Source organism: Bacillus cereus group sp. BfR-BA-01382, assembly GCF_022663475.1.
Classification (GTDB): Bacteria; Bacillota; Bacilli; order Bacillales; family Bacillaceae_G; genus Bacillus_A; species Bacillus_A thuringiensis_S.
Map to the genome: position 1 here is coordinate 1 of NZ_JAKUFQ010000004.1, position 57671 is coordinate 57671.

Here is a 57671-nt window from a genome sequence, read left to right on the forward strand (position 1 = left end):
CCTGGAACACCGGGTCCAGAAAAACCGGAAAAAGAATTACCAAAGACAGGGCAGAAAATGCCTGTGGAACCATATATGGGAGCACTTCTTGTAATGATGAGTTTTGGATTACTCGTATTAGGTAGAAAACAGCAGAGATAATAAAAGTGAAAAGGTATCCTCAAAGTATTTGAGGATACCTTTTTTAACATAAAAAAAGGCATCTAGCAAAAGAACTAGATGCAAATAAAAACACTTGGGAAGACAAAATTCTTCCCGTTTCCCGTATGTAATTATATCAAAAAAATTATAAAAAACTAGTTATATTTAAAATATAATTTTAAAAAAAGTTATATACATAAATAATTGCAATACTCGCAGTTTTCTCTTTCTGAAAAATACATTTCTTTAATTTTGAATATTAAGACTAATGTTGAAAAATCTTCAGATAATTAGAAAAAATAACCAAGAGGATATATAATATTGCTTAAGAAATAGTTTTAATGGATTACATATATTTCATTTGGTGTATTAATTGAATATCATAATTTTTAATTTTATTAAGCAAGAATCTCGGTTACTTATTGCATTTCTAACATAGGGTGAGAAAGAAAAATACAATAGTGTGGAGGTTTTTATAATGACGTTTGTTCTTAGTAAAATGAGTGGCTTTAGCATAGAAGAAAAGGTACATGAATTTGAATCTAAGGGATTCCTTGAAATCTCAAATGAAATCTTTTTACAAGAGGAAGAGAATCATCGTTTATTAACACAAGCACAGTTAGATTATTATAATTTGGAAGATGATGCGTACGGTGAATGCCGTGCTAGATCTTATTCAAGGTATATAAAGTATGTTGATTCACCAGATTATATTTTAGATAATAGTAATGATTACTTCCAATCTAAAGAATATAACTATGATGATGGCGGTAAAGTTAGACAGTTCCATAGCATAAATGATAGTTTTTTATATAATCCTTTAATTCAAAATATCGTGCGTTTCGATACTGAATTTGCATTTAAAACAAATATAATAGATACAAGTAAAGATTTAATTATAGGTTTACATCAAGTAAGATATAAAGCTACTAAAGAAAGACCATCTTTTAGTTCACCTATTTGGTTACATAAAGATGATGAACCAGTAGTGTTTTTACACCTTATGAATTTAAGTAATACAGCTATTGGCGGAGATAATTTAATAGCTAATTCTCCAAGGGAAATTAATCAGTTTATAAGTTTGAAGGAGCCTTTAGAAACTTTAGTATTTGGACAAAAGGTTTTCCATGCCGTAACTCCACTTGGAACAGAATGTAGTACTGAAGCTTTTCGTGATATTTTATTAGTAACATTTTCTTATAAGGAGACAAAATGAGAGAGAATAAAATAATTATGATTTCTGGAGCCAATAGTGGTATAGGTCATGCTTGTATAAAATACTTTTTAGAAAAATCCTTTCATGTAATAGCTCTTGATATTAATAATAATAACTTAATAGATTATATGAAAACAGATATGCCTTTGAAAGTAGTGCAAATTGATTTAAGTAATAGTGAAGCGATTCATAATCTTTTTACTCAATTAGATTTAGAAAAGCTTTCTCCTGATATATTAATAAATGCTGCTGGTATTCGAGAGATAACACCTGTTTTAAATTTATCCGATGATATGTTTAAAAAAGTAATTGATGTAAATTTAGTAGCCCCATTTATACTTTCTAGGGAAGTAGCGAAGCGATGGTGTGAATCGAAAATAAAAGGTTGTATTGTGAATATAGCATCGGTTTCTGGATTAATGGCTGAACCAGAGCGAGCTGCTTATGTGGCATCAAAGCATGCCTTAATCGGATTGACTAAACAGATGGCTATGGAATTTGGGAAGCAAAATATAAGAGTAAATAGCATTTCTCCTGGTGTTATTAGAACTGAACTTACAGAAGAATACTTTAGTAATAAAGCCTTGATGTCTATGATAAAAAGTAATCAATCTTTAGATACTTGGGGGTTGCCGCAGGATATTGTTTCATGTATTGAGTACTTGATTTCTGATCAGGCCCGCTTTATTACTGGTTCTAATTTTGTAATTGATGGTGGTTGGACTGCTGGGAAAAACTTGTAGTTGAGTGTTTTTGAGGAAAAGCACCTGTCCTTTTTTAGGCTGGTGTTTTTCTCACTATAAACAGATTTTTTTATTGGAGGGGGATTAATTTGCTTCAAAAAAGTTTTAAGCAAGAGAAAACGGTACCGGCCTTAAAGATGATAGCGTCAATGGTTATCTTTGGATCAGTTGGATTTTTTTCTGTTCAAACAAACTTGCCTTCGTTTGAATTAGTGTTTGTAAGGTGTATTTTTGCGACAATATTTTTAAGTGTATGCTGGTTGCTTACAGGGCAATATAAACAAGATAAATGGGAACGAAAAGAAGTTATTCAAGTTTTAATATGTGGCTTTTTCTTAGTATTTAATTGGGTTTTCTTATTTAAAGCCTTTGAAAATATGTCAGTTACAATTGCTATCTCAGTTTATCATCTTGCACCAGTAATTGTACTGTTAATTGGAAGTATCGTCTTTAAAGAAAAATTAACATTAATATCTATCATTTCAATAATTGTGTGTTTTGTGGGAGCTTTATTAATTGCTGGTATCGATGGAAGCTTCTCTGTAGGCTCATTAATGTCTTCAGGTATGATATGGGGATTTCTTGCAGCTCTCTTTTATGCATTTACAACTTTATTTGGTAAAGGGATTAACAAAATGAGTGCGTATGCAATGACATTTTTACAAACATTCTTGGGGATATTTCTTTTAATACCATTTATAGATTTAGATGCTTTTAGTGGCCTCACTCAAAGTAATTGGACATATATTATAGCTACTGGTTTTATTCACACTGGGATAGTGTATTATCTGTTTTTTGATAGTTTACGCCATTTATCTACAAAAACAATCTCAATATTAGTTTTTTTAGATCCGGCAGTGGCAATATTATTAGATACTGTACTTACTGGATTCCGTCCAACTTTAATGCAAATAACAGGAATTCTTTTTATTTTTATTGGCATGACTTTAACATTAAAAAAATCTAAAGATAAAAAACTGAGTCAAAAAGAAAATCGAATTGAAAGCGATGCTAGTATATCTCAACAATGATGAAATATATTGTGTATAAAACGATAAACCTTGCATGAATCATGCAGGGTTTATTTGGTCTAATATAATTCATATTTATAATATATGTTTTTTAACATGCTTTTGATTCACTTATATTTATTTGACTATAAATTTACAAAAATGTATATAAAACCTTATTTTTTGATAATATATAAGTAATAAATTCATAGAATTGGAGTGATGAGATGCAGCCGTTAGAAAGGGAGATTCATTCTAATATGCTGAAAGTGTGGAGGATTCACGCTTTAATTGGGGCGGCAGTTATACTAACAGTCGTAATTGCATATTTCTTTTTCATGATTAACTTTAACTGGTGGGGGTGGTTGTTTGGACTATTAGTAACAGGAGCCATTACATTTATTCCACTTGATTATTTTGTGTTTCCAAATTTACGTCAGCGCTATTATAGTTACAGATTAAATGAAGAAGAGATTGAGATTCAAAAGGGAATGTTTGTTGTAGAACGCGTACTTATTCCGATGATCCGTGTGCAGCACGTAACGATTGAGCAAGGGCCGATTATGAGAAAGTATAATTTAGCAGAATTACACATTTCAACAGCCGCAACTTCTCATAGTATCCCAGGTTTAACGAAAGAAGAAGCAGAACAGCTGAAAAGACAAATTGGAGAACTTGCGAAAGTGAGTGATGAGGATGTATAAGAGGCAACATCCGATCACGATATTGTTAGGTATTAGGGTTGCGAGTTTGTTGCCACTTATTATTCTTGTTTTATTTAAACCTGATGAACAAGTGGAACCTTGGTATTTATTTTATCTTTTCCTTCTGGTTGTTTTATTCATCATGGCTATTTTTTCAGCAATTAAATGGTATTTTAAAGTGTACTGGATTGAGAATAATATGTTACATGTAAAGCACGGTGTTTTTGTAAAGAAGGAAAGCTATTTAAATAAAGAGCGTGTACAAAATATTAGTACGTCTTCTAACTTCATTTATCAAATGCTCGGACTCATGAAGTTAAATATAGAAGTAGCCGGTGGTGGTAATGAACCAGAAGTGATGTTGGCTGGTATTAAAGAAGACGAGGCAAAACATTTAATCTCTGTATTACATAAGAAAGAAACTACTGTAAAAGAAGAAATAGAAGAGGAAGAAAGCAAGACGGTTTATCAGTTAACAGCGAAAGAGGTTTTAGCCGCAGCGATTACATCTGGTCGGTTCGGACTAGTGTTCTCTGGACTAGTACTTCTTTACACAAAGTTTGATTTTGTTCTTCCTGAAGGATTCACAAGTAAAGTAGAAGCGTATGTGATGGGAAACGGTGTTTATAAACTAATTGTAATTGCATTAATTTTAATGGCAATTTCATGGATTATTTCCACGGCTGGATATGTGTTGAAATATGCAAACTTTAAAATTGGGCGAAAAGGGGAAGAGATTCGTATCGTTCAAGGATTATTTGAAAAGAAAGAGTTTGTCTTAAAATTGCACCGCATTCAAGCGATTACTGTAAAAGAAGGTATGCTTCGCCAGCCGTTTGGCTATTGTGCTGTTGAAGTGGAAGCAATTCAAAGTATTGGAGCAGCAAGTAACGAAGTAATGTTGCATCCATTTATGAAGAAAAAAGATGTACAGCACCTGCTCACATATTTAGAGTTACCTTATGAAATCGAAGCGGAGATCGTTCACTTACCAAAAACAGCGTTGCGTCGTTATTTCATTATGGGCTGGTTAATAAGTATCATACTCACAGTTCTAATTGCCAGCGTGAGTATATATTTAAAACGATATATTGCGTTGTTTGTTATTTTACCGTTATTTATCGTGTTTTTGTTACTTGCGTATGCTAGATATAAAAGTGGTGGTTATGAATTAAGAGAAAATCAACTAACGGTTGTATATCGTAATTTTTCGAAATATACAGGAATAATGCGAAGAAGACATGTTCAAGCAGTAGGTTATAATCAATCGTATTTTCAAAGAAAAGATGAATTATGTACAACTCTTGTAGCGGTAGCCGGGCGCGGTTATGAAGTAAAGCATATGAGAAAAAAAGATTCGCTTCGTATATATAATTGGTACAAAGAAAAAGGAAACACCGGTGTGTAATGGTGTTTCCTTTTTGTCATTAAATCGATATCTTTAGTCGAATCGTTGATATATTTCAAGATGTGATAGATAAATTGAAAAAATCGTTGATATATTCAAAGGTATGATAGATATATTCGAAAAACCGTTAATATAATTTCACGTACTGTCAGTGTTTTATCACTTTTTAATTAAACTAACACATCAAAAGTAGTCACGAACGACGGACGAGAGAAAATACTCTTTTGCTGTTCGGCATGTGGATGCGCCTGTGCCTGTGCTTGTCCTTCTGCTTGTGCAGGACGTTTTTTATGAGCGTTTTCGAATGAACGTGATTCTGTCCAGTCTTTAAAGTTTTGCTCCGTTTCCCACATCGTTAAGATGACATATGTATCGTTACTTAATGGGCGTAGAACACGGATCGCTTGGAATCCTGGTTCGTTTTCAATAAGGCCTGCACGGTTTTTAAAACGGTTTTCAAATACTGGGCGACCTTCGTCTGTTACAGAAATATTGTTACAAACGATATAGCCAGGTTGTCCTTTAAATTCACCGACAGCATCTAGTACGTCATACTGAAGTGAGCCTTCTACAGATTCTTCTGTATTTTCTTTATAAAACATATTTTTCTCATCATTTTTTGCAGTGAAATGTGATTGTTCTAGAGGTGTTTCGTATGAAATAATAGCCTTCATTTTAATGCCCCCTTAATAGTTTGTTTCTATTATATCAACTCTCTTAAAAAACTTCGAAGATTATATACATAAAGATACTTCTTTTTCAAATAATAAATGTACCATCATTTGGAAAGAAGGCCGATGTATGAAGAAAGTAAAGTGGACTTTATTAGGTGGCGTCGCAACGTTTATAGTAGCGATTGTACTCTATAAACTTATCGTGTTAGCTGGTGGCTATATGATGGATGAAAAGCAGCTCGTTTTCCACTCTTCATCACGTATCGTTGACCAGAAAGGGAAAGAAATTACGAAATTATACGTAGAAAATAGGGAGCTCGTACCGATCGAGCAAATTCCGAAGTATGTGCAGCAGGCGTTTGTTGCGGTGGAAGATTCTCGTTTTTATGAGCATCAAGGAATTGATTATCCGTCTATATTCCGTGCTCTTTATAAAGATACGTTAGCTGGAGAAAAGCTAGAGGGCGGTAGTACCATTACGCAGCAACTCGCTAAAAATGTCTTTTTAACTCGTGAAAAAACATTTACGCGCAAATTGAAGGAAGTCGCAATTTCTCTTCAATTAGAGCAAAAATATACGAAGCAACAAATTCTTGAAATGTATATGAATCATATTTATTTTGGTCATGGGGCTTACGGTATTCAAGCAGCAGCAAAGCTGTATTTTAATAAAAATGTTGAGGATTTAACAGTAGAGGAAGGGGCAATGCTTGCAGGTCTTCCGAAGTCACCAAACGGATATTCACCGTACTACTCTGCAGAGAAGAGTAAGGAACGCCGCGATCTCGTGTTGTCACTTATGCATAAACAAGGCTATTTGACTGCAGAAGAAAGCGTTCGTTATCAAGGGAAGATAATTGCTCTATATAAAAACTTAGATGAAAATGAGCTTGCATATATGCCGTATATTGATATGGTCATAGATGAAGCCGCTCGTTTATACGGGTTGTCTCATCAAGAAGTACTTCGCGGAGGATATACGTTTGTCGTACCTATGGATGAAAAAATTCAAAAGGTAGCGTATAACCAGTTTCAAGATGCAAGGAATTTTCCTGGGAAAGAAGAGGGGGCTCAAGGTGCATTTTTATTAATGGATAATCGTACGGGAGGGATTAAAGCGGCGATTGGGGGAAGAAAGTACGTCCCGAGAGGATTTAATCGTGTTTTTGCCAAAAGGCAGCCCGGATCTGTTTTAAAACCACTTATCGTTTATGCACCAGCACTAGAAACGAAAAAGTATAATCCGTATTCTTTATTAACGAATGAAAGAAATTCTTTTGAAGGGTATGAACCTCGAAATTATAATCATGAGTATTCAAAAGAAATGACGATGTATGATGCGATTTTAGAGTCGGCAAACGTACCAGCAGTTTCTCTATTAAATGAGTTAGGGGTAGAAGAAGGAAAACAATATTTAGAAAAAGGAAATGTTCATATTGCAGATGCTGGTTTAAGTACAGCACTTGGCGGATTGAAAAATGGTGTTTCAACATTTGATCTTGTAAAAATGTATCGTTCATTTTTAGCGAATGGCAATATTATTGAGCCGCACGTTATTGATAAAGTATTAAATAGACACGGTGCAGTCATTGGGGAATCACCGAAAGTAGAGACGAAAATTTTTTCGAAACAGACGGCATGGTATATGACGAAAATGTTAGAAGGAGTTGTGAAGGAAGGGACAGCGAGAGCAGGTGTATATAACGGTGCGTTAGCTGGAAAAACGGGTACAACTTCATTGCCAAATGACGATAAGGGAGCAAGAGATATGTGGTTCGTCGGCTATACACCGAACTTAGTAGGCGCTGTTTGGATTGGTTATGACCGTACGGATAAGGAACATCAGTTGCAAGGAGAAAGTGCATCTGCGACAAAATTGTTTAAGAAAATTTTAACGAAGGCTAATGTAGAACATAAAGAGAAGTTTATGAAGCCTGAAGGTGTGGAAACAATCGGTGCTCCGATTCGGCTGCGTAGAATTGAAGATGTAAAAATGAAACTATCATTTAGCCCTTTCGGTTTATTTAAAGCAAAATTAAGTTGGACGCCACTTCCAGATAACAGAATTATGTACCGAATCTATAGAGTGGAGAACGGAATTCATACGCATGTTAGCACTGTAAATGGTGCTGGAGAATATGAGGAAAAGTTCGTTAACATATTTTCAAAACCGAGCTTTTACGTTGTACCATACAATACACAAACGAATCGCGAAGGAGAAAAGTCAAAAGTAGCTAAACCATAGTTTTTCTCTGTGTTATAATAAGAATGTTGTGAAAATAGTAAGCGTTTTTACGAATGTTTGTGTCAATTTAATGAACAACGTACATAATATTATGCATTTTGTTTTTACAAGCTGTATAGTAAAAAAAGATAAATATCGAACGTATTCGAAGCATTGGTAAGGAAGGGAGCAAGGGTCTTGGTAAGAACTATAAATGAGACATTTTTAAAAGCATGTAGGGGGGAACGTACCGATTATGTACCAGCATGGTATATGCGTCAAGCAGGTCGTTCACAGCCGGAATATAGAAAGATTAAAGAAAAGTATTCTTTATTTGAAATTACACACAATCCAGAGTTATGTGCTTACGTTACAAAATTGCCGGTTGATCAATATAACGTAGACGCAGCAATTCTTTATAAAGATATTATGTCACCACTACCTGCAATTGGTGTGGATGTAGAAATTAAATCAGGTATTGGGCCAGTTATTGATAACCCAATCCGTTCTTTACAAGACGTAGAAAAACTAGGGGAAATTAATCCGGAAGATGACGTACCGTACATATTAGATACAATTCGTTTATTAACGACAGAAATGTTAGACGTACCGTTAATCGGTTTTTCAGGGGCTCCATTTACATTAGCGAGCTATATGATTGAAGGCGGTCCATCTCGTAACTACCATAATACGAAAGCGTTCATGTATGCAGAGCCGAAAGCTTGGTTCGCTTTAATGGATAAGCTAGCAGATATGGTTATTACATATTTAAAAGCGCAAATTAACGCAGGAGCAAAAGCAGTTCAAATTTTCGATTCTTGGGTTGGAACAGTAAATGTAGCAGATTACCGCGTATTTATTAAACCAGCAATGGAGCGTATTTTTGCAGAAGTTCGCCCTATGGGTGTACCGATGATTATGCACGGCGTAGGAGCTGCACACTTAGTGAATGAGTGGCACGATTTACCGCTTGATGTAGTCGGCTTAGACTGGCGTTTACCAATTGAAGAAGCACGTGCACGCGGCGTTCATAAGGCGGTACAAGGAAATATGGACCCTTCATTCTTACTTGCGCCATGGTCTGTTATTGAAGAACATGTAAAAGGTATTTTAGATCAAGGGATGAAAGAGCCTGGTTATATCTTTAACTTAGGACACGGTGTATTCCCAGAAGTAAATCCAGATACATTAAAACGTTTAACTACATTTATTCATGAATACTCTAAAGGGCAGTTAGCGAAGTAAAGGAGAATTGCTGTATGAAAAAGAAAATTGGTTTGCTTGTAATGGCATATGGAACGCCATATAAAGAAGAAGATATTGAACGTTACTATACACATATTCGCAGAGGAAGAAAGCCAAGTCCTGAAATGCTGGAAGATTTAACAGAGCGTTACCGTGCAATTGGTGGTATTTCTCCTTTAGCTACTATTACATTAGAGCAAGCTAAGAAGTTAGAGAAGCGTTTAAATGAAGTGCAAGATGAAGTAGAGTACCATATGTATCTTGGTTTAAAACATATTGAACCGTTTATTGAAGATGCGGTGAAAGATATGCATAACGACGGAATACAAGATGCAATCGCACTTGTTCTTGCACCTCACTATTCTACGTTTAGCGTGAAATCATACGTTGGACGAGCACAAGAAGAAGCTGAGAAACTTGGGAACTTAACAATTCACGGCATCGATAGCTGGTATAAAGAGCCGAAATTCATCCAGTACTGGGTTGATGCAGTGAAAGGTATATATAACGGTATGTCAGATGCAGAGCGTGAAAAAGCAGTATTAATCGTATCTGCACATAGCTTACCAGAGAAAATTATTGCAATGGGCGATCCATATCCAGATCAATTAAATGAAACAGCTGATTATATCGCGCGCGGAGCTGAAGTAGCAAACTATGCAGTAGGCTGGCAAAGTGCAGGAAACACACCAGATCCTTGGATTGGTCCAGATGTACAAGATTTAACGAGAGAACTAAATGAAAGGCACGGTTATACTTCATTCGTATATGCACCAGTTGGATTTGTTGCTGAACATTTAGAAGTTTTATATGACAACGACTTTGAGTGTAAAGTTGTAACGGATGAAATTGGCGCGAAATATTATCGTCCAGAAATGCCAAATGCATCGGACGCATTTATTGATTGTTTAACAGATGTTGTATTAAAGAAAAAAGAATCTGTACTGTAAGAAGAAAGGGGGAGCCTGCTTGAGGAAAAAAGTTGTGATCGTCGGCGGAGGCATAACGGGATTAACAGCAATGTATAACTTACAAAAAAATATTCATGAAAAAAACTTGCCGATTGATACATTACTTATAGAAGCATCGGGTAAACTTGGCGGAAAAATTCAAACCGTTCGAAAAGATGGATTTACAATTGAACGCGGACCGGATTCTTTCTTAGCACGAAAAGAAAGTGCAGCTAGATTAGTGAAAGAATTAGGTCTTGGCGATGAACTTGTAAATAATCAAGCCGGTCAATCATTTATCCTCGTAAACAATCGGTTACATAAAATGCCGAATGGATCAATGATGGGAATTCCAACGCAAATTACGCCGTTTCTATTTTCCCGGCTGTTCTCCCCAATTGGTAAACTAAGAGCTGGTTTTGATCTATTAATGCCGAGGTCAAAGCCAGTATCTGACCAATCACTCGGACAATTTTTCAGACATCGTCTTGGAAACGAAGTGGTTGAAAACTTAATAGAACCGTTACTATCGGGTATTTATGCAGGGGATATTGATGAAATGAGCTTAATGTCAACATTCCCGCAAATGTATCAGATTGAGCAGAAACATCGCAGTATTTCACTCGGCATGCGTACGCTCGCTCCGAAAGAAGAGAAAGCTAAACCGAAAAAAGGAATCTTCCAAACAGTGAAAACAGGTTTAGAATCTATCGTAGAATCTCTCGAAGCAAAGATGCATGAAGGTACGATAATAAAGGGAACTCGCATTGAAAAAGTTGCAAAACAGGGTGATGGTTATACAATTACTCTTAGTAATGGAAAAGAAATAGAAGCGGACGCCATCGTAGTGGCAACTTCGCATAAAGTATTGCCGTCCATGTTTGCTCAGTACAAGCAGTTTCGTTTCTTCCGTAATATTCCGGCCACATCCGTTGCGAATGTGGCACTTGCTTTCCAAAAGTCAGCAATCCGGCGCGATATTAATGGTACAGGATTTGTCGTATCACGAAATAGCGATTACACGATTACAGCATGTACGTGGACGCATAAAAAATGGCCACATACAACGCCAGAAGGAAAAACACTCCTTCGCTGTTACGTTGGACGTGCTGGTGATGAAGCGGTTGTAGAACAAACTGAAGAAGAACTCGTTCAGCTCGTACTAGAAGATTTAAGAAAAACGATGGATATTACAGAGGATCCAGAATTTACAATCGTAAGCCGCTGGAAAGAAGCGATGCCTCAATATACAGTAGGCCATAATGAGCGAATGAAAAAGCTCACAACATTTATGCAGAAAGAGTTGCCTGGTATATACTTGGCAGGTAGCTCCTATGCTGGTGCTGGACTTCCAGATTGTATTAATCAAGGTGAGGAAGCTGCAAAGCGTGTATTATCCCATTTGGAGAAAGTAATAGATGCTGAATTAATCGCACAATAAAAGAAACGCCTTCAATCATATTGAAGGCGTTTCGTTTGTTATATAAAATATTTATTCGCCAATAAACATATATAAGTTATTTGGCTTTATAACGGCATCTCCTGCATAAATAACCCACTCTGTTAAGTTATCAAAATCTAAATGATAACTATTTCCTTCACTCATATCTTCTATAAAATATGGTTCATTAATGAGTATTCCTTGAATGAAATCTTCCGTAATGTTTTGCATTTCAAACCACATATGTTCACTTTTTCCTTCTTCGTAGGAGACACCAAACTTAGCAAGGAAACGAAAATCTTCATTTGATTGTTCAATGTGAAAAATGTTGCTGAAATACCCGAAAGTATTTTTGGCATTGTAAGCCATACGATTGGTTTCACTATTTGTTTTATAGAACATGAGCCCTGTAGCTTCCTCGTGTTCTTTGAAAAAACTTTCAATATATTCTTCTGAAGTATTAAATTTGAATAAGAGAACGGATGGAGATTGATGGTATTCATCTCGGGCATCCATTCCGCCTAAGAAAGTATTTTGTGCATCTATTGGTTGTAGTTTCACTTCTTCATCCTCGATTGAAGATAATTGGTCCATACTCGTTTTATGCCCTATATAAGATAATCCTTTTTCCCACGGAATAGCGACTGTATGTATAGAACCTTGTTGACTATGCGCGATAACGATAGGCTCATTCATAGGGACTTGTCCATTTTCAACCGCATTATTAGCAAATGTTTGAAAGAGATCGCTAATGCCGTAGTAGGAAGAAATGCGATTTGGAATAATTAACTCTATTTCAGTTACGCCTGCTCTTAAAAGACCATGTGTATGAAACCAATATTGCGTAGGCTCATCATCTTTATCGTCTTCATAAACAGAATGAATAACGTACAAGTCAGGAATGTCAGGTAATAATTCATTTTCAACGTGATATTCAATATAGCTTCTAGATATCACTTTCATTGATGCACTTGAATCGATTACAAATAACAAATCTGGGGCGAGATTCCATAAAAACTGTAACTGCTGGAAAAAGCAGTCCAGTACATCGCCTACAAATAGCGTACGAGTGAAAATTTCAGTGCCGAAAGCCGCATCTTCAAAATTACGATCTACGATTGTAGAATCTTGTCTATTGTACATTTTGTATTCTTCTGGGTCATTCGCCTCATCAATATGCAGTTCATACGGTATGATTGCTTCATCCATATGTAACTCAACAATAAGGCTTGTCTCATCACTATAAACAATTTTTAACTCATCAACTTTAGTAGCGATAGTCTCTAGCCGCTGTTTTAACTGCTCAATTGTAATTCTAGTTGGTATAACAGCAATCATATCTGAAAAATGACGTTCTAATGTTCCATTCATAGCTGCGCGGTATGTTTCTGTTTGCACTTCCATCCAATCACTCCTATTCAAATGAATCCATTTTACATGCCAATCAAATGTCTATATTTTCTGTTTTCTCTCTCTAACATTATAGAGTGCATTTGTAGAAGGTGTAAAATTATTATTTTGTATTATAGGTTGAAAGCTTGTAAATTAAATAAATCTTTTGTAAAATTTGTCGAAAAATAGTTCTATATAACGAATCATTTGTTATGATAGAAATGCTGAGAAAATATGAAATATGGAGAGGAAAATGGCTGTGAAGAAATTGTTAAGTGTCTTTTTATCATTCTTGCTATTGCTTTCATTTACTGGAACTTTAGCGCAAGCAGAAGAAACTGCTTCTATGTCAGTAGAAAAAGCAATTCAAGTATTTAAGCAGCAAGGGAAAACGAAGGGGATAGTGGAAGGGTACATTGTTGGATATACGCAAAGTTCTTCTAAATATACGAAGGATCCAGCTAAGTTTGATGATACAAACGTAGCAATTGCAGATTCGCCAAACGAAACGAATCCAGACAAAATCATGCCTGTTCAGTTGCCAAAAGGTGATGTGAGAACGGCAGTGAATGTAAAAGATCATCCTGAAAATATCGGGAAGAAAGTTAGTTTGACTGGGACTCTTGAATTATATTTTAGTAACCCAGGTTTAAAATCAGTAACAGCTTATAAGTTTCAAGGTGAAGGCCAAAACCGTGTTAGCGATGTAGTAGCTTCACCGAACGGTGGAGAAGTTGCTAAAGGAACAGCGGTAACATTAACGACGAATACAGAAGGGGCAACAATCTACTATACGTTAGATGGCTCTAATCCTACTAATAAAAGTGTTCGTTATAATGGACAAATTGTAGTGAATGAAAATAGTGTAGTGAAAGCAATCGCAGAAAAAGAAGGGCTTACTTCTTCAGCAATTTCGACGTTTTCGTTTATTATCGTAAATAATGAACAGGTTCGTATTCATGACATTCAAGGAAAATCACATATGTCTCCTTACAACGGGAAGAAAGTATACAATGTGGAAGGCGTTGTCACAGCGCTTGATAAAAACGGCTTTTATATAGAAGACAATCAGCTAGATAATGATCCAGCTACTTCAGAAGGTATGTACGTATACAAAAAAGATGCGAATGTAGCAGTAGGAGATCTTATTCAAGTTGATGGAGTAGTAGAAGAATATGTTGGACCAGGATATGCAGAGCGATTTGAAACAGACTTAACGACGACAGAAATTAAGGCGAGTCGCGTTGTTGTAATCGCAAAAGATCAATCTTTACCAGCACCGATTGTACTTGGGGAAAACGGTGTGAAAATCCCGGATCAGATTATTGATAATGATGCATTTGGTTTATTTGATCCAAATGAAGATGCAATCGACTTCTATGAAAGTATAGAAGGTATGCGTGTTACGATGCCAACACCAAAAATTATTGCACCTCAGAAAAACGGAAATTTATATGTAACAGTAAAAAATGGTGGAGATAAAATAGTAACACAATATGGCACACCTCTATTAGATGAAAATCAATTAAACCCAGAGCGTCTTTCTGTAAAAGTGCCTCGCGATTATGTAGCAAAAGTAGGAGATACTTTCACTGGAGATATAACAGGGGTAGTAGGATATGATTACGGTTCTTTCCGTATTTCGCCAATAACAGAATTGCCAGCTGTAGTGGATGGTGGATTTAAGCAAGTAGGGGCAAATATTCAGCCTCGTCTTGATAAGTTAACAGTTGCTACATATAACATTGAAAACTTCTCGGCGAATAAAAAAGAAACAACAGATGAAAAAGTAAAAGCGTTAGCGTATTCTATTAAATACAATTTAAAAATGCCAGATATTATCGGTGTAGAGGAAATGCAAGATAATAACGGATCAATTAATGACGGTACAACAGATGCGTCATTGAGCGCAAAACGTATCATTGATGCAGTTCTAGAAATTCGTGGACCGAAGTATGAGTATGTAGAAATTGCTCCAAACAATAATCTAGACGGAGGAGCACCAGGAGCGAATATTCGCGTCGGTTTCTTCTACAACCCATCACGCGTGAAATTAGCGACGGTACCGAAGTTACTTGATAAAAATGTGGTTCGCATTGGAGACGAAAGTTCATTATTTGAAAGTACACGTAAACCGTTAGCGGCAGAATTTACGTTCCAAGGACAAAACGTTGTTGTCGTTGCAAATCACTTAAACTCAAAAATAGGGGATGCAACGCCATTTGGAAAAGTGCAACCGCTCGTATTAAAAAGTGAAGACAAACGAATTCAGTTAGCACAAGAAGTAAATCAATTTGTACAAGGAATTCAGAAAAAGAACACAAATGCACCAGTTGTTGTGTTAGGAGATATGAACGATTTTGAGTTTGCTAAACCACTAAAAGCACTAGAAGGAACAAACTTAAAGAATATGTTAAACACAGTGCCGAAAGAGAATCGTTACACGTACATTCACGAAGGAAATGCACAAGTGTTAGATCATATTTTAGTAACAAACAACATCGCACCGCACACAATTGTAGATCCAGTGCACTTAAACTCAAACATAATGAAAGAGCACGGACGTGTAAGCGATCATGACCCAGTACTTGCTCAAATTGATTTGAAGAAAGCTTCTTAAAGAAAGGAACGCTTAGGTGACTGAGCGTTCTTTTTTGTTTCTGCATCAATAGTATAAAGAGATGATTCCTTTTTTTGTAATCTGATGATAAAATTAATTGAATATTCAGTCGTTAGGAGGGCAGCGATGCAAGCACGAATAAATGGAAAATTAATGAATCAGTTTGCAATTTTTTTTAGTACGATCGTCATGCTTCAGTTTGTAGCTGATATAACAGGACTTACAAGTAATTTAGACATTACGTATAACTTAATACATACAGCAACTTCTTATATAACATTTAGTTTGGCGGTTATTTTCACTTTAATAGGTGCAAGAAGAGAATTAAGTAAATATGCAATTGCTTCATTATGTTTAGTAGTGGCGATTAAAGCAATTTATTTTGTAGCGGTTGTTATTTTATGGGGATTGGCTGGTACACCGTAAATGAATAGTAAATAAAACCCTAATTTCCAATATAGTAAGGAAATTAGGGTTTTATTATACTTGAAACGCCTTTCTACACCGCTCTCTTCTTTGCAACCTTCTTCTATATTTTTTTCTATCACGCTTTACTCCTTGTATGTACATGAATAAACTAACGAGAAGGAAAAAAGTGCATTGCATCGTTAAAATATACGGCGACATGCCATGCAACGGTTGTTTTGGGTCATATAAATGAAAAGGCGCTCCGCCTATTGTAGGGAATATCGTATTTAGCAGGACGTATGGAATGGAGGCAACTGCAAATGGGAAGAGAATCGCCATATAGTCCTTTTGTGACCACGCAGATGCTGCAAGTCCTAAAAGGGCCATTAAACCTGCAAATAAAAAATTAATTCCGATATATACAGTAATGTAAGTGAGGGGAGATTCGTAATATAAGTTTGCAAACATCCCATTATCATTTATAATGCCTGAACCAGCCGTCGGTTCTCCGTCTGGAATGGTTAATTTGCAAAATAATAACGATAAGATGAATGGAAATGTATAAAGAAGTCCGCCACAAAAGAATGTAACGATATATTTCGTTACTGAATAAGGGAACAAAGAAATCCCTTTACTTACAAACGGTTTAAAACCATCTGATTTATCCGAATTGTAACTTGTACTAAAGGGGAAACTAGCAATAACGGGCATTAATAATAAATAAACATCCATTTCATTGTCGCGAAATCCAATCCATTTAAAAGCTGTTGTTACAAACGCATCCGTTCCATCCCCAATGTAACGAATTACATAATAATAATGGTAAATAAAAATAAGAGCTAGTCCACTAAACATAATAATTAAAGAAACACGATTACAAAAAGCTTGCTTTATATTTAAACGAAGCGCACGCATCATGACTGAAAAAGCCTCCACTATTTTGATAAACTTGTCTATTTTCTATATTACTATTAATTGTAAAGATTTTCTTGTTTTTTTATTTGATTATTTGAAAAAGAGGAATTTTGTTGTTGTGAAGTAAGGTTTAATCATATATCTTAAGAACACCTTTTCTTTTTCTCTTTCCTTCTGATACACTATGACAGTATTATATAACTTGACTGGAATTTTTTTATACTGGAAATAATAAAAAAGAGAACTTGTCTAGAATGTAAGCGTGTGGTAATATCAAAGGTGTACTGATTGACTATATTATCCAATTGGTCATTTTTGGAGGTGAAGATGTGGCGATAGATCGAAAACGTTCTATTATTGAAGCTGCAACAAAGTCTTTTTCAGCGTTCGGTTATAAAGCAACAACGATGGATCAAGTAGCGAAGTTAGCGAATGTAGGAAAAGGAACGATTTATACTTTTTTCAAAAATAAAGAAGAGCTATTTGGTGAAATTATTTCTAATTTAATTACAGAAATGAAGCAAGTTGCAGAAAGTGCAATTCGTTCAGATGTTTCATTTTTTGAAAATGTACATAGAGCATTATATAGCATCTTGGAATTTAGAAAAGAACATCAGCTCATGATTAAATTAATTCAAGAAGAGCGCGATATGGGAACGAAAGAAGTACAAGAAGTCATGCAACAAGTTGATGTGGAAATCGTTTCTGTTATTCAATCGTATTTAAAGATTGCGATTGAAAAAGGTGAAATTAGCAAATGTGATCCCGAAATTACAGCATTTATTATGCTTCGTCTATATGTATCGCTTATTTTTGATTGGGAAAAAAATCATGAACCGCTAGAAAAAGAAAAAATTGCAGAGTTATTTGAACTTTATTTACTAAAAGGATTGTCAAACTAAGATGATCCTTTTAATTTTATAAAAAAATGACCAAATTAATAATGAGGTCATATATTTAATTTGAGGAGGAGTTATAGAAAAATTATAATTATATTGAATAAAAGTTGCATAGTATAAATTTGGGGATAAGGCATATGTATGAATAAGTATAGCCTTTTTATTTGGGAGAAAATGACCAAATGAACAATTCGGTCATTTAGAAAAGGGGGAGAAATGATGAAATGGAATCAGTTGCTTCGTAAAGAGTTTACTGAAATTATAAAAAGTAAAAAAATATTAATTCCAATTATCGCGGTATTATTCGTACCAATTTTATATGCAGGTATGTTTTTATGGGCCTTTTGGGATCCGTATAAACAGTTAGATGATTTACCAGTTGCGGTAGTCAATTTAGATAAAGGTGCAGTATTTGATGGGAAACCAATTGAGGTCGGAAAAGGGCTCGTTGATAACTTAAAAGATAATACAAGTTTCAAATGGGAATTTGTAAGTGAAAAAGAAGCGAAAAAAGGAATGGAAGGTAGAAAGTATTACATGCTAGTACGCATTCCAAATGACTTCTCAAGTAACGCTACAACGTTATTAAAAGATGATCCAAAACCATTAAACTTAGAATACATTCCAAACGAAAGCTTAAACTTCTTATCTTCACAAATTGGCGGAACAGCAATTGAAAAAATTAAAGGTGAAGTATCAAGTACGTTAACGAAAACATATGCAGAGAAAATGTTTGATTCTATTCAAGACGTCTCAAAAGGATTAGCAGATGGGGCGGAAGGAGCAAATAAACTACACGACGGATCAAGTGAGCTGCATGATGGTTCCAGTAAAGTGACGGATGGCCTTCATACACTTCAAGGGAAGTCTGGAGAGATGAAGGATGGAGCTCAGAAATTAGCAGATGGATCTAATAAGTTAGTAGCTGGATCAGGAAAAGTAACAAGCGGTTTAAATACGTTAAGTAGCAAAACGGGTGAAATGCAAAAAGGAATTAGTGAATTGCGTGATGGATCTGAGAAAGTAACTAACGGTTTGAGCTTATTGGCAAGTAAAACAGGTGAATTAAAAACAGGAACAACTGAACTATCAAATGGCATGGAAAAACTTGCGGGAGGGCAAATTCAATTAGAGAAAGGTTCTCAAGAAATTCAAAAGGGTTTGCAAGAATTAGATAGTAAAGTGAAAATTTCTGCTGCAGGTTTAGAGGAAATGCAGGCGAAAGTTCCTACAATATTAAATAAAGTAAATGAGAAAATAGACGGAGCTGAAAAAAACGTAAATCAGTTAAATGGATTTACTCAATCAACAGCAGGAGATGCCAAAAATGCAGCGCAAGATGTAGCTAATTTACAAAAGCAAATTGAGAGTTTACCAAAAGAATATCAAGAGCAGTTACAACCGTATATAACAAATGCGGCAAAAAGTACAGCGACAGTTCAACAAAAAGTTGCTGTAGTATCGGGTGGAACAAAGCAATTAAACGAAGAAGTAAATCAACTAAAAGGTGAAATAAATCAAAAGGCAAGTGAAATGCAAAACAAACTACCGAATTCAGGTGGGATTAACACTTTAACGGATGGTATTACGAAATTAATGAATGCGCAAAACGAATTTGTAAGTAAGTTTCATGGATTTGGTGAAGGATTAAATAATGCCAAAGTAGGTGCAAATAATTTAAATAAGGCGTCAGATCAATTAATTGATGGAGTAACTCAATTAGCAGATGGTTCAAGCAAAGTAACAGGCGGCTTAGGTACATTATCCGCGGGAGCAAATCAAATGTCAGGAGGAATAACGCAATTAACAGACGGTTCAAGCCAAGTAACAACTGGCTTAGGTACTCTAAATGGTGGCCTAAATCAAATGTCAACAGGCTCAACCCAGCTAATCGACGGCGTAAATAAACTAGCAGATGGATCAGGAAAAGTAACAGATGGCCTCGTGAAAGTAAACGACGGTTCAGGCGAACTTGCTGAGAAACTGGGCGAAGGAGCAGAAAAAACTGGTGAAGTAAAAGGGACGGATAAAACGTATGATATGTTTGCAAGTCCTGTAAAGGTGAAGACGGAGAAAATGGCGGAAGTTCCTAACTACGGAACTGGATTTACACCGTATTTCTTATCACTCGGTTTATTCGTTGGGGCATTACTATTATCAATCGTATATCCATTACGTGATACAGTTGGCGTTCCAAAATCAGGATTTAGTTGGTTTATTAGTAAGTTCGGCGTGTTACTATCAGTCGGTATTATTCAAGCGATAGTAGCAGATGTTATATTACTGTTCGGATTAGGTGTAGAAGTACAAAGTATTCCGTACTTCATACTCTTTAGCATCGTTACAAGTTTAGCGTTTATTGCATTAATTCAATGTTTAGTAACAGCATTCGGTGATGCAGGGCGTTTTATCGCCATCATCACATTAATTATGCAGCTTACAACAAGTGCTGGAACATTCCCGTTAGAGTTAATTCCGAAGTTTTTACAACCATTTAATGCTTGGTTACCGATGACATACTCTGTATCAGGACTGAAAGCAGTCGTATCGAGTGGAGACTTTGACTTCATGTGGCAAAACATAGGAGTGCTCATGATCTTTATCGTTGTATTATCACTTGGAACGATCGCTTCCTTAACTTTGATGCACAAACGACAATTTAAAAATATTGCTGAAAATCAATCGGCTGAAGCGTAAAAAAAGCACCTTTTTGGTGCTTTTTTATTTTAATAGAGGGAATCTTTTCCTTGGTTCATCTATAAATCTTTCTAAAAGCTATAGAAACGAAAGAAAAGGAATTACAACAATTTACAGAGAAACATAGGATAGAGGAGTTGATATGATGAAAGGCAATCTTACTTATTATTTTATCGTAAATCCGCTAATAATCTTTCTTGTTTATGCCCTTTCACCTATGTTGTTTCATAAAGAAAAATATATAAATATAAAAGATGCACTAGGAATAGTTTTAGTTTACTATGTGCTAATTAGTGGGTATTACTTTATGTGTGTTGTAAGTGAAAGAATGAAGAAAAATAATAGGGATAAACAATAAAGTTGTATTATTTAAAAACCGATGGAGGATAAAAAATGACCGAAAGTGAAATGAAATTCCGTGATACGACCATTCGTAACTTTTTCGATAAAGAGGATCGTTTAAAATCGATTCCAGGTCAAAAGAAGAAAAAACTAGTATTGATAGAGCATTTAGTTAGCAAGTTAAATGCTGAAAATCAATATACAGAAAAAGAAATTAATACATTTATAAAACAATATCATGATGATTTTTGTACAATTAGACGTGAATTTATTGTACATAGGTTTATGGATAGAGAGGATAGTATGTACCGTATAAACGGGAGAGAAGTTTGGACGAAGTGGGAGGAGTTAAAATAATGAATCAGCGAGGGGATCCCCGCTGATTATAAGCCTGTGCTAGTCTTGCTGTTTCTTTGTAGTAAGTCTATGAACGCTTCAACATTCGAACTCGTAATGTATCCAAGCGTTATATATTCATCTTCATAGTAAAATATTATTTTTTTGTCAAAGATTCTTCTCTTCGTTTCTATGGATAGAATTTTTTCATAATCAAATTCGGCAATGAATGTGTTTTTATATTGGCTAAAAAAGAGAAGTCTTTGATTAGTAGCAAGTAACATGCCAGGATACGGGACTTTATGCGTAATCATATAGCCAGTAAGTGAACATTTTAAAGTAGATAAAATTTTTTCTTCTTTATGTAATAGTTGTTTTGCATCTGTTAAGATAGGGTTCATTCCATATATTCCTTTTATTTTGATTTATGAATATTGTATCAAGAGTAAAAAGATTCTCAATATGTAATATTGCATATTGGACGTTTTATAGTTTTAATATTATTTTTAAAAAGAAAAAGTACGAGGTGATTCAATGATACGGTTAGTAAAAGAGACTGATGCAGAAGCAATTATGAATATTAGAAAAGAAATTATATTATCGGAAACTACTACAAAATTTTTCATAGTATCCCCAAAGAAGTTACCGAATGATAGTAATGCAGAAAGAGAAAAGATACGGAAAAGCAATGAGAAAGGTAATCTCTATATCGTGTATGAAGTAGATAGGAAGGTAGTTGGCTTTTTACTTTTCAACCGATATGAACTAGAACGGTTACAACACGCAGGCACAATGGGAATGGGGATTAAAGAGGCGTATTGTAATCAAGGCATCGGCACGAAATTAATTGAATTTCTTATTAGTTGGGCTAAAGGGCAGAAAGGTTTAGAGAAAATTTGCTTAGGTGTAGTTTCTGTTAATGATCGGGCAATTAAAGTGTACAAACGTATGGGTTTTGTAGAAGAAGGGAGACAACGAAAGCAAATAAAGTATGAAGATGGATCATATGGAGACGATGTATTGATGGGCTTTTATATTGAATAAAGGATATATGGTATTAAGAAAAGGAATGTACCTACCGTAAATGTCTAAAAGCAGTATATTGCCCCTCCATTAACAGACTTTTACCTATGTATAATATTAATATAGTAAAATCATAACAACCGATATTGCAGTTTCCAATAATATACTATATAATCAATTTAAGAAAACGTTTTCATGCAAAGGGGGAGAATTTCGTGTCGACTATAGAGGACGTGGCGAAATTAGCGGGGTTATCAAGGACAACGGTTTCTAGGGTGATTAATAATCATCCATATGTTTCAGATGAGAAGAAAAAAAGGGTTCAATTAGCAATGAAGCATTTAGGCTTTGTTCCTAATTCTGCGGCGAGAAGGCTTCGTAAACAAAAAACGGAAACAATTGCGGTGCTAGTTCCAAGGATTACAAATCCTTTTTTCAGTAGATTTATTGAAGCAATCGAGATTGCAGCTTCTGAACATAAATATAAACTGATTATTTGTCAAACAAGATATTTACCTGAAAAAGAGATGGAGTATTTACAATTATTATCTACGAAACAAGTAGATGGGATTATTCTATGTTCACTAGAAAATCCGTGGGAAGATGTAGAGCCATACTTACAGCACGGTCCAATCGTGTTATGTAATGAATATATTGAGGAAGCAAATATTCCAACAGTGAAGTTTGATCATGCGCAAGGAGCATACATAGCTGCGAAGCATGTGTTAGATCAAGGATATCGCAATCTTATTTTTTGCCGTGGTAACGAAACCAAATTAGTTAGCCAGCAGCGAAAAATGGGCTTTTTACGTGCAATAACTGAGAAGAGCCGCCAAGTAGAAGCGATTGATTTTCTTGAAAACGCTTTCTCTTGGGAGGATGGAAAACGAATATTCCATGAAGTATTAAAGGACAAAAAAAATCCTACCGCGATTTTGGCAGGAGGCGATGAGGTAGCAGCTGGAATTATCTCAGAGGCGAAGCACCATAACTGGAGCATTCCAGATGATCTCGCTGTTATCGGTTTTGATAATCAAATATTATCACAGATTACAGAGCCAGGTATTACGACAATTGAACAGCCAATCGATGAGATGGCCCGAAAAGTTGTCGACCTGATGATGGATAAAATCCATACGAAAAATTATCGACAAAAAGAATTATATGAGTTTGAACTGGAGCTCTTGGTGAAAGGTTCAACGATGAAGAAGGATACGATGTTATTAGCCTAGTAGACTATGTCTGCTAGGTTTTTTTATGTTCATAAACTACTATTCTTCGTGAACGCAGTCATCACATTTGTTATGGTATGCTTCGTGTTGCTCATCAATTTCTTTCCCACAGTGCGCACAAGTTTTCGTCGGTAAATTTCTGAAAAACTCCATTGGTTGATCAATCATGTCAATCCCTCCATTTCCATTTCTTACTATTATTGTATTAGTACAAAAAATAAAAGTCAACAACTGTTTTATAACAAAATTGAAAATTAATGAAAAAGTTTAGGAAATGGATTATAGTTAACAATGTAGAATGTAAGTGAAACATGCATTCCTACTCGGTTTTAGAAAGGATGGATACATATGAAAATGACTGTTGTCGGCTTTTGGGGCGGATTTCCAGAAGCGGGAGAAGCAACGTCGGGGTATTTGTTTGAACACGATGGTTTTCGTTTACTTGTAGACTGTGGTAGTGGTGTACTAGCACAGCTTCAAAAATATATAACACCATCTCATATAGATGCAGTTGTACTGTCACACTATCATCACGATCATGTTGCGGACATTGGGGTATTGCAATATGCGAGATTAATTACGAGTGCAACAACAAGGCAACTACCGGAATTACCAATATACGGTCATACGTTTGACGAGAATGGATTCCATTCTTTAACACATGAACCACATACGAAAGGAATCGCGTACAATCCAGAAGAAACACTTCAAGTTGGACCGTTCTCGATTTCGTTCTTAAAAACTGTTCATCCTGTTACATGCTTTGCGATGCGTATTACAGCTGGAGATGGTGCTGTAGTATACAGCGCTGATTCAAGTTATATTCCTGAATTCATTCCATTCACGAAAGATGCTGATCTTTTCATTTGTGAGTGTAATATGTATGCACATCAAGAGGCTGCAAAAGCAGGGCATATGAATAGTACAGAAGTAGCAAGTATTGCAAAAGATGCGAATGTAAAAGAACTTTTATTAACGCACTTACCGCATACAGGAAACCCATCTAATTTAGTAACAGAAGCAAAACAAATTTTCAGTGGCCATATTACGCTAGCGCATAGTGGCTACGTATGGAACTCATGAGGTGATACGATGTTATTTATTGATAATAAAGGAATTACAGATCCTAGAATAAACTTAGCGATTGAAGAATATTGTGTGAAAAATTTAGATATTAACGAAACATATTTACTGTTCTACATTAACGAACCTTCGATTATCATTGGTAAAAACCAAAACACAGTAGAAGAAATTAATGCAGATTACGTAAAAGAAAAAGGTATTCATGTCGTTCGTCGTCTATCAGGCGGAGGCGCAGTATATCATGATTTAGGAAACTTAAACTTCAGCTTTATCACGAAAGATGATGGAGATAGTTTCAGCAACTTCAAAAAATTCACAGAGCCTGTAACGAAAGCGCTTGGTAAATTAGGTGTAAATGCAGAACTAAGTGGTCGTAACGACATTTTAGCTGAAGGAAGAAAAATTTCAGGTAACGCGCAGTTCTCAACGAAAGGTCGTATGTTCAGTCACGGTACGTTACTATTTGACTCTGAAATCGATCACGTCGTATCAGCACTGAAAGTAAAAATGGATAAGATCCAATCAAAAGGAATTAAATCAATCCGTAGCCGCGTTGCGAACATTACAGAGTTCCTAAACGAAGAAATGACGACAGAAGAGTTTAGACAACTTCTTCTAGAAACAATTTTCGAAGGAGAAACAGAAATCCCAACGTATGAATTAACAGAAGAGGATTGGAAAGAAATCCATAAACTTTCTGAAGAGCGCTACCGCAATTGGGACTGGAACTACGGAAAATCACCGAAGTTCAACTTACAACATTCACACCGCTTCCCAGTTGGACAAGTTGACGTTCGTCTGGAAGTGAAAAAAGGAACAGTAACAGAATGCAAAATTTACGGCGACTTCTTCGGTTCACTAGATGTTCATGATATCGAAGAGCGTCTAACAGGCGTTCAGTTCGATAAAGATACATTCACTGCAGCTTTAGAAGGCGTAGATATCGCACGCTACTTCGGTAACATTACAACTGAAGATTTCTTACATTTATTCTTCTAAAAATGAGGGAGGCTGCCATAACGGGCAGCCTCTTTTTTTGCGTAGATTGTCGCGTTTTTTCGGTAAGTCGATATATTCGAAAAATCGCGGATATAATTTCATTCACCATAAAATCACAGGACATCTGCCTCTTATAAAGGAATATATATATTCAAAAGGAGGCGGATTGATATGAAAAGGGTAATGTACGTTGTATTATTACTCAGCTTTGTCATCGGAATGACAGCGTGTAACAGTGGATCGCCCTCAAGTCGTACAATTTTGTCTATCGGAAAACCAGCGGAGGATAATGTTATATATTTTACGCATACAGATAACAAACGAAAGATACATGATATACAAGACATGTTTCAAAATAAGAAGTGGAAAAGAAATGAAACATTCAGCACTGTTAATAAAACGCCAGATGTCGTCTTATCAATAGATGAAAACAACAAAGGGTTACCGGCATTATATGTTACCGTGTATTTTCATGAAAATGGAGCGGACGTTTTGAATTTGTATGGGGAGTATACGAGCTTAAATAAAGAGGAACTTGAAAATCTTAGAAAAAAGATGAGTGCATATTATCCTAAAATGATTTTTGGTCTAGTGTTATAAATTACTTGTAAATAAAATCCCCTTATTTTTCCAAATTAAACTAAGAGAAGGTGATCTGTCTATATGCAGTTAATAGAATATCACTTGCCACTTTAATTTTCTTTTAATATAATTAATTTAGAATTTTTAAATATTCTAAATTTTATAAAGGTGGGGTTTTTGTGAATCTCGTTCAATCTTTGGCTGAAACGGCAAAAAAGAAGGGGGAAAAACCGGCTTATATATTTATGGATCAGTCGGTCTCATATGACCAATTAAACAAAATGGTCACAAGGTTTTCTAGCAATTTAGCAGAAATGGGCATTGGAAAAGGGGACAATGTCGCATTAGTTGTTGGGAACTCACCACATTTTTTGGTCGGTTTATACGGAACAATGAAAGCCGGAGCAACTGTTATTCCAGTTAATCCAATTTATACAGCAGACGAAATGCATTACATTTTACAAAATGGAGATGTAAAAACAATCATCGTACTCGACGTCCTTCTACCTGTTATACAATCTCTTACAACAAGACTTCCTTCATTAGAAAACATCATCATATGCGAAACCTCATCAGATTTTAACCATACAGAAACCGAAAAAATGAAAACGTTTACTAGTTTTGTGGGGGCTGGAGATTTACAATACGAAGGCCCTGAACTAGATGAAGAGGATGTAGCGGTTATCCTATACACTTCAGGTACAACTGGAAAACCGAAAGGCGCTATGCTCACACATAAAAATTTATATAGTAATGCGAATGATGTTGCGTCTTATTTACAATTTACTGCTGACGATCGCGTCGTTGCGGCACTGCCAATGTTCCATGTATTCTGTTTAACAGTTGCGGTAAATGCACCGATTGTGAACGGAGCAACGATTTTAATGTTACCGAAATTTAGTCCGAAAGAAGTATTCCGTATTTGTCGTACGTACGAACCAACGATCTTTGCTGGCGTACCGACGATGTACAATTATTTATATTTATTTGAAGAAGCAAGCGCAGAAGATGTGAAGACGCTTCGCCTTTGTATTTCCGGTGGTGCATCGATGCCTGTTGCTCTTCTGCAAAACTTTGAAAAACGTTTTAACGTTATTGTTTCAGAAGGATACGGTTTATCAGAAGCATCACCAGTTACTTGTTTCAACCCGCTAGATCGTCCTCGTAAACCAGGATCAATTGGCACAAATATTTGGCATGTAGAAAATAAAATTGTAAATGAACTTGGGGAAGAAGTACCTGTCGGCGCAGTCGGCGAATTAATCGTTCGCGGACCTAACGTTATGAAAGGATACTATAATGCACCAGAAGATACAGCTGCGACATTGAAAGACGGCTGGCTATATACAGGTGACTTAGCGAAAATGGATGAAGAAGGTTACTTCTATATCGTTGATCGTAAAAAAGATATCGTCCTAGTTGGCGGTTATAACGTATATCCTCGTGAAGTAGAAGAAGTATTATATACGCACCAATCAGTAGCTGAAGTTGTTGTAATCGGTGTTCCTGATGAAAACTTAGGAGAAGCTGTGCGAGCGTACGTCGTTTTGAAGCAAGCAAACGTAACAGAAGAAGAACTAATGCATTACTGTACGTTACATTTAGCGAAATATAAAGTGCCGAAAAGCATTGAGTTTTTAATAGAATTACCGAAGAATACGACGGGTAAATTGTTAAGAAGAGCATTGAGAGAGAAAGCGATGCAAGTGTAATGAAGAAAAGGTCTCCTAAAATATATTTTAGGAGACCTTTTCTTTGTTTATCGTAATAACTTTTTCTCATATGAAATGTAGTAGGAAGTTTGTATATATAATAGCGGAGCGTGTTCAAATAACTATTTGGTACTAGTAGTAATGAAGATATTCTTCCTACTTTCTTACATGAAATTTTTAATTTTGGATATTTGTATCATATGTTTCTGCAACAAACACAAAGTCTACATGCTCTTTATCAATAAAAATACTTGTTTTAGATGGAAGACCTGTTATGGTAGAAACAATATCAACCTCAACAAGGTCAAATCCTACACGATAAGCATCTGCAATTTCAATTCCACCAGTTAGAAAATGCAATCCATCCCCAAATGACTTAAATACAAATACATTTTCTTTCAAACTTTTATTATCCATTTCAATCCATTCTTCGTTAATATAAATCTTAAATGTCGTGCACTTTGGAACACACTCGATGTGATGTATCCCTTTATAACTATTAAGCGAAAACATATAGGTATGAGTTTCTTTAAAGTTAATATCTATCCCGTATTTAAAAGCAAAGGTTTTATATACCATTTCATAAAACAATGGCATTACAATATCATCCCATGCGTCATAGGCAAAAGCATGAATTGGTATTAGATGAGGATATAAACTTACAATCGCTTTTTGAAAATTAAGTAAGATGGTTGTATCTGTAATTTCTTTTAAAGAATCATCTATTTCATGGTCATAATCTTTCGAAATTCTGTTATCAATCATATGAAAAACTCCTTACATAGTCTTCTATATACTACGTTTTTCCGCATCATCAGTTTGTGCCTTCTTCAACTAAATTGCAAGTTTAACCGATGATTCCAAAAAAGCCCTTGTTTTATTTTATCAATTGTTAAATGTATTTATCTTTAAACTTCAATACGAAGATTAAACATGAAGGTGCGGGCGGAAAAGTAACAGAAACAAACTTTGTATATGACCCCATTAACCAATTATTAAATGAAGCACTACCAAACGGAACAACTAAATCATACACATATGATGGATTTGGAAACCGTACAAGTGTGAAAGTTGTAGAGAATGGAAAAGAAACAAAATCTATAGCGGCAACATTTAATGAAGGAAATCAACTTGTAAAATTCGGAAACGAATCGTTAACGTATGATGCGAATGGAAATCGTACGTCTGATGGAAAGTATAAGTATACATGGAATGAAGACGACCAAATTGTAGCGATTACAAAACAAGGTGAGAGCAATGCATTCGCAATTTATAAGTATGACGAGGATAATCGTCGTATTGAAAAGAGTGTAAATGGTCAAGTAACACGTTATTTCTATGATGGAGACAGCATTAACCCATTATATGAGACAGATGGTAGTGGAAATGTTCTTCGTCAATATGTATACTCGACAAGTGGCGTACGACTAGCCATGAAATCAAAAGGACAAACATTATATTACCACTACAACCCACGTGGTGATGTCGTTGCGATGACAGATCAAAATAGAGAAGTTGTAGCAACGTATGAATATGATTCATGGGGTAACGTATTAAAAAGCGACGCAAAAGGTATCGCCGCAGATAATCCGTTTGGATATGCGGGATACATGTATGATAAAGAGATCGGCATGTATTATCTAATTGCGCGTTATTATAATCCAGATCATGGTGTGTTCTTATCGGTGGATCCTGATCCGGGTGATGAAGATGATCCGGTTACAATGAATGGGTATACTTATGGTGATAATAATCCAGTAATGTTGATAGATCCAGATGGTAATATACCTGTTGCTCCACTTGTAATAGCGGGTGCAAGGATGGCTGCCCCTCATATAGCACGTTATGCAGCAAAACAAGCAGCAAAACAAGCAGCAAGAAAAGCGAAAAAAAGAGCTACATTAGCAGCTAATAAAAGAGCAGGAGCAAGGGCTGAGGAACTTGCAAAATCGGCATTAAAGAAAAAGGGATATGATGTATTAGGAAGTCAAGTTAGTGTTCGTACTTCTAAAGGTATTAGAAGGGTTGATCATTTAGTTAGAACACCTCGTGGCAAATTACTGGCGGTAGAAGTTAAAGCTGGTAATGCTAGAGGAACTGCGATGCAGTTAAAAAAGGATAAGCTAATGAGGAAACAGGGAGGAAAGATTATAGGGAAGAATGCCCCTCGTAGATTGAAAGACCAAGTTCGTAAAATACGAACCGTTGTTGTCACCCCTAAGTAAGGAGGATAGTTATTATGAATAAAAAAGAACTAAAATTAAAGTTATTGCAAGGTCTAGGTGAAGCATTAAAAGAAAACGGTTATAAGACTAGAACTACACAACAAGACCTGGTGAAAAAATTTGATAAAGGAAAAATCAGTATACATTTAGCCTTTATCAATCACCCAGAAGATTTTCATGTGACGGTGGATGTGGGAATTCGGTTTGACGAATTAGAAAATATGAAAAATCAATGGGATGAAGGTTTAACAATTAAAGAGAAAAAGGAAACCTATACGATTGGGGTTGAGTTAGGGAATTTAGTCCATAGGGAGCAAAAAAGGTGGCGTGTTGAAAAGGAAGAAGATATTTTACCTGTTACTATGGATATTTTAAAAGAAGTTAAGGAATACTTCATTCCATATATTGATAAGTATGTAGATGTGGAAAATGTATTTGATTTATGTGTAAGAGATGATGATGAGGCTGGATTAATAGGGACAATATTTGATGGGGCTCGAGCAAAAAATGCTATTGGATTAGCCTTGTTATTAAATAAAGAAGAGATGTTAGAACAAATCATTGAGAAAAAGAAAGAGTATTTAAAGACGAGGGATAAATTTGAATTGGAGTTATTTGAAAACTTTCTTTCTAATATGAATCTAGGATAAACAAGGTTAGTTATTCATTTTCGTGAGTATAGTGGGGTTAATTGTTTATATCTGGTTTTTCTGGCTGGAAAAACATTAAACTCTAGATTTTCTATTAATTATAAATATTAGTAGCCCCTAGAAGGAAACATTCGACGTTTTTATGATTAGACATAAACTTCGAATGTAACTTATAGGGGTTTTTATTTACAGGTTTTATAATGCTGGAAAGTCCATATCGAATTTTAGTGCCTGCGAGTGATGATGGTGCACTGTAACCTTGAGCAGTAGCGATAGACTTAGCCTTTAATAGCAAAACCCCCACAGAGTTTAGTCAACTTACCTTTTTAAAGAGTGTATCAAAGAATTATTTATTTTTATAAATTAAATGATTAAGAACCATTATTTCGATTATGAAAAAGAAGTATTATTATAAAATGCTAGAGAGACGCTTTTTATTAATTTAATTTATTTGAGTTCAATTATATTATGTGAAATAGGAGTGAGAATTTTGTTCCAAACGATAATTTACGATAAAGCTAAATATCATTATGAAGGAGATTTCCCACAAGAACTACCGATGGAGCAAGCATTTGTACATACTGGAATGTTCTTAGGTTGGATTATTGATAATAATTTATTTAGTGATGAATTCTTAGAAGAGACTGAAGAGGAAATTAATAAATTTAAGCTTAGAAAAATGACTGGAACTCAAGTTTATATGTTCTGGGATGGGGTTTTAAGCGATGACATGTTAAATGATGAAGGGAATCAATTTGCAATAGATTATTTTGATTTTGAAAAAGGTTTATATTTAGATGATTATGATGATGTATTTTTAGAGTGTGATACATTATATCAAGTGCAAGATACTTGGGAAAATTACTTTAAATTAAAAGAAGTGATTGATATTAGGTATACAGAATGGAAAAAACTTAAAAATAACGGGTAAAGAGGACTTTAAGTAATGGAATATTTTTTGTTCCAAATGAAGGTTTATTATATGCTGTAGAAAAAGGAGAGAAATAATGAAATTCCCAAAAGATGAAGATGGACAAGTATTAAATATGTTATATAAACAAGGTATAGATTTTAATAAAAAACATATAGTAGATTTCTTTATTGCAATTCCTGATCAAGGTAATGGAGAAAAAATAATTGGCAGACTACAAGAGCTGGGCTTAAATTGTGAATTAGATTATAATGAAGAATTTGAAGATTGGACATGTACTTGTTCTAAAGAAATGTTCTTAATTTATGAGGATATTGTAGAGATGCAAAAGGAATTGAATAAACTGGGTGAAGAGTTTGGTGGATATACAGATGGTTGGGGTGCATTTGTGTAATGTTGAATTTATTTATCGTGATAAAATAAATTAGACGGAGTAAAGAAACTATTTACGGAAAGAAGGGCTTATATAAGTTCTTCTTTCTTTGTATATATTAAGATATCTTAGTGATAGAAACGTATATGATATGTGGGCGGGGGGCTATTGGTAAAAGCCCGATTGGTAAGGGCTAATTAAAGTTTCACTTTATATAGGTTTTGAGAGAGTAAGATATAAGATATATTGTTTGTAGTGGAGATCTTGAATGAAGGGAGCGTGTGATAATTGGCAATGACGGATGAACAATTCGAGAATTATCTTGTTATGTGTTATGACAAATTAGAAAGTAAACAGCAAAAATTCATTTCGGATTATAATATCTATAACTTTGATGAGTATTGGTATGATCAAGATCAATGTATATTACAGTTTAAAAAAAATGGTCAAGTATTACTTGAATTTAGTGTTGTTTTTATAGGTTCTTGGTCTGAAAAGAGTAACAGTTGGATGTGGTCTTGGGTTAATGAGAATGTGGCTGATTATGCAAGAAGTAAGTCTAACTGTTTGAAAGATTTACAAAAGATTACAGGAAGTGAGGTTTTTATAAATCCACTTTTTGAATGCGATCAAGAAATGGCGTATGAGCTAGCAGCCTTTTCCATTGAATATTTAGATGCAGAAGGAGTGTATATAGCACCAGGTGAGAGAAGTGATGTATTTATGGCTGTTATGTCACCGCGTGCGTTGTGAGTAAGCATATTAAAAATATAGATAAGGTAGAATGAAAAAGGAGTACAGTTTAATAAATTAATAAAAGGTATCATAGGTCCCTGATGCCATGGTGATAAATTTAAAGGAGTGAATTATATTGCTTGAAGTAAAGTTTTACGATTGGAAAAAAAAACGTCCTAAAAAACATTATTTGCTTGTACATGAAATTAGAATTTTTGAGCTAATTTTCTCAAAGAAAGTTAGCGAGTTTGAGATGGGATTAAGAGAGATTGAAAAAGTAACTGTCTTTTGTTTAGCTAACGAAAACACTGATATTTCATATGAAGTAAATAGAGCTTTGGGTGAAATTCGTATATATGTTCCATATGATTTTATGGACTTTTTAGCATTAAATTCAGTTGAAGAGAAATACAAAGAGTTTTGCAAATTAGTACGCCAATATGTTGTCCCTGGACTTGAAGAAAACTCTACTCTTTCATCATCTGTTGTTAAAGGGTATATAGAGGAATCTTTAGATGAAATTGTGAAGCAAAACTATGAAGGAATATTTTTAGTTGGGAAGACACCTAAGAAAAGCCCAAGCCGTAAGAGGATAGCGATATTAAAAGGAATTCATCGTGTTAAAGGTTTCCAACTACGATGTGAAGTGTATGATGAAAAGGGATTAAAGATTCGAGATCAACTATTGGTGGAAGAAGTAGGAAATGAAATGGTGTATGCAAGATTTTTGGGTACCTTAAAATGGGAAAGTGAAAATCTAATAGTAGTTCAATCTAAATCCAGTAGTTGGAAAGAAGAAATCTATCTTTAATAACAAGGTTGTATAGTAGAAAGAGGGTTGTAGAGCATAAATGAATTTTTTTCGAAAAAATAAATTAAGTGACATTCAGAAAAAATACTATGAACATTTTGGAGAGCCGATTCAATTTGTTAATTATTATAGCCGCGGATCGGTTATGTATTTTCAAACGGATGATAGGCTTTATTATGTTAATTTACTGAATGTATGAGGTGATAAATGTGAATGAACGTCTAAAGAAAATTGCAATGTTAAGAGAAAAGGTAGAGGAAAAGGCTACTAGAGAAAAGTTTTTAATGTTATGTCCGTCTATAAAAGAATTTGAGATTATTAGCGGGAAGAAAATTGCTTCATTAGTAAACTTTTTAATTGATGAAACACCGAATCCTATCAAAGTTATGAGTGAATTAAATGCTGAACAAGTTATCAATGAAATAAAAGAATTTGAACGTGAATTAACTAGTTTATTGTCTAAGAAGATTATTGTATGGTATGCACATGAAAATTGGGACTTTGGTGTGCAATTAGAATTAGAAGATTTCATGTTATATACAAAAGAAGTATTACATTTCATTGGATATGACGATGCTCAAAGAGGATTAATTTATTCTAGCCTTATTGTAGTAGATGAAGCAATGAGAAGTGCTTTTTCTTTTCTAAAGAATGAGTATAATGTCGAGATAGTACTATGGAAAGAAAGCTGAGTGTATTAGAGTGTTTTAAAACAAATTGGATGAATGGTTGAATTTATTATTAGAAGAAGTGGTGCGTGGTTTAGTGTGATAGAAAGAAAAAGAGAGTCTTCAAGGGATATGTATAAGAGAGTAAAGGAGAGGAAATATGTCTTTTTATAAAAAGGAAATAAAAGGGGATAAATTGATTATAAGTGACGAAAGCATTGATATTTTAATGGATGCTTTTCAAAATAAAGGTGAAGAGATGCCTAAAAATATATCATGGAATTTCATAGCGACGGTATTACTCGCGGGATCTTATTATGAATAAGTAAAAAAACGAAGAGTCTAAATAGTCCCTTCGTTTTTTTACTTATTTTTTCTCTACTAACTTTTTATTCTTCCAATCTAGTGTGAACAATTTATTAAATGTTTTTTGATCAACGTCTTTTACGTTGTTTCCAACCCAGTTTGCAGTTCCGAATGTGAAGCCTGGACGAAGTTGGTAGTCGTCGGCGTGTTTTGTATAAGCGACTTGTAAGTTAGATTGATCTGTATTTTTTTCAGAGATAACAACAGCAATCATACCAGGAGAGAAACCGCTATTTGTTAATGCTGGAAGTTGATCCATCGGTATTAAATTACCTTTTGCATCAGATTCATATAAGTATGTGCGAGAGTACATGAACAGTTGGTTTCCGTATAAAGAATGGTAGGAATCACGTGTGTAAATACCCCAGTTTTGATTGTTATATCCGTTAAAGAATACGTTCCATTTTACGTTTTTGTTTGTTTGGTCAATTAAATTTGTTTTATAACTAGTTTGTTTATAGCTTACAGAGTCCGACCAAGTGACTTGACCAGTTGCACCCGCTTCAGCGCTAGGGCCATTAGGCGTTACAGAAGCTTTAACAGAGCCACCAAGTTGATAAGATACGCTAGATGTTACAGTCGTTTCTTCTACAGCATTTGTAGGTGCTACGTTAAAGAAACGAGCGCTGTTATCTTGAAGGTTAAATGCAACATCATATTGTGAAGGATAACGTAATGTTGCACTAGCGCCAGGGATTGGGTAGTTATCAATAGGTGCATCACTTATAGTAGGATTTGCTTTTAGAAAACTACCAGTTGTATTAATAACGGCAATCTGTTTATCAGCGCTAGGGTCATCGATAAAAGTTACCTTTAAAGACATTGTCATATTATCAGCTTGATCATTATTAAATGTATTATAGCTCGTATGTGTTTTTGCATTTTGCCCGATATCTGTTACAACTTGTGACGTCGTTTGTGCGTAAGCAGCAGGTGTTGAAAGAGTTACAGCGCTACTAGCAAAAACAGCGGATAATGCTAAACATTTTAAGTATGTTTTAGAGCGTTTCATACAATCACTTCCTTTTATCTTTGTCGATATATGTCGTATTTCGTTTATATCGTAACATGAAAATAAAACGGAAGGGATAGTTATGCATAATTGCATAGGTGAGTTTTGGATAGTGAAATTTTATGAATCCTTCTCAAGGGAATCGCCGCTGTATTGTTTATATATTCCTCCTCATCAACTCCCCAACTTGCGTCGCAACAAACGCAACATCACTATCAATTTCATCCAATACGTACGATTCCAAAATGCCCATTACAGCTGTTCCTAAAAATTTTAAGACGATATGTTTATCGATGTTTTTATTTACTGATGTGTTTGTGTTTAATTTTTTTTCTATTTCACCCATGATGAAAGTTAGTAATTTTTTTTGAAATGATAATGTACTGTTACTTCTAAATAGTGCCGCGAAAAATGGTTTGTGCTCTTTGAAGTATTCAAACCATATAACAGTTCCTTCTATATAACCTTTGTTTTGTTTCTCATAGCATATTTCTTTTAGTTGGTCTAAATGATCATCCACAATTTTATCTAATAAATTGTACTTATCTAGATAGTGTAAGTAAAAAGTTTTTCGCCCGATGTTTGCTTTTTCTGTAATGTTTTTTACTGTAATTTCGTCAAAACCATCTGTAATTAACATCTCTATAAATGTGGATTGAATGGCTTTTTGTGATTTTATAATTCTTCTATCGATTTTCTCCATATGGTGTTCCTCCGTTGTTGATACACATATTTCGTTACGTGTGTATTATCACCCAAATGCGTAAATGTGGTCATTGAAACAAGTGGTTGCTCGCTTTATTATAAATATACACGTGAGTAATAACTCTCACAAGTGTAAAATTAAAAATAAGATAAGGGTGGTTTTATATATGGCAGTTACGAAGAAAAATGTAAGATTTTATGCAAGAGGTTTACAAGTTGCAGGTATTTTGAACATTCCTGAAGGTGCTGAGGAAAAGAAACAAAATGCAGCGATTGTTTGTGTGCATCCAGGTAGTAGCTGTAAAGATCAAACAGCAGGATTGTATGCCGAGAAGTTAGCGGAACAAGGATATGTAACGCTTGCGTTTGATGCATCATATCAAGGTGAAAGTGAAGGTGCGCCGAGGTATATTGAAGAGCCAGCTGCGCGAGTTGAGGATATTCGCTCAGCAGTAGATTATGTAACTACCCTTCCTTATATAGATGAAGAACGTATCGGTGTGTTAGGCGTGTGTGCAGGTGGTGGTTATGCAGTAAATGCTGCGATGACAGAGCGCCGCATTAAAGCGGTTGGCACAGTTGTTGGTGCAAATATTGGCCGATTAAATCGTGAAGCTGATCCAATTGGGGTGTTAGAGGCGATTGGTAAACAACGTACTGCTGAAGCACGCGGAGCAGAGGAACTGATTACAAATTGGATTCCTAAAAATCAGGAAGAGTTAGTAGCAGCGGGTATGACGGATATAGATATTGTAGAAGCAGTTGAGTATTACACAACGCCGCGAGGTCAAAGTGTGAACTCGCCAAATAAGTTAAACTTTACGAGTATGGGATCCGTAATCGGTTTTGATGCGTTCCATTTAGCAGATACGTTATTAACGCAGCCGCTGCAAATTATTGTCGGCAGTAAGCAAGGCGCATTCGGTTCTTATAAAGATGGTCATGAGCTGTATGAGAAAGCAGCTTCAGAGAAAAAAGATTTACTTGTTGTGGAAGGTGCGAGTCATTACGATTTATACGACCAACCAGAACCAGTAAGAATTGCAGTTGAAAAATTAACAAGTTTTTATAAAGAGCATTTGTAAAAACAATGTTGATATAAATGGTGCCTATAGTTGTTAGATACAAGTCTAACAACTATAGGTTTTTACTATGATGAGCGAAGTGCTTAATATTTACGTTATAAGTGCATAACAAGTTATAATAGAAGAAATCAATAAGGAGGCTGGCTGTGAAGAATCTTCGTTATCTCAATATATTTACCATATTAATTATATACACACTACTTATGTTTTACATTGGCTGGAACGGATGGGTTTGGCTTCATGCGGTATTTGGCTGGGAATCTTGGGGATATTATGCTTTCATAGTTGCATTTATTTCATATGCGTACATTCTCGTGCAAGTGTTTAAGTTTTTGCCATTTCTGCGAACGATAGGTTCGATTTGGTTTGCGGTTATACAATATGCGCTTATGTTGTTGCCATTAGCTGATATTATGGTCTTTCTTTTACAGTTTTCAGTAGAGAAAGAAGCGGCAATTATTTGGACAGGGGCGGCTGTGATAGCTGCATTTATCTTTATCTTTGCGTATGGAGTATTTAATGCGTATAGTCCGGTAGTAAGAAAGTACGAGGTGCACATACCGAAAAAGGTAGAGGGGCGTAAAAGTTTACGCATTGCGATGGCTTCTGATATGCATTTCGGTAAACTGTCTGGCGTTTCGCATTTAAAAAGACTTGTTCGTCATGTAAATGAGATGGAACCTGATATTATTTTACTGCCAGGTGATATTATCGATGATCATCCAGGTGTGTTCATTCAAAAGAATATGGGACCGATCATGAAACAAATGAAAGCTCCATTAGGCGTATATGGCGTTTTAGGAAACCATGAATACTACGGCAGAGCAGTTCCAGAGTTTTTACAAGAGATGGATAAGATTGATATTCGTATTCTTTTAGATGAAGTGATTACAATTGAAGATGACTTTTATCTCGTTGGAAGAAGAGATAAAACAGAGCGAGATCGCCAAAGCTTTGAACAATTAATGAGTACGGTAGATAAATTGATGCCTGTTATCGCAATGGATCACCAGCCATTTGAGTTGAAACAAGCAGCAGCGGCAGGTGTAGATTTATTATTATCCGGTCATACGCACCGCGGACAAATGGCGCCCAATCATATTGTAACGAGAAGAATGTACGAGCTAGACTGGGGATACGCACAAAAAGGCGCGTTCCACGCAATTGTTTCTTCTGGATTTGGATTTTGGGGACCACCGCTTAGACTTGGTAGTAGGTCGGAGATTGTGCAGGTAGAAGTTACATTTGAATAGGGGTTATGAAATAGAGAGCTGATGGCTCTCTATTTTTTCAATAAAAACAAATAACAATAAATATTTATGTTGGTGCTAATTTCATAAAAGAGACTCGATTAAAATAAAGGGGGATTGTAAGTGATCATATCAGATGTACTATACGGAGAATTTGAAGTGGATCAAGTAGTAGAAGAATTAATTTTAAGTAAGTCTGTGCAAAGACTAAAGGGAATTCATCAAGCAGGCGCAAGTTACTTAATGAACGAGAAATGGAATGTAACTCGCTTTGAGCATTCAGTGGGTGTTATGTTATTAGTGAAAAAACTAGGTGGTTCAGTAGAAGAACAGATTGCTGGTTTACTACATGACGTATCACATACTGCTTTTTCCCACGTGATTGATTACGTTTTTGATAATAAAGATGAAAGTTATCATGAAGAGATATTTAGTTCTGTTGTGAAAAACTCAGAAATTCCAGCGATCCTTGCGAAGCATGGTTATAACTATGAAGATATTTTATTAGATGATTCGAAGTGGACGTTACTGGAAAGATCAGCGCCCGAATTATGCGCAGATCGAGTGGATTATACATTACGAGATATGTATACATATGGTTATATTTCTTTAGAAGAAGTTCACAGTTTTTTAGAGGATGTCATTGCAGTAGAGAAGAGAATGGTTCTTCAAAGTATCGAAATGGCAGAGTGGTTTACAGAAACGTATTACAAAGAAGTAATTGATTTCTTTATGCAACCAATGAATATTTACGGAAATGATATGTTAGCGAAAACGTTAAAGGTAGCTCTTCATAAAAGGATTATTCATGCAGATGATTTTCTTCTTGAAGATGATGAGCTTATTTCGAAATTACAGCAATGTAATGACCCCGAAGTAGAAGTTTTATTAAGCAAAGTTCATCCAAATATAAAAGTAATAGAAGATAGAAACGATTATGATTTACATCAGAAAAATAAAGTGCGTCTTATTGATCCGCCGTTACTTTGTGAAGATGAAGTTATTCACTCGTCTGTTGTGTCAGAAAGCATAAGACAGATGAATGATATTGCTTATGAAAAAGCGGTGAGAGGGATGTATGTGAAATTGATTTCGGAATAAAAAAGAAGTAGCGCATCTTTTTTAGAGCGCTACTTCTTTTTTATTAATTATTAAACCAATTCCAAATCTCAATATCTCCAAGAGTCGCATAACGTACGTGCGGGGAGTTTTGTAATTTTAATAACTCTTTCGACGGGCCAGTAATGACAATGCCGTATACTTTTACGCCATTCTCTTTTACATATTGATAACGTTTATCTAAGTTTAGTTCTTTCTCAGAAAGCGCTGCTATTTTGCTTACCGTTTTTTTATGGATAGAAAGGACGCGCATCATTTCGGTTACTTTGTCTTCTTGCGTTTTCTGCCCGTCAGTTTCATTATCGAGGAATCTTACATTTTCTGGAAACCCTATAGCTTCTCCGCCATGTAGGATATAGTTATCTACATTTTTTCTTTCTTGCCCTGTATCTAAAGCGTACCATACAGGAGTTGGAGGGAGTTCTTGTGCCTCAAATATACTATATAAAAGCGGTTCTAATTCTTTTAAAGTGTAAGCTTTATCAAAAGAAATTGCTACTTCTGCAACGGTTCCATCATGTACTTTTGCAAGTGTATCCCATACTTTTTTTGATGAATCCTTTAAATAATCACCCTGCTCTGTTTTTGGATGAACAAAGAAGAGTTTTGGTTGATAGAACGGATTCATCCAAGTTCGCTTCGTAACATCTACAGATGATAAGAAGCTTTTTGTTTCTATTGTACCGAGGGGGATTTCTTTTTTACCCACGGTTCGTACTAAATCAAATTGGCTATTCGTACGGAAAAAAGCTTCTACACTTGTTCCGCCTCCCATAACACGGCTATTTGGGATCGTTGCTTCAAGTGTAAGCGAAGGAACCTCTCTAATTTCTTCTAGCCTTTTATCATTATTAGCTTGAAAATAAAAGGCTGATAATACCCCGCCGATTATATAGATAACGATGCAAATTGATAATATAAAACCAAACGTTTGTAAACGATGTTTCCACTTAATTCTCCAAAAAGGAACTTTAAAATCTTTTGGAGGTAACTTTTTCTTAATTGGTTCTGTCTTTGTTAACAGCTCATCTAAGTAAGCTTCACACGCTTCACATGACTCAATATGACTTTCTAACAGTTCTTGTTCATCATGCGTGAGTGTTCCGTTTTCGTACTTCTCCCATAGTTTTTTAAATGCTGCACAACCCATCTGTATCACTCCTCTATGTTTCTCGCTTCTTTTCGTCCGCGGTGTAATTCAATTTTTACTTTCGCTAATGAGAGACCAGTCATTTCTGCTATTTCCTTATAGGAGAATCCATAGTAATCTCGTAGTAGCAGGACATTTCGTCTTTCGAGCGGAAGAGAAGATAAACTTTCTAACCAACTAGCGATCTCAAATTTTACGAAATATTCATGTTCTGTACTTGGCGCGTTTGGTAAATGGAATTCTTCCACTGTAGTTGTTTTATATTTTTTTTCTTTTCGATACCAATCGATAAAGGCGTTGTAGGCAATTGTAAATAACCACGGCCTAATTTCTTCCCCTTTATAATAGTCAATATGGACGAGCATTCGGTAAAATGTTTCTTGCATGAGATCTTCCGCATAGGGGGAATCTCCGGTTAGGGAGAGAAGATAGCGAAATAAATCTTGCATATGTTCTGAGTAAATATTGTTTACGTTTCACTACATTTCCCTCCCTTCATACATAACAACGAAATACATATAAAAAAGTTACAATTTTTTATGGAATTATAGTAAAAAACGTCAAGAATTGGATAGGATTCTCTTTTATCATAATACATATAAGGCGGGTGAATAGAGATGGAAAGCTATGAAACACAAATTCAAAGGTCAATTGATTATATCGAGGAAGATGTAATGGAAAAACAAACGCTGCGTAATTTAGCGCGGGTTGCAGGTTTTTCTGAGTCGCATTTTCATCGTGTATTTCAGGCGTTAGTAGGGGATACAGTAATGGAGTATGTTCGAAAGAGGAGGTTAGCCCGGGCAGCTTATCAACTTTCTCATACGGATGAAAAAGTTATTGATATCGCGTTTGAACATGGCTTTCAATCTCACGAAACGTTCACGAGAGCCTTTAAAAAATTATTTCAAATGACACCGAGTGAATATCGAAAACAAGAAATCGAAACACCGATGTATTACAGAGTGAATGTAAAGCAAAGAAAATTAAATCCGTATTTAGGGGGCATACAAATGGAATATCGTATTGTAAATAAACCAGAATTTTTAGTGGCGGGTTATGAATTGAAGACGACAAGTAAAGAAGGGAAAAACCATCAAGACATTCCAGTATTTTGGCAAGAATATTTACAAAAAGATCTTGGGACAACGATTCCGAATCGTAAAGATACGAGCCAATGGGTAGAGCTTGGATTATGTACTGATTTTAATTTAGAAACAGGAGACTTCACTTATATTATCGGAATGGAAGTTACAGATTTTGAAAATGTACCAAATGAAATTGCAAAGCGTACTTTCCCGGCAGCAACATATGCAGTATTTACAACGCCGAAAGTTCCTCATGAAGAAATGGTATCGTCTATTCACCAAACTTGGAATGCAGTATTCTCAGAATGGTTCCCGCATTCAGGATATGAACATTGCGGAGTTACAGAGTTTGAACTGTACGATGAGCGTTGCCACGAAGATAAGAGTGAGTTTGCACAAGTAGAGCTTTGGATACCGGTGAAGAAAAAATAATAGGGTAAGAGCGAATCATTGGGAGATGGTTCGCTTTTTCATGAAGGGGGAAATAGGAAAATGTTCAAAAAACTAGAATGTGTATCTATACATACGAAAGATATAGAAAAATCAGTTTCTTTCTATAAAGAAATGGGAATGAAGCAAAACTGGATGATAGAAAGAGAAATAGAAGAAGGAGCTATTTGGACGTTAATAGGATTGAAATTTCCAGATGAGAAAAGTTCGGAGTTAGTAATAAGCAATCATCCGGATATTAATTTTACGGAAGTGGAAGTATTAGTAGAAGATGTACAACAAACGTATGAAAGTTTAAAAGATAATAAAGATGTAAAATGGATTCGCGAACCATTTCCAACGGAATCAGGACATGTTGCAGTAATGGAAGCACCTGATGAGAATGTGTTTGTGTTAGTAGGGAAATAGCTAAAATATGGAGATGACCTTTCATAGTGAGTTGTGAAAGGTTATTTTTACGAGTAGATTGTTAAATTTGTATTGCCTCATCTGTAATACATTTAAAAATGGTAAAATAAAGTAGCAATTAAATATTGCGGGTGGAAGGTTATGCCCTTTCTTCATTTAATGGAGTAAGGAGGTGTAATCGTATGGAATTTCTTTTGCAAATTTTGTTGGAAATCACAAAAACTATAGCTAGAGAAGGTATAGTTTTGGGATTTAAGAAATTAACGGCAAAAAAGCGCAAAAAGAAGACCACCCGTCTGCCTGCGAAGCGTGGGAAGTCTTCTAAGCGCAAATAAGCTTTAGTTGCAACCTTCCACCTCGCGGTAATTAGTTGCAGTGACGGGGTGTTGGAAGCACCTCGTCTACTTCATTTTATGCAAAACTTATTTAGTTTATACTTCTATTTATAGTATAACAGTTTAGAAATGTATTTGTTAATAGTTTTATTTTTACTTTGTATAGTAGGGGAAGTAGACTGGTATTGTTGGTTTTTGTTGGCAATTCGATATATCTTAAAAATCGCTGATATAACTTCATATACCGCCGAACTATCGCAATAAGCTAGAATAAAAGGCGAGTAACATAATTTCATGTACCATCAAACTTCCCCATAAGAAAAGACGCCACATAGCGTCTTTCCTACGAACGAAACGGAAACACAAGAATAATCGTCGTTCCTTTTCCGAGTGCACTATCAACGGAAATTGTCCCGTTATGAGCATGAACGAGCTGTTTTGTAATGGCTAGGCCAAGTCCAGTTCCGATGTTGCTTTCTTCTGTGTTTGTTCCGCGGTAATATCGTTCAAATAGAAGTTCTTTCGTTTTTTCATCCATTCCTTTTCCGTCATCCGAAATGGAGAGTATAAAGGAATTGGCGTTTTGTGATAGTTTTACGATGACAGTAGTTGTTTCGTTATTATGTTTTACAGCATTTACAAGTAAGTTTTCGATAATACGCTGGAACCATTTTTCTTCAATGAAATATTGAATTTTATTTGAGCTCGGTACGAATTCAATATTTTGATTTTGAAGTGTTGGATTATTAATAAATTGCAATAATACTTTTTGGACGAAATGATTGATTTCAACGTTTACGTGCTGTGCAGGAAGGCTATTATTTTTTAATTGATACGTTAAGCTTAAATCATCAATTAATGTCGTCATATATTGAGATTTCTCTTTCATAACACTACCAAATTGTTGAATATCACAATCGGTCCAGTTGTATTGATTTGATTCTAGTAATAATGCGTAGCCATATATAGAGCTAAGTGGTGTTTTTAAATCATGCGTTAGACCGGTAATCCATTCTTCTCGTGTTTGCTGAAGTACTTGCCTCATCGCATCATTTTTCTTGAGTGTAATAGAAAGGTGTTCTAGTGAACTTGTCACATCTCTAAACAAACGGAATGACCATTTTTCTTTACCAGATCGCCGGAACCTGACAGGCTTTCCTTTTTTACTAATAGGTTCTTCATACTTTCCACCAGCGATATTTTTAAGCCAGCGCATCGCATGTAATAACGGTTTCCCGAATTTATTACCATACCAAATAGAAAGAATGACTAAATAAACAAATACGATAAGAAGGATTAATCCGCATCCAATGAGAAACTTCTTAGTAAATACATCTTCAATTTCGTCATCTGGGTAGTAGTGATCATTTTTTGCAGTTACAACGAGAAGGTTGCCACTATTTGCATCGTAAAAGCTAGACGTGTTTTCTTTATGATTCCAAGGTTCTTTTTCATTAAGGGCGATTTGTATTGCTGAAAATGTTTTTTTCTTTCCGGTTGTATAAGAAAAAACCTCTTCGCCATTTTGATTAAATATTTGAAGTGCTGCTTTTTCTTTAGACAGTAACTGTTTTTCTTGATCTGTTAATGTGAACGAATCCATTGTTAAAGAGGAATGCTCCTTTTGAATTGCTGTTAATAAAGCATTGCTTTTTAACATACCACCATAAATAACAAGTACTTTCTTTTCTTCTAATTCAATTTCCCAATATGTAAATTTATAATTACTTTCGATATGATGTTGTATATATGCGACTAAAGATGTCTTCGTATAAGCATTCGGAACATCATTTGGTGTATTAAAGTGGTAGAGGATTTTTCCGTTTTCATCTACAACTTGGAGCCAATCATTTTTCTCCTTTATTAAATCTTGCACTTCAGATTGTAATGAAATATGCCCATCTTCTGAAGAGATGTATCTTGAAATCGTAAAACTATCAGAATCTGGAATGTTAGGTTCATATAAAGTACTAGTAAGAAGAAAAATTAAATAAGTAAAAGCAGCAACTACAGCGATAAGTAATGTAACTAAAACAAAAACGTGTTGCATGATAAATTGAATAATAAGTCGTTTATTAAAATTCATATCGTCACCCTACTTTGTAACGAACTTATAACCAAGGCCGCGAACAGTTTTTATATATTCTGGTTTACTTGGATCGTGTTCAATTTTTTCACGTAGTTTTCGAATGTGGACCATAACAGTGTTGTCATCGCCATTATAGGCAGGTGCTCCCCAAACTTTTTCGTATATTTCCTCTTTCGAAAATACGTAGTTCGGATTCTCGCAAAAGAAGAGTAGTAGTTGAAAGAGTTGAGCGGAACATTCGACAATGTGACCATCCACTGTCAGTTCTGCAGAGTGTTGATCAATTTCAAATCTTCCAAATGAAATCGAGTGTGATTTTTGTTCGTGCGGTACTGCTTGTTTCATATGTCTCCGAAGCTGTGCTTTCATGCGTGCTACTACTTCTAATGGATTAAAGGGCTTCGTAATATAATCATCCGCACCGTATGAAAATCCAGATATTTTATCTAAATCAGATGCTTTTGCTGATAGGAAGAAAATGGGACAATCTGTTTGTTGGCGAATGATTGGACAAATATCAAAACCAGATTGTCCAGGAAGCATTACATCTAAAATAATTAAATCGTAATTGTTTTCCTTAGTTAGAGATAAAGCTATTTCAGCTGATGTTGCAGTTGTAATATGAGAAAAACCTTCTTTTTCAAGAATGGTAGTTAGTAATTGTAAAATTGCTGTTTCATCATCAACGAGTAAAATATTTGCTTGGTACATAAACAACCCTCCTAATTTTCTCGAATATCATATCATTCTTTTGTAACTTATGGAATTTTTAAGGAAATTTTAAGGTTTTCTTTCGCAAAAAATTAAGAATCAAATGATATGATAAAAGTAACATAGGGGAGGAGATGAGTGTGAATCCGTTTCAAGTGATGCGAGCTAGATATTTTTTAATTGTATTTGCACTATTAATTTTAATAGCGAGAAGTAGTGGCGAGTTGCTAACAAGTATATTTCATATACAAAATTCTTCTTTTATAAATATCCTTATATTCTATATCCTTCCGATGGTATGGATTTTTTATGAGTATAAAAAGCATCGCATTTCATTTTCATTGTTTGTTAATAAAAATGAAACATTTAACTTGGTGCAAGTTTTATACATTACGGTTATGTTATGCATATTTAGTTACGGGTATCTTATTTTGTATATGTATAGTTTTGCATGGATCACACCAGACTTTATTATGAATGCATTGCATGAACCGATTATAGATAGTACTGGGGGATATGTATATCAAGTCATTAGGGTTGTATTCATCGCACCAATTATCGGGGAGTTTGTTTTTCGCGGATTTTTACTTCAACGCTTTGCAACAAAATGGGGAACGAGCATAGCGACCATCGTTGTAGCAATATTGTTTGCATTGTTACATGTTGATTTCCTCGGTGCAGCCATATTCAGCATCGTATTGTCGATCGTATATATTCGTACGGAAAGTTTACTCATGCCAATTGCAATACATATGTTAAACAATGCATTTGTAATGGGCGCGTCTTTTTTAATAAGTAGAGAAAAAATTATGAGTTTTGCAGACTTCTCAAATTATACGACATTCTTTCCTGGACTTATTATATTTATAACGGGATTAAACTTAGTACTTATCTTTTTATTTGTTAATCGCAAGTATTGGAGTAAAGAAGTGCCAGTTATATATGCAGAGCAGGAAAAGAGCTTTTCAGATGTAGTCGGGAGTAAATAAGATGAAGAAGACGGTTGAAAAAATATTAAAAGAAATTATAGATGCTACGTCTATTGCAGATATGTGTGATAAAAGCTTTTGTAATTGGATTCAACCTGTAGTAGATACGTTTGTGTTTCCAGAGTATTATTTGTTTTCTAGTAATCATTTAAAAGAAAATATTATTTCTCTTCTTATTGTATTAGGAGTTGTACTAATATTTGGTCTAATTGTAGAAGAAATGATGAAGCGCATCTTCAGAAAAAATGGAGAGAAGTATATGTGGGTTCATAAAGTATTCGAGAAAGTAATAGTGGCTTTCCTTTTGTTTTATAGTATGAAAACAATCATTTACTTTATAGCTTTGAAACATCATTAATTCTAAATTTGAAAGGGATGTATAAAATTATATGAATGAAACGATATCATCAAATAAGTTTTTTTATTTGATTTTACTTAGTCTAGTGTTAATAACGACAGTGAATGTTATTTTGCGCTGGGAGGAAGCTTACTTTTTCATGTATTTAGCGCTCCATTTGTTGGGGATTTTATGTATAAGTGGTGGAGTCGTTACTGAAAAAAAGAGTGAAGAAAGCGTTAACTATATGTGTGTGATCGGTCTTATTTTACTTTTAGCTGTACAGGGTATTATGAAATATAGTTCCTTCTCTTTACAAGATTTTAGTTTATTAATAGATGTACTTCCTTAAAGAGGCTCTTTATGTTATCTAAAAAGCAAGTAGGGTACGTACTAGTTTTAATCGGATTTTTTAAGATTATCCCGCTATTTGCCGGGCAGTAAGACCCCACTGATTAAAGTTTCGTTTTATTATAACGACGCTATTCTTTCAAGACTATGAGTATATTTGATATGTAAAAGGCGTTGGTTTGTAAGTGCTTCCGGATTATGAACCGAAGAAAGTGTTTAAAGATAGGTAAAACTCTTCTTATGTAGAAGAGTTTTTTTATGTAAATAAAAAGATCCATAGCAATTCACATAATAAGCTTGTTCTAATTTAGCGTGTACGAACTTACAATAATAATAGACAGGCAGCATAGAGGAGGGAATAGCGTGAGGAAGGTTATTGGTTGGTCGCTTTTTTTGTACGTTGGATTTGCGTTACTTATATATTGGTATTTATTTGGATGGAATCATGAACTTATTCCGGACATGTATAAAGGAACAAGTGCAGATCCAGAAACGTTTATGAGTGCTAGAGAGCTTACGCTAAGCCAAGATTATTCGCGCGTGAAAAATTTACTATACTTTTTAGCGACGCCTCTTGAATGGATTATTTTATTATTTGTACTTGTGCTAGGTATTTCAAGAAAGTTTGAGAAATGGTCGAAGGAAACGACTAAAATAAGTGTCTTGCAAGTTGCGATTTATTTCTTTTATTTATCATTACTGACAACAGTGCTTGCCTTACCGATGCAATGGATTGGCCGGAAAGTATCCGTTGATTACGGCATTTCAACACAAAGTACACAAAGCTGGATAAAAGATCATGTTATCGGTTTTTGGGAAAGTTATGCGACTATGTTAATCGTAGTTACCGTTCTATTATGGCTTATCCGTAAATTTCCGAAGAGGTGGTGGCTAGCAGGGTGGGCGCTCTCTGTTCCATTTACAATCTTTTTAACATTCATACAGCCTGTCGTTATTGATCCGCTTTATAACGACTTCTCAACGCTGAAAAATAAAGAATTAGAAACGAAAATTTTAGCGATAGCAGACAAAGCTGACATTCCTGCTAAACACGTATATGAAGTAAATATGTCAGAAAAAACGAATGCATTAAATGCTTACGTAACAGGAATTGGTCCTAACGCCCGTATTGTAATGTGGGATACAACGCTTAAGCAGTTAAAAGATAAAGAGATATTATTTATCATGGCTCATGAAATGGGACATTATGTTATGAAGCATATATACTTTGGCGTTGCAAGTTATGTATTGCTATCGTTTATAGGTATGTTTTTAATTAGTCGTATTATAAATATGTGTATTCGCAAATGGGGAGATACATTGCAAATTTCAAAAGTGGCATGTTTCTCCATTTTACCTTTATTTTTCTTAATTTCTTCTATACTCTCTTTTGCAGCACAACCAGCAACAAACTACGTTTCACGTATAGAAGAAAGAGCGGCAGATCAATATGCTTTAAATATGACGAAGGACGGGAAATCTGGTGTGAAAACTTTTCAATATTTATCAAAAACAAGTTTAAGCCAAGTAAATCCGCCTGCGTTAGTGAAGTTTTTCTTATACACCCACCCACCAATTTTTGAAAGAATTCACACGTTTGAACAATATGAGAAACAAAGCAAAAAGGAGTAGCATGATAGCTACTTCTTTTTTTATAGAGATATAAGTTTGATATTGGGAATATTTATCATTGCTTTTTATTGAGATTTTGTAAATAATAAGCTATAAAATTCTAAAAATCTATATATAAAGGAATAAAGGTGGAAAAATGTATTTTTTACAAAATTTAAAAGTGAAATATAAATTATTATCGCTTATTTCATTAGCAGTTTTAGGTATGGTAATTATGAGCAGTGTAGCAATTAATTCCATTAATAAGATTAAGCACGATACAGAGGTTGTAGTAGATGATTATCAATATTCTGCAATTTTATTAGAAGGAATGCTTCGCACACAAAATTCACTAGAATATAACTTATTAGAATTAATTACTGCATCACAAAATGAAGTGGCAAATAAAGAGGGGATAATTGATAATATTGAAAAGGATCTTAAAAAATATGATTCTTTATTAAAAGAATATGATGATGGTTTTAATTTAAGTAAGCAAGAGGATGAACTGTTTCAGAAGATGAAGAAATCTTTGCCAAGTTATAAAGATACATATAAAAAATTATTTGAAAAGGCGAAGGCAACAAATGAGTCACAAATGGTAAATGAATTTCAGAAGGAATTAAAACCGAAGGGAATAGAGTTAGCTGGTTATGCAGTGGATCTAGAATCGTATGTTTCAAACTTAGCTGATCAAGTGTTTAAAGATTCTCAAAAAATGATTGATCGATCCGTTATTACCTTTATCATTCTTGTAGTAGTTACTACAATCGTTATATGTATAGTAAGTTATATTATTAGTAGGCTTATAGTTGCTCCGTTACAAACGGTTAGTCGTATGATGGAAAGAGCGAAAGAAGGAGATTTAACTGTACATGGTGATTATAATGCTAAGGATGAATTAGGTGTATTAGTAAGTAATTTTAACGAGATGATTGCAGGGCTAAGAACAAATATGCAAGAAGTAGAGAATAATATTCAGCTTTTATTCCAACATGCAGACGGAGTAGCATCTGCATCAGAAGTATCTAGTAGTGCAGCGAAGAAAATCACTATGGATATTGAAGAAGTTGCAAATGGTGCAGAGAGTCAAATGCAAGCAATGGAACAAACTGCGGGTGCGATGGAAGAATTGACACAAGGAATGCAGAGTATAGTCAATACATCGTCCTCTGTAAATGAATTGTCTGCTCAATCAGCATTAGATGCAGAGAATGGTAACAAATTAATGAAACAAATGATTCAACAGATGGATACAATCCAAAATTCGGTACATAGCGGTGTGAAACAAGTAGAGACTATGAAAGAACAATCAGAAGAAATTGTTAAAATCATTGATGTTATGCAAGGTATTACCTCTCAGATTAACTTATTAGCATTAAACGCCGCAATTGAGGCTGCACGTGCTGGTGAAAGTGGTAGAGGATTTGCAATTGTGGCAGATGAAGTGCGGAAATTAGCAGAACAATCTAGTGATTCTGCAAAACAAATTGAGAATCTTATTACTCAAGTTATGGGAACAACGAACCATACGGTACATATGATGGGGAAAGTAGATAATGAGGTACAGGCAGGTACACAAGTAGTAATGCACACAGAAAAAGTATTTGGAACAATTACAGAAAAAGTACAGCAAGTATCTGAGCAAATTCAAACGGTATCTATGTCTACAGATGAAATTGCAGCGAGTAGTGAGGAAATCTCGGCTTCTGCAGAAGACATGGCTCAAATTTCCCAAAGATCATCTGACCGAACTGATAGGGTAAAAGAGTCTATTCAACAGCAAGAAAAATCTGTTCAAGAGATTTCGGTTTCAATTGAACATATGCATAACGCAGCAGGAAAATTAAAACAAATAGTTGGCCAATTTACTCTTCAAAAGTAGTAGCATATTTGAGTGTTAATAAATATAAAAAAGCATCCTCTTTTAAGAAAAAAGGATGCTTTTTTTATTACTACTATTCTTAGATTTCGAGCATTTTCAAGGTGATGATCTGTACATACTAGATTTGTATATTACTTATTTTTTGACAGTTTAAGACATTTATCGACGAGAATTATTTCTGTATTAGTGTTTTTAGATCCTGCTGTTGCAATATTATTAGATACTGTTTTTACCGGATTTAGACCAACTAGTATGCAAGTAGTAGGGATTATCCTTATATTTGTAGGGATGGCGCTAACTTTTCGCAAGGGAAGAGAAGGCGAGTTATCAGTGGAGAGGAATGCTACCTCTGAAATATAAATCATGAATATAGTAACCTTCATTAGGCATCTCCTTTACGCGCCAATAAAGGGAAGTTGTAAAGTGAAAAGGAGTTTATAAAGAGATTGTAGAATGTTTTAGTATATAACACCTTAGATGTGACAACTTCCTTTTTGAAAAAGGAAGAAGGAGGCATAAAGCAGAAAGGTAGTGGAAATATTTCTTCTAGAAGATTTGCATTTTATCTTACATTCACCAAAAAATAGTACTCCTGAAACAATGAAGTTCATTTTATTTGAATGAAATAGGGAGAGAGGACGATGAAGAAAAAAATATTGGGTGTAATGATGATTGCGACAATGGCAGGAGGGATATTTGCAGGGACGAATGTGACGCCTGTAAAAGCGGAAGAGTATCCACAAATGATTGTGTTTGAAGATGTTCCATACGGGTTTTGGGCATATGACGCTATTATGGATTTAGCATATCATAAAATTATATTAGGGTATGGAAACGGGAAGTATGGTGTTGGTGATCTTACAACACGTGAACAAGTAGCTGGTATTATTTACAGAACACTTGAAATGAAAGAAGAAGGATCAGTAGCGAATCCGTATAAAGATATTTCTGATAGTACAACAACTTTTAAAAAGGAAATTTTGGCGTTAACAAAACGTGGTGTTTTTACAGGGGATGGGCAAGGGAACTTTAGGCCGAAAGCACCAGTCTCTAGAGCGGAAATGGCTGTCATTTTAAAACGAGCATTTACTTTTGAAACGAAGCAAAAACATACATTTAAAGATATTCCAAAAGGCCACTGGGCAGAAGATGCAATTAGTGCGCTACAATCTAATAATGTTGTAAGAGGAACTGGGAATGGCATGTATGAATTAAATCGCCCTGTACCTAGAGAACAATATGCTCAATTTATTAATAATGCGATTATTAATTATCATTTGAAAGAGGATTGGAGATAGAGTGAAATATGAAAGCACAAATAGAAATATTTGTGCTTTTTTGTTTGTTTAAAAAAGAATTATTATTCGTTTTTATGTATTTTTAATGTTATACATAAGCTTTATAATCAACCCCATAAAAAAGACATGATGTGTAATATGATTCACAAAACCGTCACGAAATGTGTCGGAAAATATATTGTTACTATACTATTTGTTATGTATATTTGAAAAAACATATACATATTGGGGAGGAAATGTAATGAGCAAAAAATTATTAAAAACAGCTACAGCATTAACAATTATGGGTGGGGTGTTATTCTCAGCAGAGAGTAACAATGTAAAAGCGGAAAGTGCACCGTTGCAAAAAACAAATACAATTGTATTTAAAGATGTACCAAAAGGGCATTGGGCATATGAGGCGATTCATGATTTAGCGGAACAAGAAATTATTTTGGGATATGGCGATGGAATATTCGGTTTTGGGGATAATGTAACACGTGAGCAAGTTGCAGCTTTAATTTACCGTGTGTTTGATATGGAAGAACAAGATGAATATGAAAACCCATATGGAGATATCGATGAAAATTCAACAAGCTTTATCGAGGAAATATTGGCTTTAACGGAAATGGGAATTTTCCAGGGAGACGAGAATGGAAACTTTAGACCGAAGGCGACGTTAACGCGTGCGGAAATGGCACAAGTTCTTACGAATGCTTTTGACTTACAGGCAAAGGGATCTCATAACTTTAATGATGTTTCAGCAAATTCATGGGCAACGAATGCAATTAGTGCAGTACAAACAAATGGTATTACAATGGGAATCGGAGAAGGTAAATTTGGTCCGTCTATGAAGGTAACGAGAGAACAATACGCACAGTTTTTACATAGAGCAATATTGCATGATATGGAACAAGGGCAGTAATAAAGTTTAACTAGTCAAAGTTAAATTTAAAAATAATACAAAAAGGTCGTTGTTGTATAACAGCGGCCTTTTTTTGTATGAAATAAAGCGCGAAAGAATGGCGTTTTGAAAAAAAAATGAAGTGAATTTTCAAAAAAAACTTCCTTTTCTGAAGATTTGTTATATAATATAAAACATGAAATCAAATCTGTTATAAAACAGTTTAAGAAGGGGATGCTAATATGTCGACGCAAACTTCACGGGTTACACTCGTTGGAGAAATGTTACCAGCGTACAACGAAATATTGACACCTGAGGTGCTTAGTTTTTTGAAGGAACTACATGAGAATTTTAATGAGCGCCGCATAGAACTTTTACAAAAACGTGTAGAAAAACAAAAGAGAATTGATGCAGGGGAGTTTCCGAAGTTTCTAGAAGAAACAAAACACATACGTGAAGCGGATTGGACAATTGCCAAGCTGCCAAAAGACTTAGAGGATCGCCGCGTAGAGATTACTGGACCGGTAGATAGAAAGATGGTCATTAACGCTTTAAATTCAGGAGCGCATCTTTTTATGGCGGATTTTGAAGATTCGAATTCACCAACTTGGGAAAATGCAGTGGAAGGTCAAATCAACTTACGAGATGCAGTAAAGGGAACGATTTCACATGAAAATGATAAAGGGAAAGAATATAGATTAAATGAGAAAACAGCTGTACTCATTGTACGTCCAAGAGGATGGCATTTAGAGGAAAAGCATATGCAAGTTGATGGGGAAAATATGTCAGGTAGCTTAGTAGATTTCGGCTTGTACTTTTTCCATAATGCGAAAGCTCTTTTAGCAAAAGGGAGCGGCCCATACTTTTACTTACCGAAAATGGAAAGTTATTTAGAAGCGAGATTATGGAATGATGTATTCGTATTTGCTCAAAAATATATCGGCATTCCAAATGGAACGATTAAAGCAACTGTGTTACTGGAAACGATTCACGCTTCGTTTGAAATGGATGAAATTTTGTATGAGCTAAAAGATCATTCTGCTGGCTTAAACTGTGGAAGATGGGATTATATTTTTAGCTTTTTAAAGAGTTTCCGTAATCATAATAAATTCTTACTACCAGATAGAGCACAAGTCACGATGACAGCGCCATTTATGCGTTCGTATTCTTTGAAAGTAATTCAAACGTGTCACCGCCGTAATGCACCAGCAATTGGAGGAATGGCGGCACAAATTCCGATTAAAAATAATCCAGAAGCGAATGAAGCAGCTTTTGAAAAAGTGCGTGCTGATAAGGAGCGCGAAGCTTTAGACGGTCATGACGGGACTTGGGTTGCTCACCCTGGACTTGTACCGGTTGCAATGGAAGTATTTAATCACATTATGAAAACACCAAATCAAATTTTCAGAAAACGTGAAGAAATATGTGTAACAGAAAACGATTTACTAGAGGTACCGGTGGGAACGATTACAGAAGAGGGCCTTCGCATGAATATTAGCGTAGGTATTCAATATATTGCATCTTGGTTAAGCGGACGGGGAGCAGCACCCATTTATAACTTAATGGAAGATGCGGCAACTGCTGAAATTTCAAGAGCACAAGTATGGCAATGGATTCGTCATGAAGGTGGAAAACTAAATGATGGTCGTAATATTACGCTTGAATTAATGGAAGAGCTAAAAGAAGAAGAATTAGCAAAAATAGAAAGAGAGATTGGTAAGGAAGCCTTTAAGAAAGGGAGATTCCAAGAGGCGACAATGTTGTTTACAAATCTCGTTCGAAATGATGAATTCGTACCATTTTTAACATTACCAGGTTATGAAATTTTATAAAAAATGAAAAGGGGATGGAATAAATGAAAAACGAAAGAATTGAGAAATTACAAGAAAGCTGGGAATTAGATGAGCGTTGGAAAGGGATCACACGTCCATATTCGGCAGAAGATGTAATTCGCCTGCGCGGATCAATTGATATTGAACATACATTAGCGCGCCGCGGTGCTGAGAAGCTTTGGACATCGCTTCATACAGAAGACTATATTAACGCACTTGGCGCATTAACAGGAAATCAAGCGATGCAACAAGTAAAAGCTGGGTTAAAAGCGATTTACTTAAGTGGTTGGCAAGTGGCAGCTGATGCAAACCTTTCTGGACATATGTATCCAGACCAAAGTTTATATCCAGCGAACAGCGTACCTGCTGTAGTGAAACGAATTAATCAAACACTTCAACGTGCGGATCAAATTCAACATATGGAAGGAAGCGATGATACAGACTATTTCGTACCGATTGTAGCAGATGCAGAAGCTGGATTTGGTGGACAATTAAACGTATTCGAACTGATGAAAGGTATGATTGAAGCAGGTGCATCAGGTGTGCATTTTGAAGATCAATTATCTTCAGAGAAAAAATGTGGCCATTTAGGTGGAAAAGTACTACTACCAACGCAAACAGCGGTACGTAATTTAATTTCTGCACGTCTTGCAGCAGATGTAATGGGAGTGCCAACAATTATCGTTGCAAGAACAGATGCAGATGCAGCTGATTTAATTACGAGCGATATCGATCCTGTTGATAAAGCATTTATTACAGGAGAAAGAACACCAGAAGGATTTTACCGTACGAATGCAGGTCTTGATCAAGCGATTGCGCGCGGTTTAGCGTATGCACCGTATGCAGACCTCGTTTGGTGTGAAACGTCGGAACCAAATTTAGAAGATGCAAAACGATTTGCGGACGCAATTCATAAGGAGCATCCAGGAAAGTTACTTGCATATAACTGTTCACCTTCATTCAACTGGAAACAAAAACTAGATGAAAAAACAATTGCGAGCTTCCAAAAGGAAATCGCATCTTACGGTTATAAGTTCCAATTCGTAACACTTGCTGGATTCCATTCATTAAATTACGGTATGTTTGAACTAGCACGTGGCTATAAAGAGCGCGGCATGGCAGCATACTCTGAACTACAACAAGCTGAATTTGCAGCAGAAAAACACGGCTACTCTGCAACACGTCATCAACGCGAAGTAGGAACAGGTTACTTTGATGAAGTTGCACAAGTGATTACAGGCGGAACTTCATCAACGACAGCGTTAAAAGGATCTACAGAAGAAGCACAGTTTACGAAATAAAAGGAAGGGGCACCTGTTTGAAGGGGGCCCCTTGTTATTTTGTGAACGATTCGAAAAGAGATATCAATTTATCGGCAAAAAACGATACTAACTTTTCTTTATTACTAAATCAACGCCACTCAGCCCTATGATTACGAATAAACTTCATATCTTTCTCATAATGCTCTAGATGTCCTTCATCAATCATTCTTTGGAAATTCAAGTCGCCTTCTTGCGCTTTTCGTTTCATATATGTACATAACCCTTCTAATCGTAGCAACACCATTCCTAAGTAATCTTCATCCATATTTTTACCATAGGACTGAACGAATAATTTCACTCTCTCTTTAATACGATCTGCATGTTGCGATGATTCATAATGAATGGCTTCACCAGATTCTGTATAATACACTCTACTTAAAGGCACACAAGTATAAAGTGTATAAGCGATATCCCATAGTCTTGGACCAGGAGCAGCAACATCGAAATCAATAATCCCTACTGGCTTCTCATTATTAAAAATAATGTTATATATGGCAAAATCATTGTGGCATAAAACCTCAATGTTATTTGGCGTGTGATCCATCGGTTTCCAATCATCTAATAACGGAAAATCACTTACAGCATCATGGTAAAGGCGGAGCATCTTTGCGATTCCTTTTAATACATCATTAGATCGCATATATTCTTTTAAAGGATAATTCCCAGCTTCTCCTTCAATAAAGGATAAAACCTCTCTATCTTCTTCATCTACACCTAAAAACTTTGGAGTATAATGAAATCCTTTGTTTTCTAAGTGTTGTAATAGCTTATGGATTTTTGCGCTATCTGGCTTTAACTCTCGACGAACAGTATTTTCAGAACGATATACGTTCGAAACGTTTCCGCCTGTTAGCTTTTCTTCGTTATCATAGTTTGACATGTGAAAATTCCCCCTATAATTAAAAAATCCAATTCCAAATAGTGAATAGACCAACAATGGCAGAAAAGAGAAGGCAAGCAAGGAATGCTAGACAGCCAAAAGGAACTAGCTTATCTTGCCATGTTT

59 protein-coding genes and 2 pseudogenes (1 of these 61 running past the window's edge) are annotated in these 57671 nt (G+C 35.2%); 47 read left to right on the forward strand and 14 right to left on the reverse strand.

The annotated features are described in order from the left end of the window. From MR160_RS34780 to MR160_RS02790, 6 genes are all read left to right on the forward strand, one after another. On the forward strand, positions 1 to 141 hold a 141-nt coding region (locus tag MR160_RS34780; RefSeq protein ID WP_255787453.1), incomplete at its 5' end, for an LPXTG cell wall anchor domain-containing protein. A 478-nt stretch (positions 142 to 619) separates the two neighbouring features. Next, on the forward strand, positions 620 to 1357 hold the full coding sequence (locus MR160_RS02770) for a 2OG-Fe dioxygenase family protein (RefSeq protein ID WP_000144818.1): 738 nt from the start codon (positions 620 to 622) through the stop codon (positions 1355 to 1357). Then, positions 1354 to 2100: an SDR family NAD(P)-dependent oxidoreductase gene (locus MR160_RS02775; RefSeq protein WP_001208943.1), complete on the forward strand. Its 747-nt coding sequence runs from the start codon at positions 1354 to 1356 to the stop codon at positions 2098 to 2100. The genes MR160_RS02770 and MR160_RS02775 overlap by 4 nt, the downstream gene beginning before the upstream one ends. 89 nt (positions 2101 to 2189) lie before the next feature. Next, on the forward strand, positions 2190 to 3131 hold the full coding sequence (locus tag MR160_RS02780; protein WP_000939629.1) for a DMT family transporter: 942 nt from the start codon (positions 2190 to 2192) through the stop codon (positions 3129 to 3131). Between the two features lie 206 nt (positions 3132 to 3337). Then, a complete protein-coding gene (locus MR160_RS02785; protein WP_001182720.1) occupies positions 3338 to 3814 on the forward strand; it encodes a PH domain-containing protein in 477 nt (158 codons plus the stop codon). Next, positions 3807 to 5222, forward strand: coding sequence for a PH domain-containing protein (locus MR160_RS02790; RefSeq protein ID WP_000278154.1), 1416 nt, complete (start codon positions 3807 to 3809; stop codon positions 5220 to 5222). Before MR160_RS02785 ends, MR160_RS02790 begins: the two co-directional genes overlap by 8 nt. Positions 5223 to 5392: 170 nt before the next feature. Here MR160_RS02790 and hmoB read toward each other — a convergent pair whose 3' ends face one another. After that, positions 5393 to 5896 (reverse strand): heme-degrading monooxygenase HmoB, encoded by a 504-nt coding sequence (hmoB, locus tag MR160_RS02795; protein ID WP_000644095.1) that lies wholly within the window; start codon positions 5894 to 5896, stop codon positions 5393 to 5395. 127 nt (positions 5897 to 6023) lie between these two features. On the opposite strand from hmoB, the gene MR160_RS02800 reads away from it, so the two are divergent. The 4 genes from MR160_RS02800 (at position 6024) to hemY (ending at position 11756) form a co-directional block, all read left to right on the forward strand. Continuing rightward, on the forward strand, positions 6024 to 8141 hold the full coding sequence (locus tag MR160_RS02800; RefSeq protein ID WP_000756277.1) for a transglycosylase domain-containing protein: 2118 nt from the start codon (positions 6024 to 6026) through the stop codon (positions 8139 to 8141). Between the two features lie 177 nt (positions 8142 to 8318). After that, positions 8319 to 9365 carry a uroporphyrinogen decarboxylase gene (hemE, locus tag MR160_RS02805; RefSeq protein WP_000252608.1) on the forward strand — a complete coding sequence of 349 codons (1047 nt, stop codon included), beginning with the start codon at positions 8319 to 8321 and terminating at the stop codon, positions 9363 to 9365. Between the two features lie 14 nt (positions 9366 to 9379). Next, entirely contained in the window at positions 9380 to 10315 is a 936-nt protein-coding gene (gene hemH / locus MR160_RS02810) for a ferrochelatase (RefSeq protein WP_000726782.1), read from the forward strand. Between the two features lie 19 nt (positions 10316 to 10334). After that, positions 10335 to 11756, forward strand: a complete 1422-nt coding sequence (gene hemY / locus MR160_RS02815; RefSeq protein WP_001228108.1) for a protoporphyrinogen oxidase — start codon at positions 10335 to 10337, stop codon at positions 11754 to 11756. A 51-nt stretch (positions 11757 to 11807) separates the two neighbouring features. Here the strand turns inward: hemY and MR160_RS02820 are convergent, their stop codons facing one another. Then, positions 11808 to 13160: a DUF4026 domain-containing protein gene (locus MR160_RS02820; protein WP_017762888.1), complete on the reverse strand. Its 1353-nt coding sequence runs from the start codon at positions 13158 to 13160 to the stop codon at positions 11808 to 11810. Positions 13161 to 13401: 241 nt separating this feature from the next. Between MR160_RS02820 and MR160_RS02825 the strand changes: the two genes are divergently transcribed. Together MR160_RS02825 and MR160_RS02830 are read left to right on the forward strand one after the other, a co-directional pair. Further along, positions 13402 to 15768 carry a DUF6359 domain-containing protein gene (locus MR160_RS02825; protein WP_136999911.1) on the forward strand — a complete coding sequence of 789 codons (2367 nt, stop codon included), beginning with the start codon at positions 13402 to 13404 and terminating at the stop codon, positions 15766 to 15768. Between the two features lie 126 nt (positions 15769 to 15894). Beyond that, a complete protein-coding gene (locus MR160_RS02830; protein ID WP_001148894.1) occupies positions 15895 to 16194 on the forward strand; it encodes a hypothetical protein in 300 nt (99 codons plus the stop codon). A 54-nt stretch (positions 16195 to 16248) separates the two neighbouring features. On the opposite strand, the gene MR160_RS02835 is transcribed toward MR160_RS02830, so the two are convergent. Beyond that, complete coding sequence (locus MR160_RS02835) at positions 16249 to 17094, reverse strand: hypothetical protein (protein WP_000984163.1); 846 nt, start codon at positions 17092 to 17094, stop codon at positions 16249 to 16251. A 326-nt stretch (positions 17095 to 17420) separates the two neighbouring features. Here MR160_RS02835 and MR160_RS02840 point away from each other — a divergent pair, with 326 nt between their 5' ends. The 4 genes from MR160_RS02840 to MR160_RS02855 all read left to right on the forward strand — a co-directional run bounded on the left by MR160_RS02840 (position 17421) and on the right by MR160_RS02855 (position 21386). Beyond that, the gene (locus MR160_RS02840) at positions 17421 to 17993 is read left to right on the forward strand and encodes a TetR/AcrR family transcriptional regulator (protein ID WP_000963381.1); all 573 of its coding nucleotides are present in this window, start codon (positions 17421 to 17423) and stop codon (positions 17991 to 17993) included. A 216-nt stretch (positions 17994 to 18209) separates the two neighbouring features. Continuing rightward, positions 18210 to 20687 (forward strand): YhgE/Pip domain-containing protein, encoded by a 2478-nt coding sequence (locus MR160_RS02845; protein ID WP_017762890.1) that lies wholly within the window; start codon positions 18210 to 18212, stop codon positions 20685 to 20687. A 142-nt stretch (positions 20688 to 20829) separates the two neighbouring features. Further along, entirely contained in the window at positions 20830 to 21045 is a 216-nt protein-coding gene (locus MR160_RS02850; RefSeq protein ID WP_025988999.1) for a hypothetical protein, read from the forward strand. A 35-nt stretch (positions 21046 to 21080) separates the two neighbouring features. Beyond that, the gene (locus tag MR160_RS02855; RefSeq protein ID WP_017762892.1) at positions 21081 to 21386 is read left to right on the forward strand and encodes a DUF2087 domain-containing protein; all 306 of its coding nucleotides are present in this window, start codon (positions 21081 to 21083) and stop codon (positions 21384 to 21386) included. A 26-nt stretch (positions 21387 to 21412) separates the two neighbouring features. Here the strand turns inward: MR160_RS02855 and MR160_RS02860 are convergent, their stop codons facing one another. Further along, complete coding sequence (locus MR160_RS02860; RefSeq protein WP_001068229.1) at positions 21413 to 21766, reverse strand: PH domain-containing protein; 354 nt, start codon at positions 21764 to 21766, stop codon at positions 21413 to 21415. Between the two features lie 133 nt (positions 21767 to 21899). On the opposite strand from MR160_RS02860, the gene MR160_RS02865 reads away from it, so the two are divergent. Both MR160_RS02865 and MR160_RS02870 read left to right on the forward strand, forming a co-directional pair. Then, complete coding sequence (locus MR160_RS02865; RefSeq protein WP_000620472.1) at positions 21900 to 22409, forward strand: GNAT family N-acetyltransferase; 510 nt, start codon at positions 21900 to 21902, stop codon at positions 22407 to 22409. A gap of 194 nt (positions 22410 to 22603) precedes the next feature. Then, positions 22604 to 23620, forward strand: coding sequence for a LacI family DNA-binding transcriptional regulator (locus MR160_RS02870; RefSeq protein ID WP_000103710.1), 1017 nt, complete (start codon positions 22604 to 22606; stop codon positions 23618 to 23620). 39 nt (positions 23621 to 23659) lie between these two features. Here MR160_RS02870 and yhfH read toward each other — a convergent pair whose 3' ends face one another. Continuing rightward, the gene (gene yhfH, locus MR160_RS02875) at positions 23660 to 23788 is read right to left on the reverse strand and encodes a protein YhfH (protein ID WP_000567010.1); all 129 of its coding nucleotides are present in this window, start codon (positions 23786 to 23788) and stop codon (positions 23660 to 23662) included. A gap of 180 nt (positions 23789 to 23968) precedes the next feature. Between yhfH and MR160_RS02880 the strand changes: the two genes are divergently transcribed. The 4 genes from MR160_RS02880 to MR160_RS02895 all read left to right on the forward strand — a co-directional run bounded on the left by MR160_RS02880 (position 23969) and on the right by MR160_RS02895 (position 27996). Then, complete coding sequence (locus tag MR160_RS02880) at positions 23969 to 24703, forward strand: MBL fold metallo-hydrolase (protein ID WP_000784692.1); 735 nt, start codon at positions 23969 to 23971, stop codon at positions 24701 to 24703. 9 nt (positions 24704 to 24712) lie between these two features. After that, entirely contained in the window at positions 24713 to 25702 is a 990-nt protein-coding gene (gene lplA / locus MR160_RS02885; protein WP_000897261.1) for a lipoate--protein ligase, read from the forward strand. A 171-nt stretch (positions 25703 to 25873) separates the two neighbouring features. Continuing rightward, positions 25874 to 26302 (forward strand): hypothetical protein, encoded by a 429-nt coding sequence (locus MR160_RS02890; protein ID WP_017762896.1) that lies wholly within the window; start codon positions 25874 to 25876, stop codon positions 26300 to 26302. 161 nt (positions 26303 to 26463) lie between these two features. Further along, a complete protein-coding gene (locus tag MR160_RS02895) occupies positions 26464 to 27996 on the forward strand; it encodes a fatty acid--CoA ligase family protein (protein ID WP_001055198.1) in 1533 nt (510 codons plus the stop codon). Positions 27997 to 28173: 177 nt separating this feature from the next. On the opposite strand, the gene MR160_RS02900 is transcribed toward MR160_RS02895, so the two are convergent. Then, complete coding sequence (locus MR160_RS02900; RefSeq protein ID WP_000566763.1) at positions 28174 to 28761, reverse strand: hypothetical protein; 588 nt, start codon at positions 28759 to 28761, stop codon at positions 28174 to 28176. 131 nt (positions 28762 to 28892) lie between these two features. Here MR160_RS02900 and MR160_RS02905 point away from each other — a divergent pair, with 131 nt between their 5' ends. The 8 genes from MR160_RS02905 to MR160_RS02940 all read left to right on the forward strand — a co-directional run bounded on the left by MR160_RS02905 (position 28893) and on the right by MR160_RS02940 (position 34714). Beyond that, positions 28893 to 30221 carry an RHS repeat-associated core domain-containing protein gene (locus MR160_RS02905; RefSeq protein WP_346670361.1) on the forward strand — a complete coding sequence of 443 codons (1329 nt, stop codon included), beginning with the start codon at positions 28893 to 28895 and terminating at the stop codon, positions 30219 to 30221. Positions 30222 to 30235: 14 nt separating this feature from the next. Then, positions 30236 to 30871: a DUF4304 domain-containing protein gene (locus tag MR160_RS02910; RefSeq protein ID WP_017762899.1), complete on the forward strand. Its 636-nt coding sequence runs from the start codon at positions 30236 to 30238 to the stop codon at positions 30869 to 30871. 490 nt (positions 30872 to 31361) lie between these two features. Continuing rightward, complete coding sequence (locus MR160_RS02915) at positions 31362 to 31802, forward strand: DUF7832 domain-containing protein (protein WP_000487868.1); 441 nt, start codon at positions 31362 to 31364, stop codon at positions 31800 to 31802. Between the two features lie 76 nt (positions 31803 to 31878). After that, the gene (locus tag MR160_RS02920) at positions 31879 to 32196 is read left to right on the forward strand and encodes a ribonuclease E inhibitor RraB (protein WP_000671650.1); all 318 of its coding nucleotides are present in this window, start codon (positions 31879 to 31881) and stop codon (positions 32194 to 32196) included. A 267-nt stretch (positions 32197 to 32463) separates the two neighbouring features. Next, the gene (locus tag MR160_RS02925) at positions 32464 to 32928 is read left to right on the forward strand and encodes a DUF6882 domain-containing protein (protein WP_017762900.1); all 465 of its coding nucleotides are present in this window, start codon (positions 32464 to 32466) and stop codon (positions 32926 to 32928) included. 118 nt (positions 32929 to 33046) lie between these two features. Further along, positions 33047 to 33721 (forward strand): hypothetical protein, encoded by a 675-nt coding sequence (locus tag MR160_RS02930; RefSeq protein ID WP_000895167.1) that lies wholly within the window; start codon positions 33047 to 33049, stop codon positions 33719 to 33721. A gap of 209 nt (positions 33722 to 33930) precedes the next feature. Next, positions 33931 to 34413, forward strand: a complete 483-nt coding sequence (locus MR160_RS02935) for a hypothetical protein (protein ID WP_001005736.1) — start codon at positions 33931 to 33933, stop codon at positions 34411 to 34413. Between the two features lie 136 nt (positions 34414 to 34549). Continuing rightward, positions 34550 to 34714 (forward strand): hypothetical protein, encoded by a 165-nt coding sequence (locus tag MR160_RS02940; protein WP_000011711.1) that lies wholly within the window; start codon positions 34550 to 34552, stop codon positions 34712 to 34714. 42 nt (positions 34715 to 34756) lie between these two features. Here the strand turns inward: MR160_RS02940 and cytK2 are convergent, their stop codons facing one another. Together cytK2 and MR160_RS02950 are read right to left on the reverse strand one after the other, a co-directional pair. After that, the gene (gene cytK2 / locus MR160_RS02945; RefSeq protein WP_017762901.1) at positions 34757 to 35767 is read right to left on the reverse strand and encodes a beta-channel forming cytolysin CytK2; all 1011 of its coding nucleotides are present in this window, start codon (positions 35765 to 35767) and stop codon (positions 34757 to 34759) included. Between the two features lie 157 nt (positions 35768 to 35924). Continuing rightward, entirely contained in the window at positions 35925 to 36470 is a 546-nt protein-coding gene (locus tag MR160_RS02950; RefSeq protein ID WP_086398432.1) for a TetR/AcrR family transcriptional regulator C-terminal domain-containing protein, read from the reverse strand. A gap of 169 nt (positions 36471 to 36639) precedes the next feature. On the opposite strand from MR160_RS02950, the gene MR160_RS02955 reads away from it, so the two are divergent. The 3 genes from MR160_RS02955 to MR160_RS02965 all read left to right on the forward strand — a co-directional run bounded on the left by MR160_RS02955 (position 36640) and on the right by MR160_RS02965 (position 39908). After that, positions 36640 to 37557 (forward strand): alpha/beta hydrolase, encoded by a 918-nt coding sequence (locus tag MR160_RS02955; RefSeq protein ID WP_000301546.1) that lies wholly within the window; start codon positions 36640 to 36642, stop codon positions 37555 to 37557. A 146-nt stretch (positions 37558 to 37703) separates the two neighbouring features. Then, positions 37704 to 38810 carry a metallophosphoesterase gene (locus MR160_RS02960; RefSeq protein WP_063675083.1) on the forward strand — a complete coding sequence of 369 codons (1107 nt, stop codon included), beginning with the start codon at positions 37704 to 37706 and terminating at the stop codon, positions 38808 to 38810. Between the two features lie 120 nt (positions 38811 to 38930). Further along, entirely contained in the window at positions 38931 to 39908 is a 978-nt protein-coding gene (locus MR160_RS02965) for an HD domain-containing protein (RefSeq protein ID WP_242297052.1), read from the forward strand. A 43-nt stretch (positions 39909 to 39951) separates the two neighbouring features. On the opposite strand, the gene MR160_RS02970 is transcribed toward MR160_RS02965, so the two are convergent. Beyond that, positions 39952 to 41076: an anti-sigma factor gene (locus MR160_RS02970; RefSeq protein WP_098900024.1), complete on the reverse strand. Its 1125-nt coding sequence runs from the start codon at positions 41074 to 41076 to the stop codon at positions 39952 to 39954. 5 nt (positions 41077 to 41081) lie between these two features. Then, on the reverse strand, positions 41082 to 41525 hold the full coding sequence (locus tag MR160_RS02975) for an RNA polymerase sigma factor (RefSeq protein WP_098900025.1): 444 nt from the start codon (positions 41523 to 41525) through the stop codon (positions 41082 to 41084). Between the two features lie 168 nt (positions 41526 to 41693). Here MR160_RS02975 and MR160_RS02980 point away from each other — a divergent pair, with 168 nt between their 5' ends. The 3 genes from MR160_RS02980 (at position 41694) to MR160_RS02990 (ending at position 43357) form a co-directional block, all read left to right on the forward strand. Then, positions 41694 to 42596: an AraC family transcriptional regulator gene (locus MR160_RS02980; protein WP_000446857.1), complete on the forward strand. Its 903-nt coding sequence runs from the start codon at positions 41694 to 41696 to the stop codon at positions 42594 to 42596. A gap of 60 nt (positions 42597 to 42656) precedes the next feature. Then, the gene (locus tag MR160_RS02985; RefSeq protein WP_000473636.1) at positions 42657 to 43022 is read left to right on the forward strand and encodes a VOC family protein; all 366 of its coding nucleotides are present in this window, start codon (positions 42657 to 42659) and stop codon (positions 43020 to 43022) included. 182 nt (positions 43023 to 43204) lie between these two features. After that, complete coding sequence (locus MR160_RS02990; protein WP_000394945.1) at positions 43205 to 43357, forward strand: hypothetical protein; 153 nt, start codon at positions 43205 to 43207, stop codon at positions 43355 to 43357. A 343-nt stretch (positions 43358 to 43700) separates the two neighbouring features. On the opposite strand, the gene MR160_RS02995 is transcribed toward MR160_RS02990, so the two are convergent. Together MR160_RS02995 and MR160_RS03000 are read right to left on the reverse strand one after the other, a co-directional pair. Further along, a complete protein-coding gene (locus MR160_RS02995) occupies positions 43701 to 45443 on the reverse strand; it encodes a sensor histidine kinase (protein WP_086390232.1) in 1743 nt (580 codons plus the stop codon). Between the two features lie 9 nt (positions 45444 to 45452). After that, complete coding sequence (locus tag MR160_RS03000; protein WP_000283858.1) at positions 45453 to 46157, reverse strand: response regulator transcription factor; 705 nt, start codon at positions 46155 to 46157, stop codon at positions 45453 to 45455. 140 nt (positions 46158 to 46297) lie between these two features. Here MR160_RS03000 and MR160_RS03005 point away from each other — a divergent pair, with 140 nt between their 5' ends. The 11 genes and pseudogenes from MR160_RS03005 (at position 46298) to aceA (ending at position 56644) form a co-directional block, all read left to right on the forward strand. After that, complete coding sequence (locus MR160_RS03005) at positions 46298 to 47146, forward strand: CPBP family intramembrane glutamic endopeptidase (protein ID WP_001067992.1); 849 nt, start codon at positions 46298 to 46300, stop codon at positions 47144 to 47146. 1 nt (position 47147) lies between these two features. Further along, positions 47148 to 47504, forward strand: a complete 357-nt coding sequence (locus tag MR160_RS03010) for a hypothetical protein (RefSeq protein WP_000754347.1) — start codon at positions 47148 to 47150, stop codon at positions 47502 to 47504. A gap of 31 nt (positions 47505 to 47535) precedes the next feature. After that, positions 47536 to 47835 carry a DUF2101 family protein gene (locus MR160_RS03015; RefSeq protein WP_001006051.1) on the forward strand — a complete coding sequence of 100 codons (300 nt, stop codon included), beginning with the start codon at positions 47536 to 47538 and terminating at the stop codon, positions 47833 to 47835. Positions 47836 to 48197: 362 nt separating this feature from the next. Continuing rightward, positions 48198 to 49466: a M48 family metallopeptidase gene (locus MR160_RS03020; protein ID WP_001233314.1), complete on the forward strand. Its 1269-nt coding sequence runs from the start codon at positions 48198 to 48200 to the stop codon at positions 49464 to 49466. Between the two features lie 136 nt (positions 49467 to 49602). Beyond that, positions 49603 to 50382: pseudogene (locus tag MR160_RS35260) on the forward strand (MCP four helix bundle domain-containing protein); the annotation flags it as partial. A 156-nt stretch (positions 50383 to 50538) separates the two neighbouring features. Continuing rightward, positions 50539 to 51330 carry a methyl-accepting chemotaxis protein gene (locus tag MR160_RS35265; protein ID WP_407091010.1) on the forward strand — a complete coding sequence of 264 codons (792 nt, stop codon included), beginning with the start codon at positions 50539 to 50541 and terminating at the stop codon, positions 51328 to 51330. A gap of 58 nt (positions 51331 to 51388) precedes the next feature. Beyond that, a pseudogene (locus tag MR160_RS35045) lies at positions 51389 to 51690 on the forward strand (EamA family transporter); the annotation flags it as partial. A gap of 281 nt (positions 51691 to 51971) precedes the next feature. Continuing rightward, complete coding sequence (locus MR160_RS03035) at positions 51972 to 52628, forward strand: S-layer homology domain-containing protein (RefSeq protein ID WP_000727105.1); 657 nt, start codon at positions 51972 to 51974, stop codon at positions 52626 to 52628. A gap of 241 nt (positions 52629 to 52869) precedes the next feature. Then, on the forward strand, positions 52870 to 53532 hold the full coding sequence (locus MR160_RS03040) for an S-layer homology domain-containing protein (protein WP_012614769.1): 663 nt from the start codon (positions 52870 to 52872) through the stop codon (positions 53530 to 53532). 221 nt (positions 53533 to 53753) lie between these two features. Continuing rightward, entirely contained in the window at positions 53754 to 55343 is a 1590-nt protein-coding gene (aceB, locus tag MR160_RS03045) for a malate synthase A (RefSeq protein WP_000107342.1), read from the forward strand. A 23-nt stretch (positions 55344 to 55366) separates the two neighbouring features. Further along, the gene (aceA, locus tag MR160_RS03050; protein ID WP_000787346.1) at positions 55367 to 56644 is read left to right on the forward strand and encodes an isocitrate lyase; all 1278 of its coding nucleotides are present in this window, start codon (positions 55367 to 55369) and stop codon (positions 56642 to 56644) included. 109 nt (positions 56645 to 56753) lie between these two features. Here aceA and MR160_RS03055 read toward each other — a convergent pair whose 3' ends face one another. Both MR160_RS03055 and MR160_RS03060 read right to left on the reverse strand, forming a co-directional pair. Beyond that, on the reverse strand, positions 56754 to 57545 hold the full coding sequence (locus MR160_RS03055) for a phosphotransferase (RefSeq protein ID WP_000073811.1): 792 nt from the start codon (positions 57543 to 57545) through the stop codon (positions 56754 to 56756). Between the two features lie 19 nt (positions 57546 to 57564). After that, positions 57565 to 57671 carry the 3' portion of a DUF6584 family protein gene (locus MR160_RS03060; protein WP_001060337.1) on the reverse strand. 388 nt of this gene lie beyond the right edge of the window, so the window shows 107 of its 495 coding nt (coding positions 389–495); the start codon falls outside the window, past its right edge; its stop codon occupies positions 57565 to 57567.

Bases quoted from the DNA above. Each gene is read 5' to 3' on its own strand.
- MR160_RS02770 (WP_000144818.1), top strand. From the start codon at position 620: ATGACGTTTGTTCTTAGTAAAATGAGTGGCTTTAGCATAGAAGAAAAG.
- MR160_RS02775 (WP_001208943.1), top strand. From the start codon at position 1,354: ATGAGAGAGAATAAAATAATTATGATTTCTGGAGCCAATAGTGGTATA.
- MR160_RS02785 (WP_001182720.1), top strand. From the start codon at position 3,338: ATGCAGCCGTTAGAAAGGGAGATTCATTCTAATATGCTGAAAGTGTGG.
- MR160_RS02790 (WP_000278154.1), top strand. From the start codon at position 3,807: ATGTATAAGAGGCAACATCCGATCACGATATTGTTAGGTATTAGGGTT.
- hmoB (WP_000644095.1), bottom strand. From the start codon at position 5,896: ATGAAGGCTATTATTTCATACGAAACACCTCTAGAACAATCACATTTC.
- MR160_RS02800 (WP_000756277.1), top strand. From the start codon at position 6,024: ATGAAGAAAGTAAAGTGGACTTTATTAGGTGGCGTCGCAACGTTTATA.
- hemH (WP_000726782.1), top strand. From the start codon at position 9,380: ATGAAAAAGAAAATTGGTTTGCTTGTAATGGCATATGGAACGCCATAT.
- MR160_RS02820 (WP_017762888.1), bottom strand. From the start codon at position 13,160: ATGGAAGTGCAAACAGAAACATACCGCGCAGCTATGAATGGAACATTA.
- MR160_RS02825 (WP_136999911.1), top strand. From the start codon at position 13,402: ATGGCTGTGAAGAAATTGTTAAGTGTCTTTTTATCATTCTTGCTATTG.
- MR160_RS02830 (WP_001148894.1), top strand. From the start codon at position 15,895: ATGCAAGCACGAATAAATGGAAAATTAATGAATCAGTTTGCAATTTTT.
- MR160_RS02835 (WP_000984163.1), bottom strand. From the start codon at position 17,094: ATGATGCGTGCGCTTCGTTTAAATATAAAGCAAGCTTTTTGTAATCGT.
- MR160_RS02845 (WP_017762890.1), top strand. From the start codon at position 18,210: ATGAAATGGAATCAGTTGCTTCGTAAAGAGTTTACTGAAATTATAAAA.
- MR160_RS02850 (WP_025988999.1), top strand. From the start codon at position 20,830: ATGATGAAAGGCAATCTTACTTATTATTTTATCGTAAATCCGCTAATA.
- MR160_RS02855 (WP_017762892.1), top strand. From the start codon at position 21,081: ATGACCGAAAGTGAAATGAAATTCCGTGATACGACCATTCGTAACTTT.
- MR160_RS02860 (WP_001068229.1), bottom strand. From the start codon at position 21,766: ATGAACCCTATCTTAACAGATGCAAAACAACTATTACATAAAGAAGAA.
- MR160_RS02865 (WP_000620472.1), top strand. From the start codon at position 21,900: ATGATACGGTTAGTAAAAGAGACTGATGCAGAAGCAATTATGAATATT.
- yhfH (WP_000567010.1), bottom strand. From the start codon at position 23,788: ATGATTGATCAACCAATGGAGTTTTTCAGAAATTTACCGACGAAAACT.
- MR160_RS02880 (WP_000784692.1), top strand. From the start codon at position 23,969: ATGAAAATGACTGTTGTCGGCTTTTGGGGCGGATTTCCAGAAGCGGGA.
- lplA (WP_000897261.1), top strand. From the start codon at position 24,713: ATGTTATTTATTGATAATAAAGGAATTACAGATCCTAGAATAAACTTA.
- MR160_RS02890 (WP_017762896.1), top strand. From the start codon at position 25,874: ATGAAAAGGGTAATGTACGTTGTATTATTACTCAGCTTTGTCATCGGA.
- MR160_RS02900 (WP_000566763.1), bottom strand. From the start codon at position 28,761: ATGATTGATAACAGAATTTCGAAAGATTATGACCATGAAATAGATGAT.
- MR160_RS02905 (WP_346670361.1), top strand. From the start codon at position 28,893: ATGTATTTATCTTTAAACTTCAATACGAAGATTAAACATGAAGGTGCG.
- MR160_RS02910 (WP_017762899.1), top strand. From the start codon at position 30,236: ATGAATAAAAAAGAACTAAAATTAAAGTTATTGCAAGGTCTAGGTGAA.
- MR160_RS02920 (WP_000671650.1), top strand. From the start codon at position 31,879: ATGAAATTCCCAAAAGATGAAGATGGACAAGTATTAAATATGTTATAT.
- MR160_RS02940 (WP_000011711.1), top strand. From the start codon at position 34,550: ATGTCTTTTTATAAAAAGGAAATAAAAGGGGATAAATTGATTATAAGT.
- cytK2 (WP_017762901.1), bottom strand. From the start codon at position 35,767: ATGAAACGCTCTAAAACATACTTAAAATGTTTAGCATTATCCGCTGTT.
- MR160_RS02950 (WP_086398432.1), bottom strand. From the start codon at position 36,470: ATGGAGAAAATCGATAGAAGAATTATAAAATCACAAAAAGCCATTCAA.
- MR160_RS02955 (WP_000301546.1), top strand. From the start codon at position 36,640: ATGGCAGTTACGAAGAAAAATGTAAGATTTTATGCAAGAGGTTTACAA.
- MR160_RS02970 (WP_098900024.1), bottom strand. From the start codon at position 41,076: ATGGGTTGTGCAGCATTTAAAAAACTATGGGAGAAGTACGAAAACGGA.
- MR160_RS02975 (WP_098900025.1), bottom strand. From the start codon at position 41,525: ATGCAAGATTTATTTCGCTATCTTCTCTCCCTAACCGGAGATTCCCCC.
- MR160_RS02980 (WP_000446857.1), top strand. From the start codon at position 41,694: ATGGAAAGCTATGAAACACAAATTCAAAGGTCAATTGATTATATCGAG.
- MR160_RS02985 (WP_000473636.1), top strand. From the start codon at position 42,657: ATGTTCAAAAAACTAGAATGTGTATCTATACATACGAAAGATATAGAA.
- MR160_RS02990 (WP_000394945.1), top strand. From the start codon at position 43,205: ATGGAATTTCTTTTGCAAATTTTGTTGGAAATCACAAAAACTATAGCT.
- MR160_RS02995 (WP_086390232.1), bottom strand. From the start codon at position 45,443: ATGAATTTTAATAAACGACTTATTATTCAATTTATCATGCAACACGTT.
- MR160_RS03000 (WP_000283858.1), bottom strand. From the start codon at position 46,157: ATGTACCAAGCAAATATTTTACTCGTTGATGATGAAACAGCAATTTTA.
- MR160_RS03010 (WP_000754347.1), top strand. From the start codon at position 47,148: ATGAAGAAGACGGTTGAAAAAATATTAAAAGAAATTATAGATGCTACG.
- MR160_RS03015 (WP_001006051.1), top strand. From the start codon at position 47,536: ATGAATGAAACGATATCATCAAATAAGTTTTTTTATTTGATTTTACTT.
- MR160_RS35265 (WP_407091010.1), top strand. From the start codon at position 50,539: ATGCAAGCAATGGAACAAACTGCGGGTGCGATGGAAGAATTGACACAA.
- MR160_RS03035 (WP_000727105.1), top strand. From the start codon at position 51,972: ATGAAGAAAAAAATATTGGGTGTAATGATGATTGCGACAATGGCAGGA.
- MR160_RS03040 (WP_012614769.1), top strand. From the start codon at position 52,870: ATGAGCAAAAAATTATTAAAAACAGCTACAGCATTAACAATTATGGGT.
- aceB (WP_000107342.1), top strand. From the start codon at position 53,754: ATGTCGACGCAAACTTCACGGGTTACACTCGTTGGAGAAATGTTACCA.
- aceA (WP_000787346.1), top strand. From the start codon at position 55,367: ATGAAAAACGAAAGAATTGAGAAATTACAAGAAAGCTGGGAATTAGAT.
- MR160_RS03055 (WP_000073811.1), bottom strand. From the start codon at position 57,545: ATGTCAAACTATGATAACGAAGAAAAGCTAACAGGCGGAAACGTTTCG.